Source organism: Agrobacterium sp. K11 (genome assembly GCF_059429395.1).
Map to the genome: position 1 here is coordinate 114,802 of NZ_JCAHRB010000013.1, position 55,970 is coordinate 170,771.

Below are 55,970 nucleotides of genomic sequence, written 5' to 3' on the forward strand. Positions count from 1 at the left end.
GCACGGGGAAACCACGGCGGAAATTGTCGCTGCGGCCGATCTTGCGATGTATGAGGCCAAGCATAGCGGGCGAGATGGCATTGCAACCTTCACGCCGCGCATGGCGGATGATCTGAGGAAGAAGTTCACCCGCATCGAGGAATTGCGCAAGGCGGTGGAAAGGGACGAATTCGTTCTACACTATCAGCCGCAGGTCGACCTTCTGACCGGTCGCATCAGCGGCGTGGAGGCGCTGGTGCGCTGGCAGCACCCGGTGGAAGGTCTGCTCGGCCCCGCGGAATTCATCGGCCTTGCGGAAGAAACCGGCCTGATCGTGGAACTTGGGGAAAGCGTTCTGAAGAAAGCCTGTCTTCAGGCGCAGGCATGGTGCAATGCCGGGCTGCCGCCCGTCAAAATGGCGGTCAATATTTCACCCAGGCAATTTCAGGGCGGCCTTGTGGAGCAGATCAGGTCTGCGCTCACGCAATCCGGCCTTGCACCGTCTCTGTTGGAAATTGAGATCACCGAAACCCTCATCATTCAGGATGTGGAAACATCCGTGCGGATCATGCGCGTCATCAAGGAGATGGGCGTCAGCCTGGCACTGGATGATTTCGGCATTGGTTATTCCTGTCTCGGCATGCTCAAGACCTTCCCCCTGTCGTGCATGAAGATAGATCGGTCGTTCCTCACCCATCTGCCGGAAAAAACCAAGGACAGCGCCATCGTCTCCATCATGATCCAGCTTGCGGGGTCTCTGGGCATCGATGTCATTGCCGAGGGCGTCGAGACCGGCGAGCAGGCAGCGTTTCTGCGCGCTGCCGGCTGCCCCTATGGGCAGGGTTATTACTTCAGCCGCCCGGTGCAGGCGGATGCGATCGAGGCAATGTTGGGGACTATGATGACTTTCCCCGCTGGTCTATCGAACGACAGGCAATAATTCCCACCTCGGTGGCCTGCCTCTAACCGGATTCGCCGGGCGCGAATTGGCGGAAGGCACGTTGCGCTGTCTTTGCCGCATAGTGTCGGGAGGGAGTGCGGCTATATCACCCGTCTTGCGACCCCACGCGGCATTAAAAGCCCGCATCCCCTCATCTTCATCCATGAAACTTGATGCCTTTCCCAAGCGATTGCGGGATTGGGCGCAAGTTTGCTCTAGTATTATAATTCAAAAATATTAGAAATAATTTGCGCTATAACTAAGTAATAAATATCGAAATCACCAAATAAACCATTTATGTATTATATATTAATCTGTTAATTTGTTGTGATTTTACTACGTGATTTGAATGTATTCTATAAGTGTATTTGTATTCTTTAGATTTGAATTGCGAGTCTCCCGTAATTTCTGCCATTTGCTGAATCAGCGCAGAGAAGCGGGCGGCAGGGAAAAGACCAGCCCTCGGTTTTGCGCATTCGTTGAAAAATTTTTGACTGGAGATTAAAAATGAACATCAAGAGCCTCCTCATCGGCTCCGCTGCCGCTCTCGCAGCAGTATCCGGCGCACAGGCCGCTGACGCTATCGTCGCTGCCGAACCCGAGCCCATGGAATATGTTCGCGTCTGCGACGCCTTCGGCACCGGCTTCTTCTACATCCCCGGCACCGAAACCTGCCTGAAGTTCCAGGGCTACGTTCGCTTCCAGACCGACTTCGGCCGTGACAAGGCTGGCAAGTCTGATTGGGACGCATTCACGCGCGCCCAGTTCGAAGTTGACACCCGTACCGACACTGAACTCGGCGCTCTGCGTGGCTTCATCGGCCTGCGTGGTGATGCTGATACCGGTTCTGCCGCTGCTTCCACCACTTCTGGTTCCAGCGACAAGGGATCCGCAGTTTTCGTTCATCAGGCCTTTATCGAAATCGCCGGCCTGAAGGTCGGTAAGTTCCTGAGCTGGTGGGATGATGGTCTCTCCGGTGAAACGGACGATGTGGCGACCAACGCTTTGTTCAATTCCGTTCGTTACACCTATGAAGCGGGTTCTTTCTGGGCTGGTGTCTCGGTTGACGAACTCGAAGGTATCGCGGTCGGCACGTTCAACAAGAACAACAACACAAGTAACAATGTCGGCGTCGTTGTTGGCGCTGGCGCGAAGATCGATACCGTCTCTCTTCAGCTCATCGGTGGTTATGACACTGACCGCGAAAACGGCTCTGTTCGCCTGATCGCAACAGCTGGTGTTGGTCCTGGCACGTTTGGCCTGTCTGGTGTTTGGGCTTCCGGCGCAAACGCTTACTACAATGCTTCCGAGTGGGCTGTTGCTGCCGAATACGCCATCAACGCAACCGACAAGCTGAAGATCACCCCCGGCTTTCAGTACTACAGTGGCTACGGCCTCGTCTCGTTCGACAAATTCTCGAACAACGACGCCTGGAAGGCTGGCCTGACGGTTGACTACAAGATCACGGACGGCCTCTCGGCAAAGGTTGCTGCAAACTACCTCGACGTCGACACCAAGCCTGAAGCCTGGACCGGTTTCGTTCGCCTGCAGCGCGCATTCTAATAGCCATAAGAAAAAAGCCCAAACCGGGTTAGATGACTCAGATCCACCCCGCTCTTGAGCGGGTGAGTGCTAGCTCCAGTCAAAGTTCCTGACATGATGTCAGGTTTGCTCCCCGGACCCCTCCAGGCCGGGGAGATTTTGTTTTGAGAAAGGTTCCGGCAGATTTTTGTCAACAATGTCGTTGCGGGCATCTGCGGGCGGGTCGCTGGGTTGGCGGGTTGCCGGTCCTGGAGATCAGGTTGCGCTATCGCTCGCCAGGCATTGGTACCGGCGGCTGGGGAGGGTGCACTGGCTCTTCGAAGGTTCGCAGCAAACGTCCCCAGCCCGGATCATGCATATGCGCTTCAAGACCCGCGCGGGCGGCGAGTGCCAGTGCCTCTTCCTGTCCAAAGGAGAGAGCCGCATCGACGTCGGTCGTCAGAACACGGCCGTTTTCCATCAGCATCTTGCCATCGACGAAAACGGTGTCGACATCGCTTCCCAGAACCTGATGCACGAGACGGTGCACCGGCATCCACATCGGCATCAGATGTGGCTTGCGCATGTCGATGATGACGACATCGGCCTTTTTGCCAATTTCGAGCGAACCGATTTCATCTTCCATGCCGATGGCATGGGCGGCGTCGATGGTAATCATTTCGAATATCTTGCCCGGCGGCAAAAGGTAGCGATCGTGATTGTGCAGCAGGTGCTGCGTGAATTGCGCCAGACGGGCGGTCTGGAGCATATCGAAGTGACGGCTGGGTGCCGCGCCGTCGGTGGTGATGGCGACTCGAATCCCCTTGGACATCATTTCCATGATCGGAGTTGAGCGGCCCGGCGGGGCGTGGGTAACGCGCGTGCCGGTTTCCGCCAGAATGTCGATTTCTTCATGCGAGATGCCCCAGCAGTGCTGGAGGTGGATATCCGGGCCGAGAAGCGCATTTTCCTTATCCTGAAACGCCATGCGGATTTGTCCCGCAAATGCATCCGAATGCAGCCTGACGCCCATTTTCCGGGCCGTCTCGCGTATTCGGCGTGCCTGCATGCGGTCGTTTTCCGTCAGTTTCACCGCCTGGTCGGGGCTTGAAGCGTTGGAGGGTTCCACCGAGGGAACGATGGTAAAGGGCGTCAGAAAAACACTGATGCGTCCGTCTGCCGTTCCGTTCAGGGCGTCGATCGTGGCTTCGCTGCCTTCGATCATTTCCTCGAAGCTTACATTGCGGCGCTCCGGAGAGCCGCTTTCCCATCGGGTCACCGGGTGCGGCCAGGGCAGGCCGGAAGGTCCAACGCAGATGATTTCACGAAGCCCGATCTCGTCATAAGCGCGGGCGTGGTTGATGGCAAAGACGGGGTCGTCGGCGCGTGGCATCGAGGTGATGATGCTGGCACCTGTCGTCACGCCGGCGCGAAGCCGCTCGATGCCGGAGACCAGGCCGTCCGCATACCAGTAATCGCGTGTGACGTAGTGATAGTAGGTCGGCGTCACGACCTTCATCCACATGGCGTTGGTGTCGGCCGCAATGCTGCGGATCAGCGCGTGCCCTGCATGGCCATGGGCGTCAATGAGGCCGGGAATGATGAGTTTTCCCCGGCAATCTATGATCTGTTTGTCGCTGTGACGTGGCGCCAGCTCCGCTGCTGTACCGATGTCGACAATACGGTCGCCCTGAATGGCAAGGCCACAATCCTCGATGATGCGTCTTTCACGATCCACCGTCACCATCGTGCCGTGCAGCAGCAGAAAATTCCCCATTTCGTCCTCTCCCTCACTGAAGCGTAGCTTGTATCCAGAACCTCGCGATTTTGGATACGATAATTGTCAACAATATTATTGACAATACGCCTGTGCGAAACAATACTCCGCCTTGTCCGGCCGGTAGGTCTGTAGGTCTGCCGGCTATCCAATGATTTATAAAAAGGGGGGATCAAATGTCCCGAATTAGAAGTTTCGTTCTGGCCGCCATGGCTGCCGCCGCCATTGCCGTTCCCGCACACGCAGAAACCTTGCGTTGGGGCGGTCGTGCGGATCTTTACTCGCTTGATCCGTATTCGGTGCCCTCCACCTCCAACCTCGCCTTTCTCAATCATATCTATGAAGGGTTGGTGCGTTACGGGCCGGACTTCAAGATTGAGCCGGCGCTTGCGACCGAGTGGAAACTTGTTGATGAAAAAACATGGCGTTTCACCCTGCGCAAAGGTGTGAAGTTCCACGACGGTGCTGAGTTTACCGCTGACGATGTCGTTGCATCTTTCACGCGCGCTTCGGATGCCACCTCGCCATTGCGCGGCAATATTCCGGTTTTCGCCGGCGTGAAGAAGGTCGATGACTACACCGTCGATCTGAACGTCACCGCGCCCACCTCGCTTTTCCTCAACGACATCACCAATATCTTCATCTTCAATGCCAAGTGGTTGAAAGATAACAACAGCGAAAAGCCGACCGACTTCGCTTCCAAGGTCGATGGCTACACGACGATGCACACCAACGGCACCGGCCCGTTCAAGCTTGAGAGCCGCGTTCCCGATAGCAAGACGGTTCTTGTCGCCAACGATGCCTGGTGGGATCAGAAAAAACACAATCTCGACCGCATCGAATTCGTGCCGATTGCCTCTGCCGCAACCCGCGTTGCAGCTTTGCTCTCCGGCGAAATCGACCTGATCGATTCCGCGCCGATCCAGGATCTGCCGCGTCTGGAATCCTCGCCGAACATCACGGTGAAGAAGCGCACCGAGCTGCGCACGCTGTTCATCGGCTTCAATCGCCGCGAAAAGCTGGAAGACGGCAAGCCTAACCCGTTCAACGATCTTCGCGTTCGCCAGGCATTCGAGGCGTCGATCGATCGTGATCTCATCAACAAGAAGGTCATGCGCGATCTTGCAAGACCGTCCGGCTCGCTTATTGCGCCTGAGATTGCGGGTTACGCCAAGTCGCTTGATACCTACCAGCCTGCCGATCCGGCAAAGGCGCAGAAGCTGCTTGCCGATGCAGGTATGAAGAACCTTGCATTCACCTATACCTGCATGAATGACGAAAGCATCAACGAGGAAGACATCTGCTCCGGCGTTGCCAACATGCTCAAACGCGGCGGTTTCCAGCCGACAATCGACATCGCCCCGCGTTCGGTACAGTCTCCCAAGCGCAATGGTGGCAAGGCCGATGTCTTCAACCTTAGCTGGGCGAACGAGCCGACGCTCGATGCCTTCTCGTTCCTGTCGCAGATCCTGTCGACCCGCAAGGGCGCGATGGGCGTATCCAACTATGGCGGCTGGTCTAACCCCGAGATCGACAAGCTGGTGGATCAGGCAGCACACGAGCAGGACAATACCAAGCGTCTCGCGCTTGAAGAAGCTGCATTGAAAATCGCCAAGGACGAGACGATGCTTGTTCCGCTGCACCAGCAGCCCATCGCCTGGGCCATGCTCGGAAAGGTCAAGAGCGTTGATTTCCGCGCCGACAACAAGCCGCGCCACTGGCTGACGCAGGTCGGCAAGTAATCCGGAATATCAGGGAGGCGTTGGGCATATCGCTGAACGCCTCCCTGAATGCTCCGCTGCCGGTGCAATTGTTGACAATGTTACGGGCGCATGCGGCCCGTACCCCGTCTCTTGCAAAAATGGGCAAACCTGCCTGCCTTTTGGCCACGGGTTTGCATCCGAGAGGTTACAATGCTGGTTTTCATCATCAAGCGTATGGGAAATGCCATTCTGGTCATGCTTTCCGTCGCGCTTATTGCATTTCTCATTTTCAGGCTTGCCGGAGACCCCGTCGAGCTGATGGTGGGGGAGCAGACATCGCAGGAAGATCGCGCCGCGTTGCGTGAGCGTCTTGGTCTTAACGACAGTCTGCCAACGCAATATCTGCGGTTTGTCAAAGATGCCGCCCAGGGCAATTTCGGCGTTTCCTATCGCAACGGCCAGCAGGTGCTGCCGCTGATCGCGGAGCGGTTTCCTGCCACGCTGGAACTGGTTCTGGTGGCCACGATCATATCACTTGTCGTCGGCCTGCCGCTTGGGGTGCTGACGGCGATCAGGCGCGGAAAGTGGTATACGGAGGGCCTGCAATTCCTGTCGATTGTCGGCGTCTCGCTGCCAAGCTTCGTTGTCGGCATTCTGCTTATTCTCGTCTTTTCGGTCAGCCTCGGCTGGGCGCCGGCCTTTGGGCGCGGTGATGTCGTGCAGCTCGGCTGGTGGTCCACCGGCCTGCTCACCTCATCGGGGCGTGCCGCACTCATTCTGCCTGCCATCGCGCTCTCGCTTTACCAGATCACGCTCGTCATGCGTCTGGTCCGCGCCGAGATGCTGGAGGTGCTGCGGTCCGATTTCGTGAAGTTCGCCCGTGCACGCGGCATTCCCCGCTGGCGCATTTATTTCCGCCATGCGCTGCGCAACTGTCTTATGCCTGTTGTGACGCTGACGACGATGAATGTCGGTTCGCTCATCGCTTTTGCGCTCATCACCGAGACGGTGTTTCAGTGGCCGGGCATGGGCATGCTGTTCATACAGGCGGTGACGTTTCTCGATATCCCCGTCATGGCGGCCTATCTCTGCATCATTTCCTTCATCTTCGTTGTCCTCAACACGTTCGTCGACATTGCCTATGCGGTGATCGATCCGCGTCTGCGCACTGCGCGCTAACCGAAGGGAGCCGGTTTCATGGCCACAGACCTTCCGCAAACGGCAAAACCTGCCCGCCCGTCGCTCATCAAGCGCATACGCAACAGCGATCTCTACTGGTCGTTCAGCCACAGCAGATCGGCCAAGATCAGCGCGCTGATCCTTGCAGTCCTCATCCTCGCCGCCGTTTTCGCGCCCCTGATCGCACCGCAGAACCCTTATGACGGCGCTTCGCTCGACATGTGGAAGGCCGAACTGCCGCCGGTGTGGCAGGAGGGCGGCGAATGGCCCTATCTGCTCGGCACGGATACGCAAGGGCGCGACATGCTCTCCGCTATCCTCTACGGCACGCGCATATCGATAGTCATCGGTGTTGCCTCGGTGGCGCTTTCCTTGGTCATCGGCATGACTGCCGGGCTTGTGGCCGGTTATTTTGGCGGTTTTGCCGATAATCTCTTGATGCGCATCGGCGATATCACGCTCTCCATTCCGACAATTCTGGTGGCAATTCTCGTCTCCACGGTCGTCAGACAGATGCTCCCGGACAATCTTCGCGAGGTCGGCGCATCTGCCGTGCTCATTCTCGCCATCGCGCTTTCCGCCTGGGTGCAATATGCGCGCACGGTGCGTGCCCAGGCGATTGTCGAAACCGGCAAGGACTATGTGCAGGCAGCGAAGCTGATCGGCGTTCCCGCGCGCCGCATCATGGCAAACCATATTCTGCCCAATACGCTGACGCCGATCATGGTTGCCGCCACGCTCAACTTCGGCATGGCGATCCTGACCGAAGCGACGTTGTCGTTCCTCGGCATCGGCATGCCACCCAGCCAGCCGTCGCTCGGAACGCTGATCCGCATCGGCAACCAGTTCCTGTTTTCCGGTTCCTGGTGGATCGTGTTGTTTCCCGTTTTCCAGCTCTGCCTGCTCGTCGTCACCGTCAACCTTCTGGGTGACTGGCTGCGCGATGCGCTCAATCCGAAACTGAGGTGAGTTTCATGTACGATCTTCTGCTCCGCAACGTCAGGCCCATGGCGGGCGACACCTGCGATATTCTGGTAAGACAGGGAAAGATTGCCGGTTTTGGAAAGTTCGAGGCCGAACCCGGCATGGCGGTCGAGGATGGCAACGGTGCAATCGTTGCGCCCGGTCTCATCGATGCACACACCCATCTCGACAAGACGACATGGGGCATGCCCTGGCATGAGAACAACCGTGCCGCCATCCTGCGCGGACGGATCGATTTCGAGCGCGAGAACCGCACCCAGATCGGTATCGATCCGCACCGCCAGTCCATGCGCCACGCCATCGGCCTTGCTGCAAACGGCGGCACGCATATCCGTAGCCATGTGGATATCGATCCGACCCACGGCCTGAAGCTGGTCGAAGGCATATGGGAAACACGTGAGAAGCTAAAAGGCATCATCGACATCGAGGTCGTTGCCTTTCCGCAGTCCGGCGTCATGGTCATGCCCGGCACGGTGGAGTTGCTGGACGAGGCCCTGAAACAGGGTTGCGAAGTCCTTGGCGGCATCGATCCCTGCGGCATCGATCGCGATCCCAAAGGCCAGCTCGATATTCTCTTTCAACTCGCGGTCAGGCACGGCGTGCCGATCGACATTCATCTGCATGAGGCTGCCGATCTCGGCGCCTTCACGATGGAGCTGATCTTCGAGCGTATTCGTGCCAATGGCATGGAAGGAAAGGTCGCAATCAGCCACGCCTTTGCGCTGGGCATGAATGATTACATCAGGGTCGGCAAGCTGATCGATGAAATCGCCCGGCTGGATGTAGCGATCCTGACGACGGGCGCGCCCTCGGCAACCGTGCCGTCGATCATGCGGTTGAAGGAAGCCGGCGTTCGCGTTGGCGGCGGTTGTGATGGCATTCGCGATACCTGGGGACCCTGGGGCCAGCCGGATATGCTCGACCGGGCCAAGATCATCGGCATGAAGAACGGCTTGCGCTCGGATATCGAGCTTGCGCATGTCCTGCATGTCGTCTCGCAGGGTGGTGCCGATGTCATGGGCCTCAAGGATTACGGTCTTGAGGTTGGCTGCTCCGCCGATTTCACGCTGCTGACCGGCGAAACATTGGCTCATGCCGTTGTCGATGTCGCGCCGCGGCCGCTGGTCGTAAAGGGCGGACGCGTGACCGCCAGAGGCGGCAAGGCGGTGGTGGAGGCGCCATGATGAGCAATCCGCTACAGTCTATCGCTCTCGGTGAACGCCCCTCCGGTCGCACGCTGCTCACCGCAAGCTGGGTGGTCGGTCATAAGGGCGGGTCTCACCGGCTGTTGAAAAACGGCGAAGTGGTTTTCGAGAACGGCGAAATCCTTTTTGTCGGCCATGGCTTTCCAGGCGAGGTCGCGCGGCGCGTCGATTTCGGCAATGCCCTGATCAGCCCCGGCCTGATCGACCTCGATGCGCTTTCCGATTTCGATACGACTATTTTGGGGATCGACAATCACCCCGGCTGGGCGAAGGGCCGTGTGTGGCCGCGCTCCTATGTCGAGGCCGGTCCTTACGAGATGTATTCCGAGGAGGAGCTTGCCTTCCAGAAACGTTTCGCCTTTGGCCAGCTTCTCCTCAACGGCATCACCACGGCGGCACCCATTGCCTCGCTGTTTTATCGTGAATGGGGAGAAACGGTCGCTGAATTCGAGGCTGCGGCCGATGCTGCCGGCGAACTTGGTCTCCGGGTCTATCTCAGCCCCGCCTTCCGCTCCGGCGGCATGGTGCTGGAAGAGCCGGGGCGCATGGTGCCAGTGTTCGATGAGGAACGCGGTCTTCAGGGGCTGAAGGAAGCCGTGTCGTTCATCGAACGGCAGACCGGAACGCACGGTGATCTCGTCCGCGGCCTTCTCGCACCTGATAGGGTTGAAACATCGACGCTCACCCTGCTGGAAAGAACCGATGCGGCCGCCCGTGATCTCGGCTGCAAATTCCGGCTGCATATGGCGCAGGGCACCATGGAAGTTGACACGGTTCGCAAGCTGCATGGCTCAACCGCGCCGGTATGGCTCGCAAAAGCAGGCCTGCTGAGCGACCGCCTTATCGCGCCGCATGCCACCAATGCGACGCAGGAAGATCTGGCGCTCTATGCGGAAAAGGGCGTGTCGATCGTCCACTGTCCGCTGGTGTCTGCCAGAAGCGGCAGTACGCTGTCGTCCTTCTCCGCGTGCCGGCAACTTGGAATAAACATTGCGATGGGCACCGATACCGCGCCCGCCGACATGCTGATGAACCTGCTTGTCGGTCTCATAACCTGCCGCATCAATGACGGTGCTCCCGATAAGGTCCGCTCAGCCGATCTGTTCGACGCCGCCACGCTCGGCGGCGCTCGGGCGCTGGGTCGCTCCGATCTCGGGCATCTTTCCAAGGGTGCGCGCGCCGATATCGCGGTCTTCGATCTGGATGACACGGTCATGGCACCGAGCCTCGATCCGATCACGACGATTGTCACTGGCGGTTCGGGCAAAATCACGCGCGCCGTGTTTGTCGATGGCCGTCTCTCCATGCGGGAAAGAAAGGTCGCGAACATCGACATGGCGAGCGCCCGCGTTCAGGCGCAGGCACAGTTCGATGGGCTGATCGCGAAATATCCCGAGCGAAGCTGGGCCAATCCGCCCGTTTCGGAAATCTTCCCCCCGAGCTACCCGGTGGAGGTGAATACCAATGGATGACATGAACCAGTCGGTTATCGATGTCCGCAATTTGAAAGTCGAGTTCCCTGGCCGCCGGGGAACGGTGACGGCACTTTCGGATATCAGCCTTTCCATCCGCCCCGGCGAAATCCTCGGTGTGGTCGGGGAGTCCGGTGCCGGAAAATCCATGACCGGCCTTGCGATACAGGGCCTGCTCGAAAAACCAGGCCGCATCGCGGATGGCGAAATATGGCTTGGGTCGCGTCGTATCGATCAACTCGATGACAGGGCGATGGAAAGCATCCGTGGCCGGGAAATCGGCGCGATCTTTCAGGATCCGCTCACCTCACTCAATCCGCTGTTCACGGTTGGCGCGCAGCTCGTGGAGACGATCCGCCAGCATCTGCCGCTTTCGAAAAGGGATGCAAAGGCACGCGCAGTCCAGCTTTTGCGTGATGTCGGTATTCCATCTCCGGAAGAGCGCGTCGATCACCATCCGCATCAATTCTCCGGTGGTATGCGCCAGCGCGTCGTCATAGCGCTCGCACTTGCGGCGTCGCCGAAACTGATCATCGCCGATGAACCGACGACGGCGCTTGACGTGTCGATCCAGGCGCAGATCATCTCGCTGCTGCGCAAGCTCTGCAAGGAAAAGCAGACGGCTGTCATGCTGGTCACCCATGATATGGGCGTCATCGCCGAAGCGGCCGATCGCGTTGCCGTGCTTTATGCTGGCAGGTTGATAGAGGTGGGGCCGGTCGAACAGGTTCTCCATGCGCCGAGGCACCCCTATACGCAGGGCCTGATGGCCTCCATTCCTTCGCTCGGCGCGCGAGTGGAACGGCTCAACCAGATCGACGGTGCCATGCCGCGTCTCGACGCCATCCCGCCCGGATGCGCCTTCAATCCGCGCTGCGGGTTCTCAGGACCGCGTTGTCTTCGCGAGCGGCCGGAACTGGAAGCGGTGGGTGATGGCGCCAGCGCTTGCTGGATGAATGCAGGAGGTACAGCATGAACACGCCCGTTCAAAGAACACCCGCATTGACGGTCAAGGGCCTCACCAAGACCTTCGATGTCTCTGCCCCATGGCTCAACCGGATCATTGAGCGCAAGCCCCGGCAATTCGTCCAGGCCGTAAACGACATCGATTTTACGGTTCCGGCGGGCGGCTGTCTCAGCATCGTAGGGGAAAGCGGCTGCGGCAAGTCCACGGTTGCCCGTCTGGTGACCGGGCTGTTCCGGCCAAGCGCGGGTGATTTCCACTTCGCCAAGGGTCGCAAGGATACACCGCTTTCGGCGCAGATGATCTTTCAGGATCCCTATGCCTCGCTCAATCCGCGCTGGCGGGTGAAGAATATCATTGCCGAACCCATCCGCGAACTGAAACTTCGTGCGACCCGGGCCGAGACCATGGAACGGGTGGAGGAACTGTTGCTGACGGTTGGTCTGTCTGCTTCGGACGGCGAAAAGTTTCCGCATGAATTTTCGGGCGGCCAGCGTCAGCGCATCTCCATTGCCCGCGCTTTGGCAAGTGAGCCCGAGTTTCTGGTCTGTGACGAGCCGACATCGGCACTCGATGTATCGGTGCAGGCGCAGGTACTGAACCTGATGCGACGCCTTCAGGACGAGTTGGGGCTGACCTATCTGTTCATCAGCCATGACATGAGCGTGGTTCGCCACATGTCGGATCGCATCGCGGTCATGTATCTTGGCCGCATTGTGGAGGAGGGCGACACGGAGGAGCTGTTCGCCCGCCCGCGTCACCCCTATACCCAGCTTCTGCTGCAGACCATTCCCAATATCGATGCGCCGCGCCGTGATCGGGAACTGGTTGCCGGCGAAGTTCCAAGCCCGCTCAAACCGCCATCGGGATGCACGTTTCATCCGCGTTGCCCGCTTGCAACGGCGCGCTGTTCGGCGGAGGTGCCAAAGGTGCGCACGCTTGTCGGCGGCACACGTGTCGCCTGCCATCTGGTGGCGGACGAAGAAGAGCGGGTTGTGAAGGAAAGAGAACTCGTCTGACCGTCGAGTCAGGCGAGTGCGGCGCGCAGATCGTGGGAAAGGTCGCGGATTTCGCTGAGATCGAGTTCCGCTTCCACATGTTCCAGATGGTGGGTCATCAGATGCGTGGCTTTCGCCGGGTCGTTATTGGCAATCGCATCGACGATTTCCGCATGCTCGTCCGGTCCGCAATTGAAGCGGTCGGTGTTGCGGTAAACGGCGGTGATGAGGGAGGAACGTGAAATGAGGTCGCGCATGGTGGTGAACAGGAAATCGGAACCGGCCGTTTCCGCAAGCAGCAGATGGAACCCGCCGGAGAGCTTGATGATATCGGTGGTGATGTTGTGAGCATTGGCCACGCGCTCCTTGGCAACATGGTCGCGAAGCCGTTTCAGATCGGCCTTGGTTGCCGATTTGCACAGACGTTCAACGACACATTGCTCCACGGTGCGACGCACGAAGAACACGTCTCTGGCTTCTTCGACCGATGGTTTCGAAACGAAGGCGCCGCGATTGGGAACGATGGTGACGAGACCGTCGCGCTCCAGAACGGACAGGGCCTGACGGATACGTGCACGGCTGACACTGAAAATTGTCGCCAGTTGTTCTTCCTTCAGCTGCACGCCGGGACGCAGCCGCCGCTCAGCGATGGACAGCCAGACTTTCTCGACAATTTGCTGTGTGGACTGGCCGTTCTGCTCGGTCATTTTGTTCGCTCTCCATTAGGGTTAGAAAAGCGTGATGCCGCCGAAAAAGTCAACTGTTTCAACAGGGTTTTGGTTGCATAATTGTCAACAATATGAAACAATATTGTATACTATAAACGGGACAACGTCATGGAATTCGACTTCACCACGCTTGAGCCACAGAGCCGCTATCGGTTGCTGACGAATTTTATTGGTCCGCGGCCGATAGCGCTTGTCACGACCCGCTCGGAAGCGGGCCACAACAATGCAGCGCCGATGAGCTTTTTCAACGTCTTCTCCCATGATCCGCCCATCGTTGTTCTCGGAATCCAGCCGCGTCTGAATGGCGAGGAGAAGGACACGATGGCCAATATTCGCCGCACCGGCGAGTTTGTCGTCAACATGGTCGATATGACTATCTCCGAACATATGCTTGTCTGCGGTCTCGGTTTCGACAGCGAGGTCGACGAACTTTCCATGGCGCAGCTGACGCCGGCGCCCTGCAACAAGATCGATGCGAGCTTTGCAGCGGAATCGCCCTGCGCCTTCGAGTGCCGGGTGGAGCGTCTGATCGATTATCCGCGGCGGACGCTGGTGCTGGGGGAGGTCGTGCACATGCATGTCCACAGGGACTGCCTCGACAAGGAGGGGCATTATGTCGATCCGGATCGATACCAGCCGATCGCACGCCTCCATGCCGACAATTACATTACCTCGGATCGCCAGTTCGTCTTGAAGGCGCCACCCATTACCGACTTCATCAAGCCAGATGGCAAGTGACAGTCCCGAAAGGCTGACCTGAATGCATATTCGTCTGATCAACCCGAACTCAACCGCCTCGATGACGGCGCAGGCGCTCGAGAGCGCCTTGCGCGTCAGGCAGGCGGATACGAAGATTTCCGCTGCAAATCCTGTCGATACGCCGGTCAGTATCGAAGGCGGGGCCGATGAGGCGCTGGCTGTTCCCGGCATGCTGGAGGAAATCCGCAAGGGCGAGCGGCTGGGCGTCGATGCCTATGTCATTGCCTGCTTTGATGATCCGGGCCTGCATGCGGCGCGCGAAGTCGCGCGTGGTCCCGTGATCGGCATCTGCCAGGCCGGTATTCAGGTGGCGATGACGATCAGCCGCCGCTTTTCCATCATCACAACGCTGCCGCGCTCCATCCCCATTATCGAAGATCTCGTCGATAGCTACGGTGCACAGCGGCATTGCCGCAGGGTTCGTGCCATCAATCTGCCGGTGCTGGGTCTTGAAGAGGATCCGCTTGCAGCCGAGGCGATGTTGATCCGCGAAATCGAAGCGGCCAAGAAAGAAGATGCGGCAGAAGCCATCATCCTCGGTTGCGCCGGCATGTCCGCACTGTGCGACAGGCTGCGCGAGGCAACCGGCGTCCCTGTCATCGATGGTGTCACAGCCGCCGTCAAGCTGGCCGAAGCCCTAGTGGGCGCGGGTTACGTGACATCCAAGGTCAATGCCTATGATTATCCGCGGGTGAAGGAAACCAAGCTCGTCGCCTGACCGGGAAAGGCGGGTGCGGCAAAGCGCCTCCACGGCGTTTGCGACAAAGCCCGCCTCGCTCTAGTGTCTGCTTTCGCGCCGGTCCGCAGAATGGCCGCGCGGGATGGGAGGCAGGATGATCGACAAGCTGGAGTTTTTCATTGCACTTGCGCGCGCGGAGCATTTCGGGCGGGCCGCAGAGGAGTGCGGCATCTCGCAGCCGACGCTGTCTGCGGCCATCCGGCAACTGGAAGATCAGCTCGGTGTCGTGCTCGTCGTACGTGCGGCGCGATATCAGGGCCTGACGCCGGAGGGGCAGCGGGTTCTCGAATGGGCAAAGCGCATCGTTGCCGATACACGTACCATGCGGGAGGAAATGCGCGCTGCGCGTAAAGGTCTCGCCGGCCATATCCGGCTGGCCGTCATCCCCACCGCTCTCGCCATGGTGCCCAGGCTCACCGAACCCTTTCAGGCGCGTCACCCGGCAGTCACGTTTTCCGTCACCTCCCGCACGTCGTTGCAGGTTCTCAGCCAGATCGAAAATCTCGAAATCGACGCGGGAATCACCTATCTCGACAACGAACCTCTGGGCCGGGTAACGACGGTTCCGCTTTACTCGGAGCGATATCACCTGATTGCGGCTGCAGGCACGCCCCTTGCCGATCAAGAGAGCGTGACCTGGAAGCAGGTTTCGGGTCTTCGGCTTTGCCTATTGACTTCCGACATGCAAAACCGCCGCATTATCAACAAGCACATGGCCGAAGCGGGTGTTGAAGCAAAACCCACGCTCGAATCCAATTCGATGATTGTACTGTTTTCCCATATCCGAACCGGACAATGGGCTTCAATTATGCCGCGTAACATCGCGGAATCGTTTGGTTTTCCAAAACAAATTCGAATGATCCCGATTGTCGAGCCCGATGCCGAGCATCTTGTCGGCCTCATCGCCACCTATCGTGAACCCCATACGCCACTTGTTTCCGCACTGCTGCATGAGGCGCGATTGCGCGTCGCGGCCTCCGCTTTTGATAGAAATTTCCTATCGACTGACGGAAAGACGATATTGACCTGATCTTGCTCCGCTCGCCATTCTTTCGCCATCAGACAGCGCGGCGCGCCGGACAAGGATGTGGAGGTCCTCCGGTTCAAACGCCCGCCACCTGTCAGTTTGGGAGGACTGGCTCATGAATATTCGTGCTGTCGCCGCAGATGAGGCGACGCGTGTGCAGGCTATCATTGACGACTGTCTGCATATGGAAGGGCCAATGCTGCCCATCCTGCACAGGGTGCAGGAAGAATTCGGCTATGTGCCTGATAGCGTCAAACAGGTGATCGCCCTGGCCCTCAACGTATCGCGTGCCGAAGTGCATGGTGTTGTGAGCTTCTATCCCGATTTTCGCGACCATCCCGGCGGGCGCCACGTGCTGAAGCTCTGTCGGGCCGAGGCTTGCCAGTCGATGGGCTGCGAGTCTCTTGCCGACACCATCAAGGGGAAACTTGGTCTCGACTGGCACCAGACGGCAAAGGATGGCTCGGTCACACTCGAGCCGGTCTTCTGTCTCGGGCTCTGCGCCCAGGCACCCGCGCTGATGCTGGATGGCGAGGTTCATGCCAGAGTGGATGAGCACTGTCTTGGCGACATTCTGGCGGAGGTGCGTCGATGAGCGTGACCGTTTTCGTGCCTTGCGATTCCGCAGCACTCGCCGTTGGTGCCGACCGCGTTGCCGATGCAATCCAGAGTGAGGCCGCGGCCCGCAATCTTGATATTCGCCTTGTCCGCAACGGTTCGCGCGGCCTGCTCTGGCTTGAAGTGCTGGTGGAGGTCGACACCCATCATGGCCGCGTTGCTTATGGTCCGGTCAAAGCTTCTGATGTTTCCGGGCTGTTCGATGCGGATTTTCTTGATGGCGGCGATCATGCGCTCTGTCTTGGGCTGACCGAAGAAATCCCTTTCCTGAAGAATCAGACGCGCCTGACGTTTGCGCGCTGCGGCGTGACCGATCCGCTTTCGCTGGAAGACTACCGTGCCAACAAGGGCATGAAGGGGCTGGAGAGAGCCGTTGCACTCACCCCCGCGGAGATCGTCAAACAGGTCACCGATAGCGGCCTTCGCGGACGGGGTGGCGCCGGTTTTCCGACCGGTATCAAGTGGAAAACCGTGGCGGATGCCACCGCCGATCAGAAATACATTGTCTGCAATGCGGATGAGGGCGACAGCGGCACCTTTGCCGACCGCATGATCATGGAAGGCGATCCCTTTGTCCTTATTGAGGGCATGGCCATTGCCGGCCTCGCGGTTGGTGCAACGAAGGGCTACATCTACACCCGCTCCGAATATCCCCATGCCGTTAGGACGATGGAAAAAGCCATCGACATTGCCCTGCGAGAAGGGGTGATCGGCGCGTCTGTGCTGGGTTCGGGTCGCGCGTTCGATCTCGAGGTGCGCATGGGCGCCGGAGCCTATGTATGCGGTGAGGAAACCTCGCTGCTCAACAGTCTCGAAGGCAAGCGCGGCACGGTGCGCGCCAAGCCGCCACTTCCCGCCCTGCAGGGGCTGTTCGGCAAACCGACGGTAGTCAACAATGTCATTTCTCTTTCTTCGATCCCTGTGATCATGGATCGCGGCGCGGCGTTCTACCGGGATTTCGGCATTGGTCGTTCGCACGGCACGATCCCGATCCAGCTTGCCGGAAACATCAGACATGGCGGGCTTTACGAGACCGCTTTCGGTCTGCCGCTCGGGCAATTGGTCAACGAGATCGGTGGCGGCACCATTACTGGCCGGCCGGTCAAGGCGGTTCAGGTCGGCGGCCCATTGGGCGCTTATTTCCCAGTGTCGCTGTTTGATACGCTGTTCGACTACGAGGCATTTACCACTGCAGGCGGCCTGATCGGTCACGCCGGCATCGTCGTCTTTGACGACACCGCCGATATGCTGCGCCAGGCGCGTTTTGCCCTGGAATTCTGTGCCGTCGAAAGTTGCGGAAAGTGTACGCCATGCCGGATCGGTTCGACACGCGGTGTCGAGACGGTGGACAAGATTTCCCTTGGAATAGAAGCAGAGCGAAATACGGCGCTGCTTGAGGATCTCTGCGAAACCATGAAGTTCGGTTCGCTCTGCGCGCTAGGCGGTTTCACGCCTTATCCCGTGATGAGCGCGCTCAGGCACTTCCCGCAGGATTTTGCACCCATCCCACGTGTCGAAGCGGCGGAGTAAGACCATGGCCCTTATATCTGAAATCGACTACGGAACACCAAAATCCACCTCGACAGAGATGGTCACGCTAACGATAGACGGCCGCGAGATCACCGTGCCGGCGGGAACGTCCATCATGCGTGCTTCGAGAGAAGCGGGCATCGATGTTCCCAAACTCTGCGCCACCGATATGGTCGATGCCTTCGGTTCCTGTCGCCTCTGTCTCATCGAGGTGGAGGGCCGCAATGGCACCCCCGCCTCCTGCACCACGCCAGTGGCGGCCGGTCTTGTCGTCCACACCCAGACGGAACGCCTGAAGCAGATCCGCAAGGGTGTGATGGAGCTTTATATCTCCGACCACCCGCTCGACTGTCTCACCTGCACCGCAAATGGCGACTGTGAATTGCAGGATATGGCTGGCGCCGTCGGCCTGCGTGACGTGCGTTACGGCTATGATGGTGACAACCATGTGAAGGCCCGTGCCGGCGATGGCGACCTCAACGCCAACTGGATGCCCAAGGACGAGAGCAACCCGTATTTCACCTACGATCCGTCGAAGTGCATCGTATGTTCCCGCTGCGTGCGCGCCTGTGAGGAAGTGCAGGGAACGTTCGCATTGACGATCGAAGGGCGCGGCTTTGAAAGCCGTGTTTCGCCCGGCGCGCACGAGGCATTTCTTGATTCCGAATGCGTTTCCTGCGGCGCCTGCGTGCAGGCCTGTCCGACGGCGACGCTGACTGAAAAATCGGTGATCGCCATTGGCCAGCCGGAACATTCGCTGGTCACCACCTGCGCTTATTGCGGTGTCGGCTGCTCGTTCAAGGCGGAGATGCGTGGCGAAGAGCTGGTTCGCATGGTGCCGTGGAAGGACGGTCAGGCAAACCGTGGCCATTCCTGCGTCAAGGGTCGCTTTGCTTATGGTTATGCCAGCCACCGCGACCGTATTCTCAACCCGATGGTCCGCGAAAAGATCAGCGACCCGTGGCGCGAAGTGACGTGGGACGAGGCATTTGCCCATGTCGCCTCCGAATTCCAGCGCATTCAGGGAACCTATGGCCGCGAATCCATCGGCGGCATCACCTCGTCTCGTTGCACCAATGAAGAGACCTTTCTGGTCCAGAAGCTCATCCGTGCCGGTTTCGGCAACAACAATGTCGATACCTGCGCCCGCGTCTGTCATTCGCCGACGGGGTACGGGTTGGGGCAGGCGTTCGGCACCTCTGCCGGAACGCAGAATTTCGATTCCGTCGAACATTCGGATGTTGTCCTCGTCATCGGCGCCAACCCGACGGACGGGCACCCGGTGTTCGGCTCACGCCTGAAGAAGCGCCTGCGCCAAGGCGCAAAGCTGATCGTCATCGATCCGCGCCGCATCGATCTCGTTCGCACGCCGCATGTGGAGGCGTCGTTCCATTTGCCGCTGAAGCCCGGAACGAATGTTGCGGTGCTGACAGCCCTTGCCCACGTCATCGTTACCGAAGGTTTGTTCGACGAGGCCTTCATCCGCGAGCGTTGCGACTGGTCGGAATTTGAGGACTGGGCCGCCTTCGTGGCCGAACCGCAGCATGGCCCGGAGGAAACCGAAAGCTTTACCGGCGTTCCCGCCGAGGAGCTGCGCGGTGCCGCCAGGCTGTTTGCCAAGGGCGGCAATGGCGCAATCTATTACGGGCTTGGCGTTACCGAACACAGCCAGGGTTCCACGACCGTCATGGCGATTGCCAATCTTGCCATGGCGACCGGCAACATTGGTCGCCCCGGTGTCGGCGTCAATCCGTTGCGCGGCCAGAACAATGTGCAGGGTTCCTGCGACATGGGTTCCTTCCCGCATGAGCTTCCCGGTTATCGTCATATATCCGACGATGCCACCCGCGAAATATTCGAAAAGCTCTGGGGTGTTACCCTCAACAACGAGCCGGGGCTGCGCATCCCCAACATGCTGGATGCAGCCGTTGATGGCAGTTTCAAGGGCATCTACATTCAGGGCGAAGACATCCTCCAGTCGGACCCGGACACCAAGCATGTTTCAGCCGGTCTTGCCGCGATGGAATGTGTTGTCGTGCACGACCTGTTCCTGAACGAGACGGCGAACTACGCGCATGTCTTCCTGCCGGGTTCCACCTTCCTCGAAAAGGATGGCACGTTCACCAATGCCGAACGCCGCATCAATCGTGTGCGCAAGGTCATGTCGCCGAAAAACGGCTATTCGGATTGGGAGGTCACCCAGAAGCTGGCTCAGGCCATGGGGCTGAACTGGAACTATACGCACCCGTCGCAGATCATGGATGAAATCGCGGCGACAACGCCGAGCTTTGCCGGCGTTTCCTATGACTATCTGGAGAGCAGAGGCTCGGTGCAGTGGCCGTGTAACGAAAAATTCCCGGAAGGCTCGCCGATCATGCATGTGGACGGGTTCGTGCGCGGCAAGGGCAAGTTCATCCGCACCGAATATGTGGCGACGGACGAGCGTACCGGCCCGCGCTTTCCGCTGCTGCTCACCACCGGCCGCATTCTGTCGCAGTACAATGTCGGCGCGCAGACACGGCGCACCGAAAACGTCGTCTGGCATGAGGAGGATCGTCTCGAAATCCATCCGCATGATGCCGAACAGCGTGGCGTCAAGGATGGTGACTGGATCAAGCTCGCCAGCCGTTCGGGCGATACGACGCTACGGGCGCTGATCACCGATCGTGTCGCGCCGGGGGTGGTCTATACCACCTTCCACCATCCGGGCACGCAGGCAAACGTCATTACCACCGACTACTCGGACTGGGCGACGAACTGTCCGGAATACAAGGTCACCGCGGTTCAGGTCTCGCCCTCGAACGGGCCGACCGAATGGCAGGAAGGATATGACGCGCTCAGCCGCCGTTCGCGGCGGATCGCTGGCAAGCTCGAGGCGGCCGAATAATCGGGGCCGGGGCAATCCCGGCCTTTCGAAAACGTGAACGTCGTCCGTCAGGCGGCGCGGGGAAAACAGCCATGTTGCTTAATCACACCGACGAAAAACTGGTGAGAATGGCGAACCAGATCGCGACTTTTTTCCTTTCCCAGCCGGAGGATATCCGCGTTGAGGGTGTCGCCACCCACATTAACAAATTCTGGGAACCCCGTATGCGCAAACGGTTTTTCGAGATGGTTGATGCCGGTGCCGGGGAGTTTTTGCCGCTGGTGCTCGCAGCAGCGCTCAAGATCAAGAGGCCCGGGGTGCCCGCCGCCGATACGGTCGGGCTTGGCAAGGATGCCACGGGAACGCCGGAGGGCAAGGGCGTTGCTGCGGGCGAGTCCTTGTCCGAACCGAGCATTCCCGAAACCACGTAAAGCCAGGCGGTAACACGCCGCAAACAGGTGTTGCCGGATGGGGGACATCCGGCGATCTCGGTAACGCCCGGTCGATGCGGCCAATGCGGGCGTATCATGGTTGTCCAGACATTCACGAGGGAGGTAGTGTCGATGGCAGTAGCAGGCGTATCTGCGGGAGGGCCGGCGCAAGCCGGGGTTCTAGACCGCGAACGGATCATAGCAAAACCCGGCTTCAACCGCTGGCTGGTACCGCCGGCGGCTTTGGCCATTCACTTGTGTATCGGCATGGCCTACGGCTTCAGCGTCTTCTGGCTGCCGCTGTCGAAGGCATTGCCGGCAACGGACCCCAGTTGCTCCAGCCTTACCCTTGTCGGGGCACTGTTCACCACGGAGTGCAACTGGCGTGTGGCCGATCTTGGCTGGATCTATACGCTCTTCTTCGTCTTGCTCGGATGCTCGGCGGCGATCTGGGGCGGTTGGTTGGAAAGGGTCGGGCCGCGCAAGGCCGGCTTCGTTTCCGCCTGCTGCTGGTGCGGCGGCATTCTGGTTGCAGCGCTTGGCGTGATGACGCACCAGCTCTGGCTGATGTGGGTCGGGGCAGGTGTCATCGGCGGCGTTGGTCTTGGTCTCGGTTACATCTCGCCGGTCTCGACATTGATCAAATGGTTTCCGGACCGGCGCGGCATGGCAACCGGCATGGCCATCATGGGCTTCGGCGGCGGTGCTATGATCGGCGCACCGCTTGCCAATCTGCTCATGAATACCTTCAAGACGGATACTTCAGTCGGTGTCTGGCAAACGTTCGTCGTCATGGCATTGATCTATTTCGTCTTCATGATGGCGGGTGCCTTCGGTTACCGCATTCCACCGGCGGGCTGGCGTCCGGAAGGCTGGACGGCCCCGGCGGCCAAAAGTGCCATGATCACCAATCGTCACGTTCATCTGCGTGATGCGCACAAGACGAAGCAGTTCTGGCTCATCTGGGCGGTTCTGTGCCTCAACGTGTCGGCGGGTATCGGCGTGATCGGCATGGCATCGCCAATGTTGCAGGAGATTTTCGCGGGGTCGTTGATCGGTCTGCCCGGCGTTGGCTTTGCTGACCTCAATATCGAGCAGAAAGCATCGATCGCCGCCATCGCGGCCGGGTTCACCGGCCTGCTGTCGCTGTTTAACATCGGCGGCCGCTTCTTCTGGGCTTCCATGTCCGACAAAATCGGCCGCAAGAACACTTACTTCTGCTTCTTCGTGCTTGGCATCATTCTTTATGCGCTGGCCCCGACGCTGGCAACGATGGGTTCCAAGGCGTTCTTCGTTCTTGCCCTCGGCATCATCCTGTCGATGTATGGCGGCGGCTTTGCAACCATTCCCGCCTATCTTGCCGACATCTTCGGCACGCAGTTCGTCGGCGCTATCCATGGCCGTCTGCTGACGGCATGGGCAACGGCCGGTATCGCCGGGCCTGTTGTCGTCAACTACATCCGCGAAGCACAGATCGCGGCCGGTGTCGCGCCGGGTCCCGCACTCTATACCAGCACCATGTACATCCTGGCGGGGATGCTCGCGATCGGCCTCATCGCCAACGCGTTTGTCCGGCCGTTGCCGGAGAAATGGTTCATGTCGGATGCGGAGGTTGCGACACTTCAGGCCAAGACTGCAGCCGCCAATGCAGGGCCCACCGGTTCCTTCGGTATCGGCAGGGGTGGCTTGGACGCCAAGGCCGCACTCGCCTGGGCAGCCGTCGGCATACCACTTCTCTGGGGCGTGTGGGTCACGGTCAAAAGCAGCCTTGTGCTGTTTGGCTGATTGCGACAAGCATTAGATCGTCCGGGCAGCCCTGTGGCTGCCCGGATTTGTTTTCAGGCCTTGAGTGACAGGCGGGCATTCTCGAAGGGCAGGCCGTCATCGTCAGTCGACCTGCGCGAGACTTCAAGGAAGCCGAGCGAACGGTAAAACCGCATCGCCTGCTCATTGGCGGTATAGACCTCAAGCGACAATTCACCCTTGAGATCAAGCGCGTGGGCGATGAGCCTGCGCCCGATACCCTTGCCCTGTTGTGCCGGTGCGACGAACAGGCCTCCGATGAAACTGTCGAGCAGGCTGATGAAGCCGACAGGGTCGCCGGCCTGCGCCGCGACGAAAGTCTCCGATAGCGGCAGATAGGTATCTTCGATCAGTCTTTGCTGCTCGCGCAAACGCTGCGTGCCGATAAAGGGATGTGCCAGCAGCGAGGCATCGAGCCAGATGCGTGACAGGATTTGCGTATCCGCTGCCGTGTCAAACGGCCGGATGTCGATAGATTTGATATTCATGGAAATTCCGCAGAATTAGACATGCCAAAGGGTCAGCTCCGTTTTCAGAGCCGGCTGAAACCGCGATGGGCGGTCAGATTTTCAACCTCTGCGCATAAATCTCCCTGCTTCGAAACCTGTATTTACCGCTGCCGCGCAACAGCGTCAACAAAGGGAAAGGCGGGCTTTCCTCAAGATCCTGCCGGCAGGGTCAGCGAACAGGTAAGCCCGCCATTTTCGCCGCGCTCCAGCCTGATGCTGCCGCCATGAAGCTCCACAAGTTCCTTGACGATGGTAAGACCGAAGCCGTCACCCGGAACGGCCTCGTCCATGCGTCTACCCGGCTGGAAAGCCTCCGAAATACGGTTGTCCTCGATGCCAGGTCCATTGTCCGAGATCACGATCCAGACGTCGCGTCCGGTCTTTTTCGCGGAAATACGAACCGCGCTTTTTGCCCATTTGAATGCGTTGTCGATGATATTGCCAACGATCTCGTCCAGATCCTCAGGGGTGACCTGCAATAGCAACTCGGGGTCCACATCGACTGTAGCGACAATCCCCCGGTCGGCATGAATACGCGACATGATATCAACGATATCGTTGATCCTCGGTTTGAGCGCGGTCACCGTGGCCGTGCCGCCTGCTGCGGTCTTGCGGGCTCTTGCCAGATGGTGGCGGATGCGCTGGTCGATCCTGTCCACCAGCGCACGCATTTCACGATCCGGGTCGTTGGTTTCGTTGAGCGCAAGGTAGAGGCTTGTCACGGGGGTTTTCAGACCATGGGCGAGATTTGCAAAGTGCAGACGTGTTTCCGCAAGCCTCTCGCTATTCTGCTCCACGAGGCGGTTGATTTCGCTCGAGGCGGGACGCAGTTCCTCGACATCCGCCTCCGGCAACCTGTCGAGTGTGCCTGCCGAAATCGAGGAAATATCGGCGGTGAGTTGCCGCAGTGGTCGCAGACCATATCTGACCTGCAGGAAAATACCGCCGACGAGGCTCGCGCCCAAGAGGGTCATGGCAGGTATCAACCACAGAAGCGCGCTGCGGGCGGGTGCAACGAGCGCGAATTGCGGCGCCGTGGCAGTGATTTCGACGAGGCGCTGTCCGACCATTGTTTGAATGGATCTGAGATAGAGCTCCTCGCCGTGAAAATCGGCATTCGCGCCGGGACGAGGGCCGTGGCCCATCATTTTGCGCCATTCGAACGGGGAGGGCGGGTTGGTTATGGTTTGCCCCGCGAGCGACCGAGAGACGATAGCTACACCCTCGCCGGTGATCTGCCAGTACCAGCCGGAGCCGCGCCTGTCGAATGGCGGGCCGTCCAGCGCGGCGTTGAGTGTCACGCCGCCGCTTGCGCTGCCGGAGAGTGCGCTCCGCAATCCCTCTATCTGCGTGTCGAGCCGTTGGTCGATCTGTTCACGCACCACGCCGGCAACGATGAGATAGAGTATGATCGAGGCGACGATCACGGTCGCGGTGACGAAAACCACGGAAAAAACCGTGAGTCGGCGCGAGATCGACGAACCCGGAATGGCCGAAAACTCCCTCATGGCTCTGCCTTCAGCATGTAACCGCGCCCGCGAACGGTCTCTATATGCCCGGCACCGATCTTGCGCCGCAGGCGGGCAATGATCACTTCGATGGAATTGGAATCCACTTCCGCATCGCCCTCATAGACCCGTTCGATGAGTTCGCGGCGGTCGACCACCACTTCCTTGCGCAGGATGAGGCAGGAGAGGACCCGCCACTCCAGCGCGGTCAGCTTCAACGGCAAGCCGTCCTGTTCGAAGGTTCCGAGCTGCGCATCGAAGATGAGCGAACCGCAGGTGATGGCGGAGGCGGCGTGGCCGGTGGCGCGGCGAACGAGTGCACGCAGCCGCAGCACCAGTTCTTCTACCTTGAACGGCTTGGTGAGAAAATCGTCTGCTCCCGCCTTGAAACTTGCCACCTTGTCCGGCCATCCGTCACGCGCGGTCAAAACGAGCACGGGAAGGTTCCGCTGCGCCGCCCGCCATGATTTCAGAACCGATACGCCATCGATTTTCGGTAATCCCAGATCGAGAACGGCCACGTCGTAAAGTTCGGTAAGTCCGGCATGTTCCGCATCCTCGCCATTCTGCGCGATGTCGACGACAAAATTTTCCGCCCGCAGGCTGGTTGCGATGCGCCGGGAAAGATCGGTATCGTCTTCAACGAGAAGTATGCGCATGGTCCTGCCGTTTCGGTTTCGTGGGCGGTGTTTTAACTAGGCCCGGAAGGCTTAACTCAACCTGAACCACAAGGTTCAGGCTGCTGGTGGTGCCAGGCAGGTAAAAAGGCCCTGTCAATCAAACAGGAGACCACCATGTCCCACTCTGAAGAGAATAACGAAATCGCAGCACCGAAGGCCACTTCTGACACTCCCGTGCCGCCGCACCGGAAACATCGCCGTAAAACCGCAGCTTTCGCCTTTGCGGCCGTTGCCATGCTGGCCGTTGGGGCAGCTGCCGGAGCCGGTGCGGTGAAGCTGACACGCCCGACACCTGAGATGGCGCCGATGACACCCGTTGCCATTTCCACCGTCAAGGAAGGGAATCTCGTGACCCTGAAGGGCAAGGTCGCCGAGATTTTCGGCAACAAGTTCATCGTTCAGGATGATAGCGGCCGCGCACTCATCGATACCGGCCCCGAGGGCGACAATGGGAAGGTCGTGACTGTCGATGAAGCGGTCAGCGTTCAGGGCCGTTTCGACAGGGGTGTCCTGCGGGCGAGCTATGTCGTCCGTCAGGATGGCAGTATCGAGGCACTCGGACCGGCAGGCCGTCCGCCGCATCATGGTCCTAAAGAGGATATGATGCGCGGGCCAAAAGGCGACGGCCCGATGGGCGAGATGATGCCTCACCCCAAACCCTGATATTGGGGCCTGATCTGCGCCAGACGGCGCGGGCTCGAAGACGATAACCGTCCCGAGCCCGCGCCGCCGGTTTTTTTAAGGTTTAGCCCGCACGCTTCAACTGCAGACGCGAGACACCCGCAGCGATGTTAACGCCGGTGCCGACTTCGGCGCTGAGCGGCTGAAGCGCGAAGTTCTTGGCATTGCCGCCGATCAGTGCATTGGCGCCCAAGCCCACGCCGACCGATGCGGCGGCGGAGGCACCAACATAGTTGCCGCTCAACGCACCGTCACCCACGCGGCTGGCTGCGGTGTTCAGCACGATCCAGCTCATATAGGTCTTGCCGGTTACGCCGATATCGAGACCGAGCTTGCCGATCGTGCCGGTATAACGCTCGGTCTTGCCGGAGCGCTGGCGAAACTCGCAGGCCACGCTCTTGCTGGAGCCGACCACAAGGCCGATGCCGCCGGCAATTTCGCACGACAGGGTGCCGACGCGTTCCTTCTGCGCGGTTTCCATGGGGCGCTTTGCATTGTGCTTCGTTTCGGCTGAAGCAATCGGGGCAAGGGCCAGGGTTGCAATCGCGGTTGCGAGAACGAATGTCTTCATTGTTTTTCACTCCTGTTGTTATTCGCTAGATGGATGCGCTTGGACGGCGTCTCCAGATAGGTGCAAGGCCGCTGCCGTATCGCCAGATCGGCGATGATGGGCCGCGACGCGAAACATTCTGCGATGATGACCGCATGTTCGAAGGCAGAGAGTGTTTCCACCTCTCCGGAGAGCACGATACGGCCCTCCACGGAGGTGACGGAGATCGAGCTTTTTTCCTGCCCGTCCGCATAGGCGATCACGGCTTGCAACGCGGCGCACAGGCTGATCTCCTGGGGATCGCAGCTTGACACCTGGTTTGCATCGCACGAGAGCATCATCGTGAAACCTCCTGCCTTGAACATAGATGGTTCACTTGAGAACTTTGTTGACGGCGTCCTTTGCCTGTCCGAGCTTCTCCTGCGCCTGGCCAGCCAGTTTCTCGGCCTTGCCTTCTGCCTGAAGCTTGTCGTTGCCAGTGATCTTGCCGGCTGCTTCCTTGATTGTGCCCTTGGCTTGACGGGCGATACCTTCGATACGGTTATTGTCCATGACGAACTCCTTCCATCGTTAGAGGGTGCCGCTGTTGGTAACGGCATGATGGTAAGGTAGTTCGGGAAAATCACAGTTTGCAGAGCAATAGCTACTAGTTGAACTGGTACAAACTGACCTATTTTCGCGTTCGGCTGCGGTTATTTTTCCCTATGGCCGGTAAAACCGCGCTCGCGTGCCCAGATCACGGCGGCGGTGCGGCGGTTGACGCCGATCTTGCCGTAGAGTGAGGCGATATGGTTGCGGATCGTATGCTTGGACAGGTTCAGCCTGTCGCTCATTTCCTTGTCGCTGCATCCATCGCAGATCAGTGACAGGATTTGCTCCTCGCGCTCGGTGAGATCCTTGAGGGAGGCTGAAGACGTTGTGCCGCGGGAGTTCTGTCGCAGCCCCGCCAGCCGCTCGACAACCGTCCGGCTGAACCAGGATGTATCGGTCATGACGCTTTCGATCGCTTCAATCAGTTCGTTCTCGGTTCTACGCCGCTCAGTCACGTCCTGTATCGCCCAGATGACACAGAGCTGATCGTTGATCTCGGCGCGTTCGGCGGAAACGATGCATTCGGCCAAACCGCCACCGGAAAGATTCATGCGCATGTTCTCATCGCGGATGGGGATGTTGTCCTTCAGCCGCTTTTCGAGATCGCGGCGCGCGCCCGCGTCCTCCCAGAGCCGCAATTCGCTGGCCGTCTTGCCCACGACTTCGGCCTCGTTGCGTCCGCACAGGACCAGAAACGCGTCATTGACTTCCATCAGCACGAAGTCGTCCAGCCTCGAAATCGCTGCCGGGACAGGCGACAGGCGAAAGGACTTGAAGAAGCGCTCCTCGCTCTGTCGCAGAGCGTTCTGGGCTTTGCGGCGGCCGTCCAGATCGGCGAAGGTGAACAGCATGCAGGGTTCTTCGGCAACGGCGATCGTTTCGCCGGCCACGATGACCAGCCTGTCGCCGCCGGGGATGGGAATGAGCGCCTCGCGCTGACGGATGAGCCGGCCATCCTCTAGCTTTTTCAGGGCGTCCTCGCCTGTATCGCACGCGGAAAACAGTCCGAGTTCCTCGACACTTATGCCGATGATCTCTTCACGGCTGAACCCGGTCATCTCAAGAAAACCCTGATTGACGCGGATGAAACGCTTGTCCTCCAGCCGGCATATCAGCCCCGGCGCCGGATTTGCATTGAAGGCGCTCTCGAAGCGCGCCTCCGCCTCAAAACGCGGCGTTTCGTCCCTGATGATCAAGACCAGAATATCCGGTTTTGCGCCAGCATCTTCAAGAACGAGCCCGCGCACCGTGTGGACCCAGCATTCCGCTTCATCGCCGCTTGGCGATATCTCTACCGTCACATCTTCGAAGGTCTCGCCCGCCAGAAGCCGTTCAAGCGGATATTGCCCCTCGTCGAGCAGGTGGTTGTTGCGGTATCGAAGCGTGAAATTTCGCCGATAGGCAGCGGCATCCTCCCCAAGCTCAGGCATCGCTTCTATACGGTGCATCTGAAGGGCGGCCTTGTTGGCCCAGGCTATCGTTCCGTCGTTTTCGAGCAGGATCAATCCGTCGCTGAGGCCAGCTATAAGGTTTTGCAACACGAGCCGGTTGATCTTGGGAATGTTAACGCTGTCGTCCATGTTGCCCCCGGTATTTCAATGCTTTGTGCCCGCTATAACGCGCGGTTCCGCCAAGCGTTGCAGGGCAGACGTGTCGCGTGGCCTTCCCGCATGGTTTGCGATGCCGGTTGCTTGCTCTCAAGTCCATTTGAGCTACTATGCGCTGATGGCGGGGAGGCCATTCTACAGGAGGGTTCATGAATTACCGGTCTTTGAAACGGCGTATGGTGTTGAAACTTGCGGCTACGGCTGCTTCTTTTTGCATGATGGGACTGACGGCGAGCGCGCAGGGTTTTCCTGATCGAACGATTACGCTGGTCGTTCCCTTCGCGGCAGGTGGCTCAACCGACGTGGTTGCGCGCGTCATCGCACAGAAAATGGGTGATGAGCTTGGTCACCAGATCGTCGTTGAAAATGTTGCCGGTGCAGGCGGTAATCTCGGTGCCGACCGTGTCGCACGCGCAGACCCTGACGGTTACACGATCCTGATGGGCACCGTTGCGACCCATGCCTTGAACCCGCTCATTCTCAAGACAAAGCCTTACGATCCGCAAAAGGATTTCGCCCCGGTCTCGCTTCTGGTCGTGGTTCCCAATGTGCTTGTTGTCAATCCGAAGCTGAACGTCAACAGCGTCGCGGAATTGATCGCGCTTCTGAAAGCCGAACCCGACAAATATGCCTATGCCTCGTCCGGCAATGGCACGCCGCTGCATCTTTCAGGGGAATTGTTCAAGAGCATGACCGGTGTGAGCATGCAGCACGTTCCCTATAAAGGTGCCGGCCCCGCGCTCAACGATCTTCTCGGCAACCAGATTTCGATCATGTTCGACAATCTGCCGTCGTCGTCCGGCCACATCAAATCCGGCACATTGCGGGCGCTTGGCGTAACGACCGCCGAGCGGGCGTCATCATTCCCGGATCTGCCGACCATTGCCGAAACCGTACCCGGTTATGAAACCTACACGTGGAACGCGCTGTTTGCGCCTGCCGGCACGCCGGCCGATGTGGTGGACACACTGAATGCGGCGGCCAAGAAAGCGCTTGCCGATCCGGGTGTGGCGGCCCGCATGGCCGAATTCAGCGCCAAGATCGTCGGCTCTTCGCCCGATGAGCTGAAAAGCCACGTTGCAGCCGAAATCGCCAAATGGGAACCGGTCGTCAAGAACGCAAACGTCCAGATGGATTGACCAGATATGTTCTCGCCGCGCACCGGAGCCTGGGTGCGGCGGGAAGCGCCACCACGCAAAAACCGTGGCCGAAGCTTTCATTGGCATCGGCCACGTTCGTTGCCGTCACACCAGCTGATGTGTCGTTTTCGCATCACTTGCCATAAGGTTGCAATTACCCGGTTGGCAACGGCGAACAGCTCAGGTACAAATTTCTCACCGCGTCAGATCGAACATAGGGAGGCGTTGCATGACATCATCATTCATCAAGTTCCTCCCGCGTGGAATGAACCGACACTAGGTCATTTCCATTCGTGGCCCGCCCCGAGCGCGCCCCACATGCGGTTTTGTTTTCCTTCATAGCCCGATTGATCTGACGGGATCATTTTTGTTTTCCGCCCGGGCTGTGCCATCCAACTTCCGTTTTTGAGGACCGGTTGCCGAACGCATGGCGCCGTGCTGGTTAAAATGTCTCGCAAGAAGCTCGATTTCCGCGCCGATGCCTATCGCCATGTGCTCGGCTTTGTTTTCCACCATTGGACCCACCGGCGGGCATTGGTGGGCTTTATTGTTGTGCTGGTGATTGCCAGCACGCTGGCCGAAGTCATGGTGCCGGTTTTCTCCGGCCAGATCGTCGATGCCATTGCCGGCGGCAACGGGGCTGACCGGGCGCTGCGCGCTTTTGTCGTCGTCGTGGCGCTGGGCTTGACCAGCGTAGTCCTGCGCTGGTTCGTGTTTAACGGCATCATCAGGCTGACGCTGAAAACCATGGCGGATGTGGCGAATAACGGTTTCTACCGGGTGCAGCGGTTCTCAACCGACTGGCACGCCAACAGCTTTGCCGGTTCCACGGTTCGCAAGATCACGCGTGGCATGTGGGCGCTTGATTCACTCAATGACGTGCTTCTTATCGCCCTGTTGCCCTCCATCGTCATGCTGGTGGGCGCAACCGTCGTGCTGGGTAGTTACTGGCCGATCATGGGCTTGATCGTGGGCACGGGGTCGCTGATCTATGTCGGCGTCACCGTGTTGCTCTCCATGGGCTTCGTATCGCCGGCGGCAAGACTTGCAAACGCCTGGGATACCAAGCTTGGTGGCGCGCTGGCAGATGCCGTCAGCTGCAATTCGGTGGTCAAGGCTTTTGGCGCAGAGACCCGCGAAGAGGCGCGGTTGCGCCATGTGCTGGCCAAATGGGACAACCGTACGCGAAGGACATGGAAACGCGGCACGCTGAACGGCACGATCCAGGGCTTCATGATGGTGTCCATGCAGGCCGGTATTCTGGGAACAGGCCTTGTCATGTGGCAGCAGGGACTGGCGACGCCGGGCGACATCACCTTCGTGCTGGCGATGTTCTTCGTCCTGCAGGGCTATCTGCGTGATGTCGGTCAACACATCCGTAATCTGCAACGTGCCGTCAACGACATGGAAGAGTTGGTGTTGCTCGACAAGATGCCTTTGGGTGTCGAAGACAGGCCGGATGCCAGGCCGATCAGGATAGAGAAGGGCGAAATCGTTTTTGACAACGTCACTTTTCAATACGGCGCGCATCCCAGCCCGCTCTATCAGGACTTTTCAGTCACCATCAGGTCGGGTGAGCGTGTGGGGCTGGTCGGGCATTCGGGGTCGGGAAAGACGACATTCGTCAAGCTTATCCAGCGGCTTTACGACGTGAATTCCGGCTCGATCCGCATTGACGGCCAGGACATAGCCAAGGCAAAGCAGGCAGACCTGCGCAGCCAGATCGCCATCGTGCAGCAGGAACCCATCCTGTTCCACCGCACGCTGGCGGAAAACATCGCCTATGGCCGGCCGAGCGCCTCGCGGCGTGAGATCGAGCAGGCGGCGAGGCAGGCAAGCGCCCATGACTTCATCATGTCCCTTCCCAAGGGCTATGAGACGATGGTAGGTGAGCGCGGCGTGAAATTGTCTGGCGGGGAGCGGCAGCGTGTCGCCATCGCCCGTGCCTTCCTCGCGGATGCGCCGGTGCTGATTCTGGACGAGGCGACATCGAGCCTCGACAGCGAAAGCGAAGTGCAGATCCAGGAGGCCATGGAACGCCTGATGGATGGCCGCACCACGCTGGTCATTGCGCACCGGCTTTCCACCGTGCGGGCGCTTGACCGTCTGCTGGTGTTTGACAAGGGCAAGATTGTCGAAGAGGGCGACCACCAGGCGCTGATCCGTCTGAACGACGGCATCTATCGCCGGCTCTTCGAGCGGCAGGCGCTGGAACTAACCAAGGGTCTGGTGGCTTAAAAAATGAAACGCCGGGGCAATGCTCCGGCGTTTTTCTTTTTCGCGGCGGCCAACAAATGCTCACGGCCGAACACTTAGCTAATCGACGAAGTTTTCCTTGCGTTAGAGCCGTGCTGCATGATAGTTAGCATTATGACTAAGCATTCGCCCGAACTATCGCTGATCTTTCAGGCTCTGGCCGATCCGACACGCCGGTCTATTCTAACGAAGCTCGCGCAAGGGCCTGCCCGCGTCATGGAATTATCCGCTCCCACGGGGCTGCGTCTGCCGACCGTGATGCGGCATCTGTCGGTACTGGAGGAGGCGGGGCTTATCCGCACCTCCAAGGATGGGCGGGTGCGCACCTGCACTATCGTGCCCGAGGCTCTGGAGCCGGTGCGGACATGGCTTGATGAACAGCGCGCCATTTGGGAGAGCCGGCTCGACCGGTTGGAGGCATTTGCAATGCAGGCTGCGAAGGAGCGCACGGAATGATGTCGAAACTCAATCAGGACGGCACCCGTGCTGAACCCCATCTTGGCGATGGCCGCTTTGCAACACTGAGCTTCGAAAGGGTGGTCGCTGTTCCATTGTCGGTCCTCTGGCAAGTGTGGACGTCGCCTGCCGCGCGGGCTGTCTGGGCAGCGCCCACGCCCGCCGTGACCGTGGAGTTTCTGGAAGCCGATACCAGAGTTGGCGGACGCGAAGTTTCGCTCTGCAAGGTCGATGGGCAGCCGGATATTCGCTGCGAATGCGGGTGGCTGGAATTGCAGCCAGCCTTGAGCAGCGTCAATTACGAGGTGGTGTCGTCCGGTGACGTGACGCAGTCTGCGGCGCTGGTGACCGCTGATTTTTCGGCGACGGAGCAGGGCAGTCGCGTTGTCGTAACCGTGCAGCTTTCCTCATTGGCTGCGGATATGCAGGCGGGTTACCGGCAGGGCTTCGGTGCCGGTCTTAACAATCTGGCCGAGGTGGCCAGACGAACAATGGTGCTGGAGCGAACGATAAGGGCGCCGCGCAACATCGTCTGGAAGGCCTGGATGAATTCCGAGACGCTGCCGCAATGGTGGGGACCGGAAGGGTTTTCGTGTCGCACGAAGAGGATCGATCTGCGAACCGGCGGCGAGTGGGTGTTCGACATGATCGGACCTGACGGCACTGTCTTCCCGAACCATCATCGATATATCGAGGTCAGGCCTGAGGAGAGGATCGGCTACACGCTGCTCTGGGGCGAAAACGGGCCGAAACATGCCGACGCCTGGGCTTCGTTCGAGGATCAGGACGGCGCGACGAAGGTCGTGCTCGGCATGGTGTTCAGCACGGAAGCCGAGTTCCAGGACGCGAAGGGTTTTGGGGCTATCGAACTGGGTCAGCAGACGCTCGGCAAACTTGAACGCTTTGTTTTCGCATCGTAATCGCACCGGGACTGAACTTCGACAGGGCGTGATACCCTCCCGGGGTAACTGGATTATCGGCCCCGCGTTCCTGCCGTCACGGTGATGTTCAGATTGCGTTGACGGCAGAAATCATAATTTGCATCACCCGGTTTTCACCGTTCCGCACACAGCAAAAATTAAGGAGATTGCGACACTGATGTCTCGACTACCTTTTGGAGAGTGATGATGCAGTCACGACGTTGGCGTGTGATAGCCGTGGGGATATTTCTGGCCATAGTTGGCGCCGCGCTGCCCATTGCCGCCATGGCCTGGACGTCCTGGCGTGTCGCCATTCAAAAAGAACTCTTCATTCTCGACCTCGTCGCCGAAAGATCGCTTGTTCGTGCCGGAAATACATTCAAGCAAGCGCAAGGGGCATTGGAAGCAATTGAAACGGCGCACCCTCCCGCATGTTCGGATCAGCATATTGCACAAATGCGGATGGTGACGATCAACGTCCCCTCAATCGAGGAGATTGGCTATTTCGAAAACGGCTTCATAAAATGCACCTCCTGGGGCCGCGCCGCTGGCGACGTAGCCAAATCCCATGTCGACTACGTCACACCGGACGGTCTTGAAGTGACGTTGCGTATCCAACCCGGCATCAGCCACGGCGACCAGATGACGAGCCTGCATCTCGGCCACCACAACGCGCTCGTCGCACCTTCGAGATTTGCTGATATTGTGCTGCGGGACGGGATGTCTCTCGCGATCCTCAACGATAAAGCTGCGGTCATCAGCACGCAGAACCTTCCCGATACAGGGGTTCTGGCCACGTTGCCGACAAAAGAGGGACAGGGCACGACGGACGCATGGCTTTATTCGGTGGTAAAGGAGAATGCGCTGACGGCGGTGGTTCTCGAGCCAAGGGCGGCGTTGCGAACGAGGCTGGTGCGGGAGTTGACTATCCTTTTGCCCATTGGCGCATTCATTGCGCTCTTTATCGTCGGCATCGTCATCTGGATGTCGCGCAAGCGGTTGTCGCCGGAAACGGAACTGGAAATCGCAGTCCAGAACCGTGAATTCATCGTCCACTATCAACCAATCATCGAACTCAAGACCAATATATGCGTGGGCGCCGAAGCGCTTGTCCGCTGGCGGCGGCCTGATGGCACGCTGGTGAGGCCAGACCTCTTCATTCCGCTGGCGGAAGAAACAGGGCTGATAGAGCCCATCACCGATCAGGTCGTTGAAGCCATTATTGCAGATCTTGGTACCATGCTCGTTGGGGATCGCAGCGCACATATCGCCATCAATCTCTGCGCCGAAGATGTAAAATCAGGCCGGATACTAGACTTCATCGATCAACGCCTTGTCCGCGCGGATATACGCAAGGAGCAGATATGGCTTGAAGCGACCGAGCGCGGTTTCATCGACATTGACGCGGCGCGCTTCACGCTGGACAGAGCTCGCAAGGCCGGGCATTCCGTGGCAATTGACGATTTCGGAACCGGCTATTCCAGCCTTCAGTATTTGCAGGGACTGCCGTTGGACGCCCTGAAAATCGATAAATCCTTCGTTGATACGATCGGCAGGAACACGGCAACCAGCACCGTGACGCTCCATATTATCGAGATGGCGCGCGAGCTTGGACTGTTTTCGGTTGCGGAAGGTATCGAGAGGCCGGAGCAGGCGGCCTATCTGCGGGAACATGGTGTGGATTTTGGTCAGGGCTGGCTGTTTTCCAAGCCGCTTCCAGCCGATGAATTCATCGCCTTTCACCGTAAGAACAAATCGACATACGGCTCCGCTCCCGAGGTCATTCAGGTCGCGTCGGTCTAGGTTGAGCGAGACCTGAGCGTCTTGACGCTACCCGTCGCTATCCGGCCAGTTCTTCCGTAATGACTTCGAACCGCTTCAGGATAGCCGGCCCGAAGGCGGTGGACAGGGCGACGTCCGTCGCATCTCGTCCTGTCGCCATCAAGATGCGTCCGATGCGGGGCCTGTTGTGACGGGCATCGACCGTATACCAGCGGCCGCTGAGATAGACTTCGAACCAGGCGCTGAAATCCATCGGATTGGGGTCCTTCGGCACGCCGATATCACCGAGATAGCCGGTGCAATAGCGAGCGGGGATATTCATGCAACGGCAGAGTGTGATCGCAAGATGTGCGAAATCGCGGCAAACCCCGGTCCGGTCGATGAAGCCGCCATATGCGGTCCTGAGCGGATCGGCTTTCTCGTAGTTGAAGACAATATGGGAATGCACAAAATCGAGGATCGCCTGCACACGGGGCCAGCCGAGCGGTGTTGCCGAGAAGTTTTTCCAGGCGAAGTCCGCCAGGCGGTCGGTATCGCAGTAACGGCTGCCCAGCAGAAATACTAGAACATCGTCTGGTAAATCCTTGATATCGTGCTGGAAAGCGTTTTCAGGAACGGGATCGGGCAGCCCGCCGTCGTATATGTCGAACCGCGTCGAGATCGTCGTCACGCCTGGCGGTGCGGTTATGCGGCTGCAGGCGTTCCCGAAGATATCCATATAACCCCAAGCCTCGATCGGCCTGTCGAAGGTCAGCACCTGTTCGGTGAGCAGATCTGCGCGCCGGCTGGGGTGGAGATTGAGAACAAGCAGCATTGCCGTCTCATTCTCGCATTCATAAGCAATATCGAACCCGGCGCGAATCTTCATTCAGTACATCCTTTATGAGCCATCTTGATGTTGTTCACGCTGAAACGTTTTCACGCCCTCGGGCGGGCGATCGTGCGTCATCAAGGCGCGGCATTGTAGCCGCGCCCGCCTGTGATTTCACTTTACCGGCGGTGACGCCTTGCCGAGTTTTACGGAAGGTTCCCGTCCCCAGACACGCAGCTTGCCAAGGTTCGACACGAAGCCAGCGAGGCCTTCCTCGCCCGGGAGGATAATCGTGCCCTCGTCAAGATCGCCTGCGATACCGGCCTTTTCCAGCAATGGCAGCGCAGACTGGTCGTAACCTATGAACTTGCAGTGCTGGAAAGCATCGGCCACGAAGTCACGCGCCGTCGCCTCGTTGACCAGATCGTCTATCCCCTCGGCAGAAGTCAACAGTGCAACTGCATCGAAGAGAACCGATGGCCCGCCGTCGATCATGTGATGGGCCGCAAACCAGCTCCCGTCTGAGGCGGTGACGCCACCGACCTTCGGGGCTATCAATTCGCAGACGGCTTTTTCCTTGGTAATCGCCGACATCAGGCCGTTCAGCAATTTGGCATCGACACCGTCGGTGACGAGTATACCAAGCTTGCGGCCTTCGAAGCGTTTCGGACCACGCTCAACGATGCTGAGCGCCGGCGAGGGTTCCAGATCCTGACGTGTCGGCATGGCGGCATCCGCCGGCTTCGGCATAGACTTGAAACCTAGCTTCGACTTGAAACCTAGCTTCTGCGCGACAGTGTTTGCCAGCGTTTCGTCGATGTTCAAGAGATGCGACACCATGCGTTCGCGGATCACGGCTGTTTCCACCTTGCTCAGTTCAAATGTCAGGGCTGCCGCGATATGACGCTGTTCTGGCGGGGTCTGGCTGATGTAGAATTGCCGTGCCTGGCTGTAGTGGTCGGCAAAGCTCTCGGGGCGCAGCCGCGCCTTGATCCCCTGTTCTTCTGCCGGAAAATGACGATAGCCCCGGCTCGGCGACTCTCTCGGGCCTTCACCGAACGAGTTCGGCTGGTAATTCACCCTGCCAACAGGATTGCGCATGGCCATGTGGCCATCCTGCTGGAAATGCGCGAAGGGACACTTCGGTGCATTGATCGGCAGGTGGGTGAAGTTTGGCCCGCCAAGGCGTTTCAGCTGGGTGTCGAGATAGGAAAAGTTGCGGCCCTGCAATAGCGGATCATTGCTGAAGTCGATGCCCGGCGGCACGTTCTGCGTCATGAACGCAACTTGCTCGGTCTCGGCAAAGAAGTTGTCGGGCATGCGGTCGAGCACCAGTCGTCCGACCGGCTGCGGCTTCAGGATTTCCTCGGGGATGATCTTTGTCGGATCGAGCACGTCGAAATCGAAGCTGTCGGCAAACTCCTGATCAAAGAGCTGCACCTGCAATTCCCATTCCGGGAAGTTGCCGGACTGGATCGCCTGCCACAGATCGCGGCGATGGAAATCGGGATCGGCGCCATTGATCTTGACCGCCTCGTTCCAGGCGACCGATTGAAGCCCGAGCTTCGGCTTCCAGTGGAACTTGACGAAGGTCGATTCATCCTTGGCATTGACCAGACGGAAGGTATGAACGCCGAAACCCTCCATGAAGCGGAAAGACCGCGGTATCGTACGATCCGACATTGCCCACATGACCATGTGCATGCTCTCCGGCGTCAGGCTGATGAAGTCCCAGAAATTGTCATGGGCCGTCTGCGCCTGTGGAAAAGCCCGGTCAGGTTCCTGCTTGGCAGCGTGGATCAGGTCGGGAAACTTGATGGCGTCCTGAATAAAGAAGACAGGAATATTATTGCCGACGAGATCCCAGTTGCCTTCATGTGTATAGAGCTTCACTGCGAAACCGCGCACGTCGCGCGCAAGGTCAGCTGAGCCCTTGTTGCCCGCAACCGTCGAGAAACGGACGAAGGCTGGTGTCTTTTCCCCGGCGCGCTGCAGGAAATCCGCCTTTGTGTATGCGGAGAAGGACTCGTAGGTCTCGAAGTAGCCATGCGCGCCGTAGCCGCGAGCATGCACGACGCGCTCGGGAATGCGCTCATGGTCGAAATGGAAGATCTTTTCGCGGAAATGGAAATCATCAACGACGAGCGGACCGCGCGGCCCGACCCTTAGAGAATTCTGGTCGTCCGCGACCGGCCCCCCTTGAGCGGTCGTCAGCACCGGCGCGTCGTTTTCGGCTGTCTGATGCAGCTCGCCGCCAGCACCGCGCTCCAGCTTCTGGTCATGGATCGTTACGGTTTCGGTCTTGTCGCTTGTTGATGTGGAGGTGGTCTTGGCCATGGTGTGGCTCCTGAAATTGGAAGGGGCCTATCCGACCCGGAAATGAAAAAGCCGCCCTAGAAGGCGGCCTGAGCTTGGAAGGGTCCCCGCACGGTCTTCGGCAGAGCCTTCAGCACTTGCTGTTCGGCGAGACGGATGTCCTTGAGCGTATCGAGGAACAGGTCATGCAATGTAGTTTCCGCAGGCATATGGGAATCCGATCAACTTTGAATGATGTAACTGGACAACCCCTGAGTGGAGACGATGTTCCTGCTACGGGAAAAGAATTCACATTCCGGTTTGCCGTGGCATCACAGCGATGCCAGTAACCGGTTGAATAGGCGGACGTTCCTCATCCGGCAGAGATAGTTCTGTGGCGTTTCGACGATGGTGGAACGGCAAGGCCTGCAAATTCTATTTTCAGATTGGCGGAACCATGAGGCCCGACATGTTGTTTCCCTGTCGAGCCTGCACTGAAGGCTACAACGAGGAAAAATCATGAAAAAGCTTCTTTTAGCCGCCGCGCTTCTCGGCGCGTCGACCCTTGGCGCCTTCGCTCAGACGTCCACCGCTCCAGCCACCGATGGCAGCAAGCCTGCCGTCGCTACGCCAGACACCAAGAATGCGACTGCGCCTGTGGAAGGCGCAAACAGCTTTACAGAGGAACAGGCGAATAAACGCCTTATGGACGCCGGATATGCCGAAGTGACCGGCCTTAAACTCGACGACAAGGGCGTGTGGCAAGCCAAGGCCTCGAAAGACGGCAAGTCCGTAAACGTGGCGCTCGACTATCAGGGCAATATTGTCGCTAACTAATTCAATCTTTGGGAGAATCCTATGAAGACCGTTACCGGACTTTTCGACGACTACTCCGATGCCAGCGCCGCCGTTACTGCACTGGAACAACGCGGCGTGCCGTCTAAAGATATCAGCATTGTTTCCAACAATGCAGACGAACGCCATGGCAATGATACAAAAGCTGCCGAAGGCGCTGGCACGGGTGCCGGCATCGGCGCTGCCGTCGGTGGTGTCGGCGGCCTGTTGACAGGCCTTGGCATCATGGCAATTCCCGGCGTCGGACCGGTGGTTGCGGCAGGCTGGCTTGCTGCGACGGCTGCAGGCGCTGTTGCCGGTGCCGTTGCAGGCGGTGCCGCCGGCGGCCTTATCGGCGCGCTGACGGACGCAGGCGTTTCCGAAGACCACGCCCATGTTTACGCAGAAGGCGTTCGCCGGGGTGGCACGCTCGTGACCGCGAAGGTCGAGGACAGCCTTTACACGGACGCCGAAGAAGTCCTGCGCCAGTCCAACTGGGTTGATCCGGACAAGCGGCGCGCGGCCTATGCCGAAGACGGTTGGTCACGGTTTGACGACACGCTCGACCCTTATGAGCCCACTGAAATCGAACAGGAACGTCTGCGTTACAGACGCTAAGCGTTAGAAACAGGGAAGGTCGGCATGTGCCGGCCTTCTCTTTGATAGCCTAGGGGCAGGTGAAAGTGCCGGTAATTGCAACAGCTGGATGGTCGATCCCCAAGACTGTGGCGCACCGTTTTCCCGAAACGGGAAGTGGGCTAAACCGATATGCTGCCGTGTTCAACGGCGTCGAGATCAACTCCACCTTTTATCGCCACCACCGGCCAACGACGTTCGAGCGTTGGGCAAATTCGGTGCCCGATGACTTCCGCTTCGCCGTGAAGCTGCCGCGCGAGATCACGCATGAGCGCCGGTTGCGGGAAATCGGACAAGTCTTCAAGGCATTCGTTGGGGAACTTGCGGCGCTGGATGGCAAGCTTGGACCCTTATTGTGCCAGTTGCCACCCAATCTCATATTTGATGCCTCCGACGCGGAGGCCGCGTTTGATGCTGTGCGTCAGACCTTTCCCGGCATGCTGGTACTCGAACCGCGTCACACAAGTTGGGCTACGCATTCAGCGCAAGAGGTTCTGCAACGCTATGCCATTGATCGTGTGCTGGCCGATCCTGCACCGGTCTGGCCGGCGAGTGATTTTTCCGAGCCGCCCAAATATGTCCGGCTCCACGGCGCTCCCCGGATTTATTATTCCGAATACAGCGCCGCCGAAATCCTCTCGTTTAGAAAAAGCCTTTCCGCCGAATCCTGGTGCGTTTTCGACAATACCGCCTCCGGTGCCGCAATAAAGAACGCGCTGGCAATGCTCGATGATTGCGCAACCACTAAACGGTGCGCAGACTGAAATCATGTTTCAGCAGTTGGCAAAAGCGCATGAAGGCGTGACGTTTAAAGCTGCCTTCGTGCAGTGCCGATCGCGATTACAGGTCCGGTTGCCTGACCAGTTGGTGATCCACCGAAGGGTTCCACGCTGATCGCGAAGGTCGTGCCTTCCGAAATATTGTTACGCATATCCGCCGGGATAATGAGATCGCCATTCGTTCCGGGCTGGAAGACACCGAGCGAGCGGGTCTTGCCGCCATCCATCACAAGCCACAGTTCCAGTGATTTCTCATCGGCCTTGCCGGTCGCAACCGGTATAATGTGCATCCTGCCGGTCTCTGCATCATAGGATGCAAGCAGGTTGACCTGACTGTCCGTTGTCGAAAGTTCGGCTACCAGCGGAGCTGTGCCCTGCCATTTTTCGGGAAATGCGGCGTAAACGATCGCTGCCACGGCAGCCGCGCTCGTGGCGACCGATATCCATCGCCAGAAGGATGCGGAACTCCACAGGCTGCCATTGGCGTTGCTGGTCTTGCTGCCGAACAGGCGTTCTTCAATGCGGGCGAGAATGGCCGCACTCGGCGCCTGTTCTTCGTAATCCACGTTGAAGTCTGAAAATTCGCTTTCCCAACGGTGGACCAGCTGCGCGAAGACCCTGTCGTCCTGCATGCGCCGCTCGACCTCACGACGCTTTTCAAACGGCAGCACGCCGAGCACATATTCGCCAGCGAGGATTTCGTCGCGCGAATGCATGCCCTCGCTGTTTTCGCTCGTTGTCATCGCTGCATGCACTCTCTGAGTTTGAGAAGGCTTCGCCGCAGCCAGGTTCTGACCGTGTTGAGTGGCACCCGCAATTCTTTGGCGAGTTCGATATAGCTCAGGCCTTCGATATAGGCACGACGCACCGCCTGCGCATGAACGGTTTCAAGTTCCTGCATGCAATTGTCGATCCTGCGACCCTCATCGGCCAGAACGACCTGCTGCTCCGGATTGCGGATGCTGTCATCGGCAAGGTCATAGGCTTCGTCAATGTCGTCGCCCACGGGTTTGCGGGCCCTGATCGTATCGATCGCATGGTTTCGGGCGATTGCGGCGAGCCACGTCGACGGTGTGCCGGCGCTTGCTGCAAATGTGAGGGCTCGTTGCCAGATCTTGATATAGACTTCCTGAAGCGCTTCTTCGGCTTCGGTCCTGTCACGCAGGATTTTCAGGCAGATCGCATAAAGCTTCGGGCTGGTGGCTTGATAGAGGGAAACGAATGCCGAGCGATCGCCCATGCCGACGCGGTTTATGAGCGTTGCTATCTCTGTACCCTGCATTCGAACATCCCTTCTTGCGCCTCCTATATAGGGTTGTCCTTTGTGGGAAGGCAAGGCATGCGCGAAATGAAGTTCACGTCTTCCCGGCCAAAACTTGGCCGGGTGGAAGCAGGCGGCAGGGATGGTCGCTGTCATAACACACCTGCCGGATTTTGCAGTGGACCGACCAGCCGTACGGTGACGAGGTAACCGATGATGGCAGCGGCTGCGGACGCGAAAGTGCCCCACAGAAGATCTGCGATGGTCAATGTCGTGGACCAGCTTTTCAACGTTGCCTGATTGGTGAGATCATATGTGGCATAGGCCATGAAGCCGACGGCTGCACCATAAACCAACGCGGTCGTCCACTGGCCTGATATGAGGGCTGGACGAACCGCAAGAAAGGTCAGTCCGGCCGCGTAGATGAGATAAAAGATGATCGCCGGGGCCAGTCGGAAGTTCTCAGCCAGAAGATCGCCGATCGCCGGGCGATAAAGCCGCGACGCCATGGTGCTTAGCCAGATGAAGTCGATCACCAGAAAGGCGATGAGGGTGAAGAAGTAGGCTGAGATATAGGTCTTCATCGGTTTGTCCTTTCCAGAGTCTAGTTGATGCGGGCCCAGGTAATGCCTTTGCACAGGAGACCAGCGACGATGCAGCCCTTGGTGGTCATGCTGTTGCCATCAACCGTCACGGTTATCTTGTAGGATTTGTCGCGTTGCGGATCGAAGGCAGTGCCCGAATAGACGCCTGTTTCATCTGGCTTTATGGTCATGATCAGCCGGTCACCGGTCTTTTCCTCGGGCGTGCCCGGTTTGATCCAGGTATTGGTGGCGCATATATTGTCGCCGCAGGGCGCGATTAGCACTTTCGCGTTGCCGTCGCCGCGCGCCCAGTTTCCGTCGATGTCTGCTGCTCCGGCACCAGAGGCCGCAAGCATCGGACCCAGGACGGATGCGATTATCAAGATATTGATTTTCATCGTCTTTCTCCGCAGTTGTTGCCCCGCCTCTTATTTGTGCTCGATCGTGTAGAAGCCAACATTGATGGTGCCCTCGGTAAAGCCGGCTTCGCAGTAGCAGAGGTAATAATCCCAGAGCCGCCTGAAGCGGTCATCGAAACCCAGCAGCGAGATCGTCTGCCAGCGCGCATGGAAACGCTGCCGCCATTCCGCCAGCGTGCGGGCATAGGACTGGCCGAAAAGCTCGGTATCGGTGAGGCTCAGACCCGCCCTGCCGATTGCTCTTTCAAGGGCTTCGTCAGATGGCAGGAAGCCGCCCGGAAAGATGTATTTCTGGATGAAGTCCGCGTTTCGCCGGTAATTATCGAACCGGGCAGGTTCAATGGAGATGATTTGCAGCACCGCGCGCCCGCCGGGTTTCAGGCAGCGTTTCACTGTTTCGAAATAGCTCGGCCAATAGGCCTCACCGACCGCTTCGAACATCTCGACGGAAACGATGCGGTCGAACTTGCCTTCGACATCGCGGTAGTCCTCGAGCCTGAGATCGATATGCTCAGCCTTGTCGGTTTTCTCCGCTGCCGCCTTTGCCCAATTCAACTGAGATGGCGAAAGGGTGAGGCCGGTAACGTTGGCATCCGCCTGGGTCGCGAGGTGGATTGCAAGCGCGCCCCAGCCGCAGCCAATCTCCAATACGCTCTCACCGCCGCTCAATTGCAGCTTGTCGACGATGCGGTTGAGTTTTTTGAGTTGGGCCGCCTCAAGCGTTGGCGTCGTATCGTCGAAAATCGCCGACGAATAGAGCATCGAGGAATCGAGCCATTGCCGGTAGAATTCGTTGCCGAGATCGTAATGGGCCTCGATGTTACGGCGGCTGCCGCGCTTTGTATTGGCGTTCAGCCGGTGGCCAAGGCGATTGATGAGGCGCATGGGCAGGCTACCGCGCGTCGATCCCCCGAAAGCGTCGTTGTTCTGTGCCGCAAAACGGATCAGGGCGGTCAGATCCGGTGTGGACCAGTCGTCTTCGATGTAACCCTCGGCAAAACCGATGTCGCCATTGAGGATGAGCCGCCGTAGCGCGCGCCAGCGATGGAGAACAAGCGTCGCCTCGGTGCCCTCATGTTCCCCGGATTTCTCAATCACGCCGCCACCGGGCAGCATGACGCGCAGTCTGCCTTTGGAGACGTTGTTCAAGAGCTTGGCCATGAGCCAGCCTTCGGGACCGGTGCGTTGCCGCATCTGCGTGTTTTCCAGCGATAGTTCGTTGAGATTGTCAAACGGGGTCATGAAGTTTGGCCTCGATTTGCGATGGTGATGGGTGAATGAAGGAGACAGGGGCAGACGGTGGACGCGGTCGTTTTCTCAACCGCACACCCTTGAGCCATATTTTAAGTGCTTCCCAATGGATGCCTGCAACAACCTTGAGGGTAAGAAAGGGGATGGTGACAAAAGCCTTCAGCAGCGCGCCATCGGTCAGCTCGACACGCCGCGCCAGATGCCTTGCAGTCAGGACCGGCCCCTCATCGTCAAATGTATCGATAACGATCTTCAGCTTGTCGCCGGGTGGAATGACACGGAACACATAACGGAGATCCATGTCCATGAAGGGCGAGACATAGAAGGCCTTGTCGCAGCGCTGGACGATCTCTGCCGCACCCTCGGTCTCCACCGGGATAAGGTAGGAATGCCGCTCGCCGAACGTGTTGTCGACTTCCCAGAGAATGGCTTTGAGAGACCCGTTGCGGCCGTGGCAGAAAAACACGCTGAGTGGATTGAAGGCCCAGCCGAGGAGGCGTGGCATGGTGAGCAGACGGATCGGACCACCATCGACGGTCATGCCTGCGGCCGTCATGGCGTTTTCGATCTGGTTGCGCAATTCCATCTTGCTCCCGTCGCCGCGGTCCCGGCGGTGAAAGGAAAACAGGTTGAAACGATCGACGGAGAACAGTCGCAGCTTACGGTCAAGCGCATCAAGTTCATCAAGGTCGAGAAGCAGCGAGTAAATGCGATAGGCGAGCCGGTGCGCTTTCGGCTTGAAGCGCGCATGCATGACATGTCCGGGAAAAAGGGCGGAGGAGAAATGAGGCGTCATGGGATCGCCTCAACGAGTTTGATCGTTCTTTTCCGCGAAGCCAAATTCAGACGGACGATCCGGCCGCTATCATCGGTAACCTTCCAGGGCCTCGACAGGCCGCCCAGATCCTCGGCGACGGCAAGCCCCGCCTGAATGCCGTCTTCATGAAAACCCGAGCCAAAATAGGCGCCGCAGAACCAGGTGTTTCGCAAACCCTGCAACGCCCACAGTTCCTGCCTCATTTGCTCGGTGCCGGCATCGAAAACAGGATGGTGGTAGGTTTCCTCGGTGATGATTTTTCCCTTTTCCGGTTCGCGCGTCGGGTTCAGCGTTACGAAGGTGTCAGGGATTTCACCCAGAGGCTGAAGCTTGTTCATCCAGTAGGTGATGCTCGGCTGCCCCGTTTCAATGCGTGTATCGGCCACATAGTTCCAGCTTGACCAGGCGGCGCGCCTGCGGGGCATGAAACTGCTGTCCGTGTGCAGTACCGCCCTGTTTTTCGTATAGCCAAACGCGCCGAGAATGCGCCGTTCGGCTTGCGTCGCGTCCGTCAGCATCTCCAGCGCCTGATCTGCGTGTGTGGCAATCACCACATCGTCGAACCGTTCGAATTCGCCGTTAGTGTTGGCGATCTCGACCCCGTCCGCCAGGCGGTGGATGCGTGTGACGGGTGTCGAGAGCCGAATGCGATCGGCGAATGGCGCAGTGAGTCGTTTCACATATTCCCGGCTCCCGCCGACAACGGTGCGCCAGACGGGCCGGTTGCGGAGCAACAGCAGGCCGTGATTGCTGCAGAACTTCACGAAATGTGCTGCCGGGTAACGGCCGACTTCCATGGCCGGGGTAGACCATATGGCTGCGGCCATCGGGTAAAGATGATCGTTGCGAAAGGCGTCGCCATAGTTGTTTTGCGAAAGATACTCATCGAGCGACATGTCGCCCATCATCGGCAGATCGCGCGGGGCATTGCGATAAAAGCGCAAGAGGTCGGCAAGCATTGCCCAGAAACGCGGTCTGACGGCATTTCTCTTTTGCGCCAAAAGGCCAAAGCCAGAGCCGCCGGAATATTCGAAACCGCCATCATCCAGCGAAACGGCAAAGGACATGTCGGAGGCTGCGGTCGTCACTCCCAGCGTTTTGAAAAGTGCCGTCAGATTGGGATACGTCACCTCATTATAGACGATGAAACCCGTATCGACAGACACTGCCCCCTGTTCAGTTTTGAACGTCACGGTGTTGCTGTGGCCGCCGACGCGGTCCGCAGCCTCGAAAACCGTGACATCATGCCGTTTCGACAAAAGCCAGGCCGCAGACAGACCGGAAATGCCTGTTCCGATCACGGCGATGTTTCGCCGGCTGTCTTTTCTTTTGGCTTCGGTATCGAACATGGTTCCTCGCTATTGCATTCACAATTCAGTTTTACGGCCTGCGACAGATACGAAGCAGCGGATCGATAAGTTTCAGCGGCGCGCAAATTTTTCAGAATTTTGTCAGGCGCCTGAAACTCTTTTGCCGTCTCGCCCGTAGTTGCCACTGGAAACTTGGTCTGAAGGCCTTCGAATACAGTGAGCGGAATGGTGATGATGTCTGTTGTGGTGGCCCTTGCCGTGCTGATGTCGCTTCTGATGGCGGCAGCCTGGGCGTTGCAGCGTTACACAGGATCGAGTGGCTGGATCGACACCGTCTGGTCTGCGAGTGTCGGGCTCGGCGGCGTGGTTGCCGTCTTGTTTTCCGATGGAGATAGCTGGCGCCGGGGAGCGGTTCTCTTTCTTGTACTGGTGTGGTCGCTGCGGCTCGCGGGACACATCGGCATGCGGACGAGGGGAGGTGGCGAAGATCCACGTTACGCGAAGCTTATAGAAGAATGGGGCAGCAATGCCTCATTGCGGCTTTTCGCTTTTCTCCAGATCCAGGCCGTTGCCGCCTTTGTGCTGGTTCTCGCCGTCTATCTTGCCGCCAGCAATCCTTTGCCATTTCCAAGCATTATCGATGTGATAGCGTTGATCGTCGCGGCTGGTGCGCTTGTCGGCGAAGCGACCTCCGATGCACAGCTTTCACAGTTCAGAAAAACCCCGGAGGCCAAAACCGGCGTCTGCGAGACTGGTCTGTGGCGTTATTCGCGTCATCCCAACTACTTTTTCGAGTGGCTTTTCTGGTGCGGCTTTCCGTTGTTGGCCATCCATGCGCAGCCGTTGTCATGGCTGTCGCTTGCTGCTCCAGCCATGATGTACTGGCTGCTCGTCCACGTCTCCGGCATTCCCCCGCTAGAAGAACACATGCTGAAATCACGCGGAGAGAAATTCCGCGCCCTGCAAAACCGCGTCAACGCCTTCTTTCCGGGGCCACGCAAGAATGAGGACACGCCATGAACATGCTCGCATTCGCCATCAATGCTGCCGAACGCGCACCGCTGAGTGACAATATGACGCTTGCCGGCATCGACATGCTCTGCGCGCGCACCAAACGGCGACTTGCCGGCGTTCCGGCGGCGGAAGAAAACGCTTTTGTGTCTGATATGGCGAAATTTCCCGTCGCCACACACACCGACGAGGCGAACAGGCAGCACTACGAGGTGCCGGCTGAATTCTTTGCAATCGTCCTTGGCGCGCAAAGAAAATATTCCTGCTGCTTTTATCCCAATGCTCAGACAACGCTGGATGAGGCTGAAACATTGGCGCTGGAGGAGACTGTTTCGCATGCCCGATTGCAGGACGGGATGAATATTCTCGAACTCGGCTGTGGCTGGGGTTCGCTCTCCCTTTATATGGCCGGTCGGTTTCCCAATGCGCGGATTACGTCCGTTTCAAATTCGGCTTCGCAGCGCGAATATATAATCGAACGTGCAAATGAGCGTGGGCTGTCGAACCTCTCGGTGGTGACGGCCGATATGAATGATTTCACCACTGACGAGCGTTTCGACCGTGTCGTATCGGTGGAAATGTTCGAGCACATGTCGAACTGGCAGGCATTGTTCGAGCGCGTCCGCTCGTGGCTGACGCTCGAGGGCAAGTTCTTCCTTCACGTCTTCAATCACCGGGATCGATCCTATCGTTTCGACCATGGCAACCGGGCAGACTGGATCGCGCAGCATTTCTTCACCGGCGGCATTATGCCTGCCTTCGATCTTCCTCACCGTTTCCCGGCGCAGTTCACCGTGGAACAGGAATGGCGCTGGTCGGGATCACATTATCGCCGGACAGCCCTCGACTGGCTTGGAAATTTCGACCGGGAGATCGACCGTATCCGACCGATCCTGCAGCGGGTCTACGGCAACGATGCGCGCTTGTGGGAACGGCGTTGGAGACTGTTCTTCCTCGCGACGGCAGGTCTTTTCGGGCACGAAGACGGTAAGGTCTGGGGCGTTGGCCACTACCTCATGGCGCGCGTCTAGATCGCTGCAAACACGCGCATGCGAACCAATCCGGCGCCGCTTCGCCCTTCGTCGCGATGCGGCGAAGGTGTCTCCTCGGTTGGCGCAGGCCGCTGAGGCCGGCGAAGCGGGAAAAATGGATATACGATTGATTGTGCCTGATTTGATCGTGCAAAATTTGTGTACTTCATTCCTGTTTGCTTAACCCCGTTTTTTGAAATCTGCGAAGTTCGGCGACCTCGTCTAGCTTCCGTTCGGCTTTTGCATCAAGGAGCGGGCCCGCCCCGTAGTCCAAGCCAAGGGTCAGCATGCCTTTTCAGAAAACAAAAGACCGAGAGGAATATTCGCAGCATCTTCTTCTCCTGTGTCGAGTTGCAGCCTGGATGGGCGTGGCGCTGGCGACTGGCTGGTTCGTGTTTTTCATTCTCACGGAAAGATGGGGCATTGCGCTCAGCCTCCTCATTCTAGGGGTTGCGATCGTGCCGTGCTGGCTGACTTGCCTGATGGGCCACTTTTCCCTCGGACTCATTCTGGCACAGAGCGCCTGTATCCTGTTCGTCTGCTGGTATTCCGTCGCTATCGATGTCTCAGACGATACCATACCGAGGACGACGCATCTCTACCTGCTCGTCATCATCTTCGTCGGCTACATGAATTTTCAACGCCAGCGTTCCGCCGCCCAGTTTCTGGTCATCGCGGCAAGTCTCGCGGCCTTTGTTTATTTCTGCGCGTCCGCCGCGCGTTTTTCGTTCAGCACTCCCATGCCGCAGGATGTGCGCAGCATCAGCGCCTGGTTCAACAGCGTTTTCGCAGCGTTGATGCTGTGTGGCGGTGTCGCCGCCATGCAGGCGCAGTTTCGCAGTCATACGAAAAAAGCCCTGGAACTGCGCTCCGCGCTTTCGAATGGCCAGTTTGAACTTTTCTACCAGGCGCAGGTCCGCGCAGACGGCACGCTGCTTGGCGCAGAGGCGCTGTTGCGGTGGAACCACCCGAAAAGGGGATACATCCCGCCAGCCGATTTCATCGCGCTTGCGCAGCAAACCGGTTTCATGCCGACAATCGGCGCTTGGGTCATTGCCGAAGCCTGCAAGACACTTGCGAGATGGCAGGAGAACCCGGCAACCCAGAATCTCACCTTGTCGATCAACATCACTGCCGATCATTTCGTCGACGCGGGATTTTCCGGGCAGCTTCTTGATGCCGCCTCGTCTCAGGGCATCAAGCCACAGCTTCTCAAGCTGGAGCTGACCGAGAGCGTTTTCCTATTCGACATAGAAGCAGCGATCGCGAAAATGAAGCTCCTTGATCGTTCCGGCTTCACGATTTCACTCGACGATTTCGGCACTGGCTACTCCTCACTGAGCTACCTGCGGCAATTGCCGCTCAAACAGATCAAGATTGATCGCAGCTTCGTGACGGGGGTGACCGAAAGCGGGCGTATGGCGACAATCACGCGAAACATCGTCCAGATGGGGCACGACCTTTCACTGGAAGTTCTGGCCGAAGGCGTGGAGACCGAGGCGGAACTGCGGATGATGCTGTCCTACGGCTGCCGATTGTTTCAGGGCTATCTTTTTGCGAGGCCGACGAGCCTCGTCGAATTCGAGCAATATGCCGCCCGCCCATCGTCCTGACCGGACGTTTTGCGATAGGCTGAGGCATCAGGATCGAATTCAATGGCGTGCCTGCCGGCAGATCAGGCCGTTGAACAATGCACCATTCGTCGGATAGAGCTATCTTGCCTGTCAGGATCGCAATCGATCCACATCATTTCGTTGGTTCGCATGATCCCAGTTGCACTACCCTCCGTCGAAACGCTGCTTTTGCTTGCCTTCCTTCTTGCCACGACACTTGTATGGGGTATCTGGACAATGGTTTTGATTGCACGATACGCAGGAGGCCGCTGGGCGCGCCCGATGATGCTGCCCTATGGCCTGGCGACCGCCATTGCGATTTTTACACTTTGGCAGTTCGGTAATTTCTATCTCCAGATGCGTGCCTATGACAGGGAAATGGCGTCTAGCTATCGCCCGGAGCTTGGGGAGCCGGTGCGCCTTGGCCAGATCGACATGCCCGAAGGCACGAAACTTGAACTGGCCGTGGCCGACACCAGGGAATCCTTCAACCGCGCGGTCTTCCCCCATCCCGTGCGGGTCGCGAATGTCGATGCCGTCGAGATCGCACGCTATATCGCGATAAAAACCAACGGGAATTATGAGACCGTCGGCTTTGTTCCAGAGACGATGCGGGTGACGGGCAACGGCGTGACCCTGCAGAGCGGCTGGCGCTGCGATGCGGCACAACCGGTGGAGTTCGACCTGAAGGCTGACGGGGATGTATCCGCTTTCAGCCGATGTGTCCTTGCCGACGGGAATATCGTCGATGGCATTGGCTTGCCGAAGGGGACGTTTCTGCGTGCCTCCACCGGCAATGTCTATACTGACGGTTTCATCGATTCCGACAGGTGGGTTCTCGACACGCCCACGGGCCAGGCTATCCGCATTGATGATTTCGCTCTTGAGGATGTCACGCTCGCCCTTGATGGCGAAAGAAAACTCTATGAAATCCGAAGCGCGGTTTTGTCGAAGGAAGCAACAGCGGGCGCGCTCCACTTCGCAGCCGGCAGTGGAATTCGCCTCAATCCCCGGCACATCCGGACTGATTATCCCGGTGCATGGTTGATAACACCATCTTCCGCGTCCGGTTCTGAACCGGTGTCGCTTCGATCAAGCGTGCTGAACAGAGGCGGAAAGCTTCTGGCCACCCTTTCCGACTAGCGCATTGGTGGACCAGATACTCTGAACGATCTCGATGGAGGTCTCTCTTGCGATCAGGTGCCCGCGACCCCAGATATCGCGCATTATTGAAAGTGCGCATAAATGAACCCTGAGAACTACCTACCGATAAAGACCGACCGGCTGATCCTTCGTAAATTCCAGGCCGCTGATCTCGCATCATACGCCGATTACCACACGCGCGATGACGTCTACCGTTTCCTCTATGCCGCACCGCCTTCGGATGATGCGGTGAAAACGCAATTCGCAGCGCTGCTCGAGGCTCCGTTCGCAGAGGACGGCGATACGTTGCGACTTGCCGTTACGCGCAGCGACGACGACACGTTGATCGGCGAAGTCCTGCTTAAAATCGCGAGCAAGGCGGCTTTGCAAGCGGAAGTCGGTTATGTCTTCAATCCTGATTTTTCAGGTAAGGGATATGCGACGGAAGCCGTCCGGGCCATGATAAGCCTCGGCTTCGAGACGCTCGGATATCACCGGATTTTCGCGCGGCTGGATGCCCTGAACCACGGATCGATCGGCGTTGTTGAACGCCTTGGCCTGCGCAAAGAAGCGCATTTGATCGAGAATGACCGGTTTGGCGGCACCTGGGGGGATGAATTCATCTATGCCACCCTGAAGAGGGAGTGGGCGTCTAGCCCGTGATCTTGCGCAGGTGATGATTATGTCGGGTTTGAAGGAAATTGTCGGTGTCTCAACTGGTCTTGATCCTCGGCGATCAATTATCTTTCTCCCTATCTTCGCTGGATGGTGTCGACAAGACGCGCGACACGATCCTGCTTTGCGAGGTAATGGCGGAGGCTACCTATGTCGGCCATCACAAAAAGAAGATCGCCTTCATCTTTTCCGCCATGCGCCACTTCGCCGAGGAACTGCGTGGCGAAGGATACCGGGTTCGCTACACGCGGATTGATGATCGCGACAATGCGGGCTCCTTCTCCGGCGAGGTGCAGCGGGCGTTAAACGACCTGACCCCTTCCAGGATTTGCGTCACCGAAGCTGGAGAATGGCGCGTCAAATCAGAGATCGAGCACTTCGCCAGTGCCTTCAACATCGAGGTCGATATCCGCCCTGATCGGCGCTTTCTTGCCGGCCATGAGGAGTTCGAGCGCTGGGCGGCCGGGCGCAAAAGCCTGACGATGGAATATTTCTACCGGGAAATGCGTCGCAAGACTGGCCTGTTGATGAATGGCGAAGAGCCGGTCGGTGGACGCTGGAATTTTGACTCGGAAAACCGCAGCCCCGCCAAGCCGGACCTGCTGAGGCCAAGACACCCTGTCTTCGCACCGGACAGGATAACAAGGGATGTCATCGACACCGTCGAGCGGCTGTTTCCCGACAATTTCGGCAAGCTTGAGAACTTTGGTTTCGCCGTCACCCGCGCCGATGCCGAGCGGGCGCTCAGTGCCTTCATAGACGATTTCCTGATGAATTTCGGCGCCACGCAAGATGCCATGCTGCAGGATGACCCGTATCTCAACCACTCGCTTCTGTCTTTTTACATCAATTGCGGGCTGCTGGACGCGCTGGAGGTCTGCAGGGCGGCGGAGCGCGCCTACTACGAGGGCGCGGCACCGCTCAATGCCGTCGAGGGTTTCATTCGCCAGATCATCGGCTGGCGGGAATATATGCGTGGCATCTACTGGTTTGCGGGGCCGGACTATGTCGACAGCAATTTCTTCCAAAACGACAGGCCGCTGCCGGGCTTTTACTGGACGGGCAAAACCCACATGAACTGCATGGCGACCGTAATTACGGAAACCATCGAAAATGCCTATGCTCACCATATCCAGCGCCTGATGATCACGGGAAATTTTGCCCTTCTCGCCGGCATTGATCCGAACGCCGTTCATCAATGGTATCTGGAGGTCTATGCGGATGCCTATGAATGGGTTGAGCTGCCGAATGTGATCGGCATGAGCCAGTTCGCCGATGGCGGCTTTCTCGGGACAAAGCCCTATGCCGCAAGTGGCAACTACATCAATCGCATGTCGGACTATTGCAGTAGTTGCCGCTATGATCCCAAGGAGCGTCTCGGTGACAAGGCCTGTCCATTCAACGCGCTATACTGGGATTTTCTGGCCCGCAACCGTGAAAGGCTGAAATCCAACCATCGGCTGGCGCAGCCCTATGCCACATGGTACCGGATGAGCGAAGACGTCCGCCATGATATCAGGGCAAAGGCGGCTCTGTTTTTGAACCGCCTGAGCTAACGCGGCCCTTTCTCTGCTTTTGCCGACGGCGGGATACGCGATCAGAGCTGTCCCTGCGCATGTCTCGGTCATGACGTGGCTCGTAAACCCAGCTCCGCGTGGTGCCGGCAGCGCCGCCGGTCCATGCGGCAATAGTGCCAATGATAAGAGCGACGAAAGCGAGCTATCGGAAACGACGTGAAGCCTGCCGCGTTTCTCAGCTTACTTTAAACTATCACTTACCAGCCGTAGCTGAATGTCAGGCCGCTGCCGTTGTCTCCGTTCTGCTCCACGTTGGTTTCGGTGTTCCGCCCATACTGGAAAATGCCATAGGCATTGTTATTGCCGTTTTGCTGCAGCGTTGCGGAATGGCCGTTGCCCCGCTGCCGGATAAAGCCGAGATTGCCGCGACCGTTCTGGGCGATGCCTGCCGCATTTCCCCGGCCCAATTGCCGGATGTCTGCGTCTTTCAGATCGCGATAAAGCGAGTAGGCGCGCAGACCGGTTGAGAACAGATCCCCATCCCCGGAATTGCCGGGCGCGAGGTCAAAGGAAATGCGGCCACCGGCATGGGCGGGAGCCGTAAATCCGAGCGGCGCAAGGCCTCCGACAAGCAGAGTAACGGTGAGAAGTTTCAACACGTTGCGGGTCATTCTGATCTCCATTCTGTCAGTGCCTTTGCCGATGATCCACTCTCGCATCCTGCAACTGAACCCGAACGGAATTGCCCATTCACATGTCGTTCAGTCGCTGCACGAGGATCAAAGAAAAGGGCGCTCAACTGGCGCCCTCTCTGGTGGAAATGTATAGTTGAGGTCAGCCTAGTCGCCGCCAACCTGCTTCGTGCAGCTGAAGCGCCTGCCATCGATTTCGAGATCCAGCACTGCCTTGTACTGCGCTCCCTTCGCGCCAAGCGTTACGGAACTCAGAAGTTGCGAACGCCCGGCAGCGGCATCAAAGCCGCCGCCCTGGTTGATGACGGAACTCCCGCTGCCTCCTGAATTTTCGACGTGAAAGGCATAGGTACCTCCAGCACCGGTATTGCCCTTTGCGAAGGCCTCCAGCCTGACCATGCCCGCCTGTGGTGTTGCCTTGATCTCGCAAAGCTTGCCTTCGCTCAGGTCATTTGCGGTCGACATGGCTGCAATGGCGCCGAAGGGAAGCAATGCAACGGCAAGGATAGCCGCCAGGCGGCGTGGATGTGTGACGCTATGGGGCATGGCTAGTCTCCTTGATGATCTGTTGACTTGATCTCGACCAGTTGCACGTCAAGGCCTGCGGCGGCTTAAGGGCAGGCCTGCACAAAAGCCGCTACATTGTCATTGCCGCCCTGGTTCACATTGGCGCTGCAGCCACGGCCAACCTGAACACCGGCCGCGATGTTGCCGTTGCCGTCCTGAGTCAGGATGGTGGTGTGGTTTGAGCCGAACTGGCCGATGCCCGCCACGTTGCGGCTGCCGTTCTGATAGGTTGAGCCGTAATTGTCATGCCCCTCCTGACCGACAGCCGAAAGGTTGTGACGACCATATTGATGGCCGACGATCCGGTTATAGCCGCCGTTCTGGTAGGTGCGGATCCGGTTGCCATAACCTTCCTGTGCACCACCGGCAGAGTTCGACCACCCATATTGTTCGATGCGCACATCGTTGGCCATGGCGGGAGCCGTGGCGGTGAAGCCAACGAGAGCGGAGAGTGCAATTGCAACGAAAGACGTACGGATCATGACTGTCTCCTCAGGCGGATAAGACCGCGGTTGAACGTCTTTGTTGTAGACGGTCCCGTTGGAACGGAAGCTGAAGAGATTATTCAGTCGTGGTTCATTGGCGGGGTATGGTCCCAGCGTCGCAACAATGGTGACGAACAGGATGACTAAAGTTTTCTTGGCAGGATGAAACCAAATTGGCTCGCCTTTCGTACATGGCTTGCGCCTTCAATGTTCAGGCGAAAAGGGAGACGAATCTGGGTCCGATGGAGATTCAAAGCCGCGCTAGCCAGCCCGCAAATGCAGGGTCTGCTGCAAGAGATGATCTGACGCGAGCAACCATAACCGTTGCCTGGGTCAT

Annotated in this window: 54 protein-coding genes and 1 pseudogene (2 of these 55 only partly in view); 33 read left to right on the forward strand and 22 right to left on the reverse strand. The window is 58.5% G+C overall.

The window, feature by feature from the left end:
* Together AC5SEO_RS23135 and AC5SEO_RS23140 are read left to right on the forward strand one after the other, a co-directional pair.
* On the forward strand, positions 1-919 hold the end of the coding sequence (locus AC5SEO_RS23135; RefSeq protein ID WP_495364089.1) for a putative bifunctional diguanylate cyclase/phosphodiesterase. Its footprint begins 1,232 nt before the window's first position; the window shows 919 of its 2,151 coding nt (coding positions 1,233-2,151); its start codon lies beyond the left edge, outside the window; the stop codon is at positions 917-919.
* Positions 920-1,426: 507 nt separating this feature from the next.
* Entirely contained in the window at positions 1,427-2,482 is a 1,056-nt protein-coding gene (locus AC5SEO_RS23140; protein ID WP_495364065.1) for a porin, read from the forward strand.
* Positions 2,483-2,726: 244 nt separating this feature from the next.
* Here the strand turns inward: AC5SEO_RS23140 and AC5SEO_RS23145 are convergent, their stop codons facing one another.
* Positions 2,727-4,217 carry an amidohydrolase family protein gene (locus tag AC5SEO_RS23145; RefSeq protein WP_080849746.1) on the reverse strand — a complete coding sequence of 497 codons (1,491 nt, stop codon included), beginning with the start codon at positions 4,215-4,217 and terminating at the stop codon, positions 2,727-2,729.
* Between the two features lie 176 nt (positions 4,218-4,393).
* Between AC5SEO_RS23145 and AC5SEO_RS23150 the strand changes: the two genes are divergently transcribed.
* The 7 genes from AC5SEO_RS23150 (at position 4,394) to AC5SEO_RS23180 (ending at position 12,743) form a co-directional block, all read left to right on the forward strand.
* Complete coding sequence (locus AC5SEO_RS23150; RefSeq protein ID WP_013761072.1) at positions 4,394-5,959, forward strand: ABC transporter substrate-binding protein; 1,566 nt, start codon at positions 4,394-4,396, stop codon at positions 5,957-5,959.
* Positions 5,960-6,130: 171 nt separating this feature from the next.
* On the forward strand, positions 6,131-7,099 hold the full coding sequence (locus tag AC5SEO_RS23155; protein WP_004431345.1) for an ABC transporter permease: 969 nt from the start codon (positions 6,131-6,133) through the stop codon (positions 7,097-7,099).
* A gap of 18 nt (positions 7,100-7,117) precedes the next feature.
* Complete coding sequence (locus AC5SEO_RS23160; protein ID WP_038495432.1) at positions 7,118-8,068, forward strand: ABC transporter permease; 951 nt, start codon at positions 7,118-7,120, stop codon at positions 8,066-8,068.
* A 5-nt stretch (positions 8,069-8,073) separates the two neighbouring features.
* Positions 8,074-9,267, forward strand: a complete 1,194-nt coding sequence (locus AC5SEO_RS23165) for an amidohydrolase family protein (protein ID WP_004431349.1) — start codon at positions 8,074-8,076, stop codon at positions 9,265-9,267.
* On the forward strand, positions 9,267-10,760 hold the full coding sequence (locus tag AC5SEO_RS23170) for an amidohydrolase family protein (RefSeq protein ID WP_495364066.1): 1,494 nt from the start codon (positions 9,267-9,269) through the stop codon (positions 10,758-10,760). Before AC5SEO_RS23165 ends, AC5SEO_RS23170 begins: the two co-directional genes overlap by 1 nt.
* On the forward strand, positions 10,753-11,736 hold the full coding sequence (locus AC5SEO_RS23175; protein WP_004431353.1) for an ABC transporter ATP-binding protein: 984 nt from the start codon (positions 10,753-10,755) through the stop codon (positions 11,734-11,736). Before AC5SEO_RS23170 ends, AC5SEO_RS23175 begins: the two co-directional genes overlap by 8 nt.
* A complete protein-coding gene (locus AC5SEO_RS23180; protein WP_013761068.1) occupies positions 11,733-12,743 on the forward strand; it encodes an ABC transporter ATP-binding protein in 1,011 nt (336 codons plus the stop codon). Before AC5SEO_RS23175 ends, AC5SEO_RS23180 begins: the two co-directional genes overlap by 4 nt.
* A gap of 8 nt (positions 12,744-12,751) precedes the next feature.
* Here AC5SEO_RS23180 and AC5SEO_RS23185 read toward each other — a convergent pair whose 3' ends face one another.
* On the reverse strand, positions 12,752-13,429 hold the full coding sequence (locus AC5SEO_RS23185) for a GntR family transcriptional regulator (protein ID WP_004431355.1): 678 nt from the start codon (positions 13,427-13,429) through the stop codon (positions 12,752-12,754).
* Positions 13,430-13,558: 129 nt separating this feature from the next.
* Between AC5SEO_RS23185 and AC5SEO_RS23190 the strand changes: the two genes are divergently transcribed.
* From AC5SEO_RS23190 to AC5SEO_RS23225, 8 genes are all read left to right on the forward strand, one after another.
* A complete protein-coding gene (locus tag AC5SEO_RS23190; RefSeq protein ID WP_013761067.1) occupies positions 13,559-14,188 on the forward strand; it encodes a flavin reductase family protein in 630 nt (209 codons plus the stop codon).
* A 22-nt stretch (positions 14,189-14,210) separates the two neighbouring features.
* Positions 14,211-14,927 carry an aspartate/glutamate racemase family protein gene (locus tag AC5SEO_RS23195; protein WP_013761066.1) on the forward strand — a complete coding sequence of 239 codons (717 nt, stop codon included), beginning with the start codon at positions 14,211-14,213 and terminating at the stop codon, positions 14,925-14,927.
* A gap of 115 nt (positions 14,928-15,042) precedes the next feature.
* Positions 15,043-15,978 carry a LysR family transcriptional regulator gene (locus AC5SEO_RS23200; protein ID WP_495364067.1) on the forward strand — a complete coding sequence of 312 codons (936 nt, stop codon included), beginning with the start codon at positions 15,043-15,045 and terminating at the stop codon, positions 15,976-15,978.
* A gap of 112 nt (positions 15,979-16,090) precedes the next feature.
* The gene (locus AC5SEO_RS23205; RefSeq protein ID WP_004431359.1) at positions 16,091-16,570 is read left to right on the forward strand and encodes a formate dehydrogenase subunit gamma; all 480 of its coding nucleotides are present in this window, start codon (positions 16,091-16,093) and stop codon (positions 16,568-16,570) included.
* Positions 16,567-18,123 (forward strand): formate dehydrogenase beta subunit, encoded by a 1,557-nt coding sequence (locus AC5SEO_RS23210; RefSeq protein WP_013761064.1) that lies wholly within the window; start codon positions 16,567-16,569, stop codon positions 18,121-18,123. The genes AC5SEO_RS23205 and AC5SEO_RS23210 overlap by 4 nt, the downstream gene beginning before the upstream one ends.
* Positions 18,124-18,127: 4 nt before the next feature.
* Positions 18,128-21,010: a formate dehydrogenase subunit alpha gene (gene fdhF / locus AC5SEO_RS23215; RefSeq protein WP_495364068.1), complete on the forward strand. Its 2,883-nt coding sequence runs from the start codon at positions 18,128-18,130 to the stop codon at positions 21,008-21,010.
* A 71-nt stretch (positions 21,011-21,081) separates the two neighbouring features.
* On the forward strand, positions 21,082-21,420 hold the full coding sequence (locus tag AC5SEO_RS23220) for a formate dehydrogenase subunit delta (protein WP_013761062.1): 339 nt from the start codon (positions 21,082-21,084) through the stop codon (positions 21,418-21,420).
* A gap of 132 nt (positions 21,421-21,552) precedes the next feature.
* Positions 21,553-23,205: an OFA family MFS transporter gene (locus AC5SEO_RS23225; RefSeq protein ID WP_013761061.1), complete on the forward strand. Its 1,653-nt coding sequence runs from the start codon at positions 21,553-21,555 to the stop codon at positions 23,203-23,205.
* Between the two features lie 53 nt (positions 23,206-23,258).
* Here the strand turns inward: AC5SEO_RS23225 and AC5SEO_RS23230 are convergent, their stop codons facing one another.
* From AC5SEO_RS23230 to AC5SEO_RS23240, 3 genes are all read right to left on the reverse strand, one after another.
* Positions 23,259-23,711, reverse strand: coding sequence for a GNAT family N-acetyltransferase (locus AC5SEO_RS23230; protein WP_013761060.1), 453 nt, complete (start codon positions 23,709-23,711; stop codon positions 23,259-23,261).
* A gap of 170 nt (positions 23,712-23,881) precedes the next feature.
* A complete protein-coding gene (locus AC5SEO_RS23235; protein WP_013761059.1) occupies positions 23,882-25,240 on the reverse strand; it encodes a sensor histidine kinase in 1,359 nt (452 codons plus the stop codon).
* On the reverse strand, positions 25,237-25,899 hold the full coding sequence (locus tag AC5SEO_RS23240) for a response regulator transcription factor (RefSeq protein ID WP_013761058.1): 663 nt from the start codon (positions 25,897-25,899) through the stop codon (positions 25,237-25,239). The genes AC5SEO_RS23235 and AC5SEO_RS23240 overlap by 4 nt, the downstream gene beginning before the upstream one ends.
* A 135-nt stretch (positions 25,900-26,034) precedes the next feature.
* Here AC5SEO_RS23240 and AC5SEO_RS23245 point away from each other — a divergent pair, with 135 nt between their 5' ends.
* Positions 26,035-26,583: a hypothetical protein gene (locus AC5SEO_RS23245; RefSeq protein WP_035200427.1), complete on the forward strand. Its 549-nt coding sequence runs from the start codon at positions 26,035-26,037 to the stop codon at positions 26,581-26,583.
* Between the two features lie 82 nt (positions 26,584-26,665).
* Here the strand turns inward: AC5SEO_RS23245 and AC5SEO_RS23250 are convergent, their stop codons facing one another.
* The 4 genes from AC5SEO_RS23250 to AC5SEO_RS23265 form a co-directional block, all read right to left on the reverse strand.
* Entirely contained in the window at positions 26,666-27,172 is a 507-nt protein-coding gene (locus AC5SEO_RS23250) for a DUF992 domain-containing protein (protein ID WP_013761056.1), read from the reverse strand.
* Complete coding sequence (locus AC5SEO_RS23255) at positions 27,169-27,492, reverse strand: BON domain-containing protein (protein ID WP_309510079.1); 324 nt, start codon at positions 27,490-27,492, stop codon at positions 27,169-27,171. The genes AC5SEO_RS23250 and AC5SEO_RS23255 overlap by 4 nt, the downstream gene beginning before the upstream one ends.
* Positions 27,493-27,523: 31 nt before the next feature.
* Complete coding sequence (locus tag AC5SEO_RS23260; RefSeq protein ID WP_004431371.1) at positions 27,524-27,703, reverse strand: CsbD family protein; 180 nt, start codon at positions 27,701-27,703, stop codon at positions 27,524-27,526.
* 140 nt (positions 27,704-27,843) lie between these two features.
* Positions 27,844-29,322, reverse strand: a complete 1,479-nt coding sequence (locus AC5SEO_RS23265) for a PAS domain S-box protein (protein ID WP_495364070.1) — start codon at positions 29,320-29,322, stop codon at positions 27,844-27,846.
* A gap of 176 nt (positions 29,323-29,498) precedes the next feature.
* Between AC5SEO_RS23265 and AC5SEO_RS23270 the strand changes: the two genes are divergently transcribed.
* The 5 genes from AC5SEO_RS23270 (at position 29,499) to AC5SEO_RS23290 (ending at position 35,923) form a co-directional block, all read left to right on the forward strand.
* Positions 29,499-30,488, forward strand: a complete 990-nt coding sequence (locus tag AC5SEO_RS23270) for a Bug family tripartite tricarboxylate transporter substrate binding protein (protein ID WP_013761053.1) — start codon at positions 29,499-29,501, stop codon at positions 30,486-30,488.
* 447 nt (positions 30,489-30,935) lie between these two features.
* Positions 30,936-32,726 carry an ABC transporter ATP-binding protein gene (locus AC5SEO_RS23275; RefSeq protein WP_060642592.1) on the forward strand — a complete coding sequence of 597 codons (1,791 nt, stop codon included), beginning with the start codon at positions 30,936-30,938 and terminating at the stop codon, positions 32,724-32,726.
* A 132-nt stretch (positions 32,727-32,858) separates the two neighbouring features.
* Positions 32,859-33,200: an ArsR/SmtB family transcription factor gene (locus AC5SEO_RS23280; protein WP_041694677.1), complete on the forward strand. Its 342-nt coding sequence runs from the start codon at positions 32,859-32,861 to the stop codon at positions 33,198-33,200.
* Positions 33,197-34,120, forward strand: coding sequence for an SRPBCC family protein (locus AC5SEO_RS23285; RefSeq protein ID WP_495364071.1), 924 nt, complete (start codon positions 33,197-33,199; stop codon positions 34,118-34,120). The genes AC5SEO_RS23280 and AC5SEO_RS23285 overlap by 4 nt, the downstream gene beginning before the upstream one ends.
* A 207-nt stretch (positions 34,121-34,327) precedes the next feature.
* On the forward strand, positions 34,328-35,923 hold the full coding sequence (locus AC5SEO_RS23290) for an EAL domain-containing protein (protein ID WP_495364073.1): 1,596 nt from the start codon (positions 34,328-34,330) through the stop codon (positions 35,921-35,923).
* Positions 35,924-35,960: 37 nt separating this feature from the next.
* On the opposite strand, the gene AC5SEO_RS23295 is transcribed toward AC5SEO_RS23290, so the two are convergent.
* The 3 genes and pseudogenes from AC5SEO_RS23295 to AC5SEO_RS23305 form a co-directional block, all read right to left on the reverse strand.
* The gene (locus AC5SEO_RS23295; protein WP_004431379.1) at positions 35,961-36,770 is read right to left on the reverse strand and encodes a transglutaminase-like domain-containing protein; all 810 of its coding nucleotides are present in this window, start codon (positions 36,768-36,770) and stop codon (positions 35,961-35,963) included.
* A gap of 117 nt (positions 36,771-36,887) precedes the next feature.
* A complete protein-coding gene (gene katE / locus AC5SEO_RS23300) occupies positions 36,888-39,050 on the reverse strand; it encodes a catalase (protein ID WP_495364074.1) in 2,163 nt (720 codons plus the stop codon).
* A gap of 86 nt (positions 39,051-39,136) precedes the next feature.
* Positions 39,137-39,238, reverse strand: a pseudogene (locus AC5SEO_RS23305) (DUF892 family protein); the annotation flags it as partial.
* 289 nt (positions 39,239-39,527) lie between these two features.
* On the opposite strand from AC5SEO_RS23305, the gene AC5SEO_RS23310 reads away from it, so the two are divergent.
* The 3 genes from AC5SEO_RS23310 to AC5SEO_RS23320 all read left to right on the forward strand — a co-directional run bounded on the left by AC5SEO_RS23310 (position 39,528) and on the right by AC5SEO_RS23320 (position 41,242).
* Positions 39,528-39,845: a PepSY domain-containing protein gene (locus AC5SEO_RS23310; protein WP_065660336.1), complete on the forward strand. Its 318-nt coding sequence runs from the start codon at positions 39,528-39,530 to the stop codon at positions 39,843-39,845.
* A gap of 21 nt (positions 39,846-39,866) precedes the next feature.
* Positions 39,867-40,460, forward strand: coding sequence for a general stress protein (locus AC5SEO_RS23315; RefSeq protein WP_013761044.1), 594 nt, complete (start codon positions 39,867-39,869; stop codon positions 40,458-40,460).
* 65 nt (positions 40,461-40,525) lie between these two features.
* Positions 40,526-41,242, forward strand: a complete 717-nt coding sequence (locus tag AC5SEO_RS23320) for a DUF72 domain-containing protein (protein WP_013761043.1) — start codon at positions 40,526-40,528, stop codon at positions 41,240-41,242.
* A gap of 44 nt (positions 41,243-41,286) precedes the next feature.
* On the opposite strand, the gene AC5SEO_RS23325 is transcribed toward AC5SEO_RS23320, so the two are convergent.
* The 7 genes from AC5SEO_RS23325 to AC5SEO_RS23355 form a co-directional block, all read right to left on the reverse strand.
* Entirely contained in the window at positions 41,287-42,000 is a 714-nt protein-coding gene (locus AC5SEO_RS23325; protein WP_004431391.1) for an anti-sigma factor, read from the reverse strand.
* Positions 41,997-42,539 (reverse strand): sigma-70 family RNA polymerase sigma factor, encoded by a 543-nt coding sequence (locus AC5SEO_RS23330; RefSeq protein WP_004431393.1) that lies wholly within the window; start codon positions 42,537-42,539, stop codon positions 41,997-41,999. The genes AC5SEO_RS23325 and AC5SEO_RS23330 overlap by 4 nt, the downstream gene beginning before the upstream one ends.
* Positions 42,540-42,670: 131 nt before the next feature.
* Complete coding sequence (locus AC5SEO_RS23335; protein ID WP_495364075.1) at positions 42,671-43,102, reverse strand: DUF2177 family protein; 432 nt, start codon at positions 43,100-43,102, stop codon at positions 42,671-42,673.
* Positions 43,103-43,122: 20 nt separating this feature from the next.
* Positions 43,123-43,500: a DUF2147 domain-containing protein gene (locus AC5SEO_RS23340; protein WP_495364076.1), complete on the reverse strand. Its 378-nt coding sequence runs from the start codon at positions 43,498-43,500 to the stop codon at positions 43,123-43,125.
* Positions 43,501-43,530: 30 nt separating this feature from the next.
* Positions 43,531-44,763, reverse strand: coding sequence for an SAM-dependent methyltransferase (locus AC5SEO_RS23345; protein ID WP_149910473.1), 1,233 nt, complete (start codon positions 44,761-44,763; stop codon positions 43,531-43,533).
* Positions 44,750-45,568, reverse strand: coding sequence for a DUF1365 domain-containing protein (locus AC5SEO_RS23350; protein WP_149910472.1), 819 nt, complete (start codon positions 45,566-45,568; stop codon positions 44,750-44,752). The genes AC5SEO_RS23345 and AC5SEO_RS23350 overlap by 14 nt, the downstream gene beginning before the upstream one ends.
* Positions 45,565-46,938 carry an NAD(P)/FAD-dependent oxidoreductase gene (locus tag AC5SEO_RS23355; RefSeq protein WP_173994445.1) on the reverse strand — a complete coding sequence of 458 codons (1,374 nt, stop codon included), beginning with the start codon at positions 46,936-46,938 and terminating at the stop codon, positions 45,565-45,567. The genes AC5SEO_RS23350 and AC5SEO_RS23355 overlap by 4 nt, the downstream gene beginning before the upstream one ends.
* 192 nt (positions 46,939-47,130) lie before the next feature.
* On the opposite strand from AC5SEO_RS23355, the gene AC5SEO_RS23360 reads away from it, so the two are divergent.
* The 6 genes from AC5SEO_RS23360 to phrB all read left to right on the forward strand — a co-directional run bounded on the left by AC5SEO_RS23360 (position 47,131) and on the right by phrB (position 53,928).
* On the forward strand, positions 47,131-47,919 hold the full coding sequence (locus AC5SEO_RS23360; RefSeq protein ID WP_113473464.1) for a DUF1295 domain-containing protein: 789 nt from the start codon (positions 47,131-47,133) through the stop codon (positions 47,917-47,919).
* A complete protein-coding gene (locus AC5SEO_RS23365) occupies positions 47,916-48,941 on the forward strand; it encodes an SAM-dependent methyltransferase (protein ID WP_065660341.1) in 1,026 nt (341 codons plus the stop codon). The genes AC5SEO_RS23360 and AC5SEO_RS23365 overlap by 4 nt, the downstream gene beginning before the upstream one ends.
* A gap of 287 nt (positions 48,942-49,228) precedes the next feature.
* Positions 49,229-50,554, forward strand: coding sequence for a putative bifunctional diguanylate cyclase/phosphodiesterase (locus AC5SEO_RS23370; protein WP_113473428.1), 1,326 nt, complete (start codon positions 49,229-49,231; stop codon positions 50,552-50,554).
* 150 nt (positions 50,555-50,704) lie between these two features.
* Positions 50,705-51,697: a hypothetical protein gene (locus AC5SEO_RS23375; protein WP_035200441.1), complete on the forward strand. Its 993-nt coding sequence runs from the start codon at positions 50,705-50,707 to the stop codon at positions 51,695-51,697.
* Between the two features lie 102 nt (positions 51,698-51,799).
* Complete coding sequence (locus tag AC5SEO_RS23380; protein WP_035200443.1) at positions 51,800-52,360, forward strand: GNAT family N-acetyltransferase; 561 nt, start codon at positions 51,800-51,802, stop codon at positions 52,358-52,360.
* A gap of 44 nt (positions 52,361-52,404) precedes the next feature.
* Positions 52,405-53,928 carry a (6-4)DNA photolyase gene (phrB, locus tag AC5SEO_RS23385; RefSeq protein ID WP_495364077.1) on the forward strand — a complete coding sequence of 508 codons (1,524 nt, stop codon included), beginning with the start codon at positions 52,405-52,407 and terminating at the stop codon, positions 53,926-53,928.
* Between the two features lie 218 nt (positions 53,929-54,146).
* On the opposite strand, the gene AC5SEO_RS23390 is transcribed toward phrB, so the two are convergent.
* From AC5SEO_RS23390 to AC5SEO_RS23400, 3 genes are all read right to left on the reverse strand, one after another.
* Entirely contained in the window at positions 54,147-54,560 is a 414-nt protein-coding gene (locus AC5SEO_RS23390; RefSeq protein ID WP_162685982.1) for a curlin, read from the reverse strand.
* Between the two features lie 168 nt (positions 54,561-54,728).
* Positions 54,729-55,127, reverse strand: a complete 399-nt coding sequence (csgH, locus tag AC5SEO_RS23395) for a curli-like amyloid fiber formation chaperone CsgH (protein ID WP_065661939.1) — start codon at positions 55,125-55,127, stop codon at positions 54,729-54,731.
* 65 nt (positions 55,128-55,192) lie between these two features.
* Positions 55,193-55,630 carry a curlin gene (locus tag AC5SEO_RS23400; protein ID WP_013761025.1) on the reverse strand — a complete coding sequence of 146 codons (438 nt, stop codon included), beginning with the start codon at positions 55,628-55,630 and terminating at the stop codon, positions 55,193-55,195.
* A 245-nt stretch (positions 55,631-55,875) separates the two neighbouring features.
* Here AC5SEO_RS23400 and AC5SEO_RS23405 point away from each other — a divergent pair, with 245 nt between their 5' ends.
* Positions 55,876-55,970 carry the beginning of a hypothetical protein gene (locus AC5SEO_RS23405; protein WP_076845953.1) on the forward strand. 469 nt of this gene lie beyond the right edge of the window, so 95 of the gene's 564 nt are visible here — the first part of the coding sequence; the start codon lies at positions 55,876-55,878; its stop codon lies beyond the right edge, outside the window.

What these genes read in the sequence shown, in the direction of transcription:
- AC5SEO_RS23390 (WP_162685982.1), bottom strand. Translation starts at nt 54,560, where the DNA reads ATGACCCGCAACGTGTTGAAACTTCTCACCGTTACTCTGCTTGTCGGA.
- AC5SEO_RS23245 (WP_035200427.1), top strand. Translation starts at nt 26,035, where the DNA reads ATGTCCCACTCTGAAGAGAATAACGAAATCGCAGCACCGAAGGCCACT.
- AC5SEO_RS23225 (WP_013761061.1), top strand. Translation starts at nt 21,553, where the DNA reads ATGGCAGTAGCAGGCGTATCTGCGGGAGGGCCGGCGCAAGCCGGGGTT.
- AC5SEO_RS23355 (WP_173994445.1), bottom strand. Translation starts at nt 46,938, where the DNA reads ATGTTCGATACCGAAGCCAAAAGAAAAGACAGCCGGCGAAACATCGCC.
- AC5SEO_RS23325 (WP_004431391.1), bottom strand. Translation starts at nt 42,000, where the DNA reads ATGACAACGAGCGAAAACAGCGAGGGCATGCATTCGCGCGACGAAATC.
- AC5SEO_RS23145 (WP_080849746.1), bottom strand. Translation starts at nt 4,217, where the DNA reads ATGGGGAATTTTCTGCTGCTGCACGGCACGATGGTGACGGTGGATCGT.
- AC5SEO_RS23335 (WP_495364075.1), bottom strand. Translation starts at nt 43,102, where the DNA reads ATGAAGACCTATATCTCAGCCTACTTCTTCACCCTCATCGCCTTTCTG.
- katE (WP_495364074.1), bottom strand. Translation starts at nt 39,050, where the DNA reads ATGGCCAAGACCACCTCCACATCAACAAGCGACAAGACCGAAACCGTA.
- AC5SEO_RS23295 (WP_004431379.1), bottom strand. Translation starts at nt 36,770, where the DNA reads ATGAAGATTCGCGCCGGGTTCGATATTGCTTATGAATGCGAGAATGAG.
- AC5SEO_RS23270 (WP_013761053.1), top strand. Translation starts at nt 29,499, where the DNA reads ATGAATTACCGGTCTTTGAAACGGCGTATGGTGTTGAAACTTGCGGCT.
- AC5SEO_RS23345 (WP_149910473.1), bottom strand. Translation starts at nt 44,763, where the DNA reads ATGACCCCGTTTGACAATCTCAACGAACTATCGCTGGAAAACACGCAG.
- AC5SEO_RS23315 (WP_013761044.1), top strand. Translation starts at nt 39,867, where the DNA reads ATGAAGACCGTTACCGGACTTTTCGACGACTACTCCGATGCCAGCGCC.
- AC5SEO_RS23140 (WP_495364065.1), top strand. Translation starts at nt 1,427, where the DNA reads ATGAACATCAAGAGCCTCCTCATCGGCTCCGCTGCCGCTCTCGCAGCA.
- csgH (WP_065661939.1), bottom strand. Translation starts at nt 55,127, where the DNA reads ATGCCCCATAGCGTCACACATCCACGCCGCCTGGCGGCTATCCTTGCC.
- AC5SEO_RS23230 (WP_013761060.1), bottom strand. Translation starts at nt 23,711, where the DNA reads ATGAATATCAAATCTATCGACATCCGGCCGTTTGACACGGCAGCGGAT.
- AC5SEO_RS23370 (WP_113473428.1), top strand. Translation starts at nt 49,229, where the DNA reads ATGCCTTTTCAGAAAACAAAAGACCGAGAGGAATATTCGCAGCATCTT.
- AC5SEO_RS23220 (WP_013761062.1), top strand. Translation starts at nt 21,082, where the DNA reads ATGTTGCTTAATCACACCGACGAAAAACTGGTGAGAATGGCGAACCAG.
- AC5SEO_RS23285 (WP_495364071.1), top strand. Translation starts at nt 33,197, where the DNA reads ATGATGTCGAAACTCAATCAGGACGGCACCCGTGCTGAACCCCATCTT.
- AC5SEO_RS23170 (WP_495364066.1), top strand. Translation starts at nt 9,267, where the DNA reads ATGAGCAATCCGCTACAGTCTATCGCTCTCGGTGAACGCCCCTCCGGT.
- AC5SEO_RS23330 (WP_004431393.1), bottom strand. Translation starts at nt 42,539, where the DNA reads ATGCAGGGTACAGAGATAGCAACGCTCATAAACCGCGTCGGCATGGGC.
- AC5SEO_RS23400 (WP_013761025.1), bottom strand. Translation starts at nt 55,630, where the DNA reads ATGATCCGTACGTCTTTCGTTGCAATTGCACTCTCCGCTCTCGTTGGC.
- AC5SEO_RS23175 (WP_004431353.1), top strand. Translation starts at nt 10,753, where the DNA reads ATGGATGACATGAACCAGTCGGTTATCGATGTCCGCAATTTGAAAGTC.
- AC5SEO_RS23250 (WP_013761056.1), bottom strand. Translation starts at nt 27,172, where the DNA reads ATGAAGACATTCGTTCTCGCAACCGCGATTGCAACCCTGGCCCTTGCC.
- AC5SEO_RS23365 (WP_065660341.1), top strand. Translation starts at nt 47,916, where the DNA reads ATGAACATGCTCGCATTCGCCATCAATGCTGCCGAACGCGCACCGCTG.
- AC5SEO_RS23195 (WP_013761066.1), top strand. Translation starts at nt 14,211, where the DNA reads ATGCATATTCGTCTGATCAACCCGAACTCAACCGCCTCGATGACGGCG.
- AC5SEO_RS23210 (WP_013761064.1), top strand. Translation starts at nt 16,567, where the DNA reads ATGAGCGTGACCGTTTTCGTGCCTTGCGATTCCGCAGCACTCGCCGTT.
- AC5SEO_RS23380 (WP_035200443.1), top strand. Translation starts at nt 51,800, where the DNA reads ATGAACCCTGAGAACTACCTACCGATAAAGACCGACCGGCTGATCCTT.
- AC5SEO_RS23155 (WP_004431345.1), top strand. Translation starts at nt 6,131, where the DNA reads ATGCTGGTTTTCATCATCAAGCGTATGGGAAATGCCATTCTGGTCATG.
- AC5SEO_RS23375 (WP_035200441.1), top strand. Translation starts at nt 50,705, where the DNA reads ATGATCCCAGTTGCACTACCCTCCGTCGAAACGCTGCTTTTGCTTGCC.
- fdhF (WP_495364068.1), top strand. Translation starts at nt 18,128, where the DNA reads ATGGCCCTTATATCTGAAATCGACTACGGAACACCAAAATCCACCTCG.
- AC5SEO_RS23360 (WP_113473464.1), top strand. Translation starts at nt 47,131, where the DNA reads ATGATGTCTGTTGTGGTGGCCCTTGCCGTGCTGATGTCGCTTCTGATG.
- AC5SEO_RS23260 (WP_004431371.1), bottom strand. Translation starts at nt 27,703, where the DNA reads ATGGACAATAACCGTATCGAAGGTATCGCCCGTCAAGCCAAGGGCACA.
- AC5SEO_RS23185 (WP_004431355.1), bottom strand. Translation starts at nt 13,429, where the DNA reads ATGACCGAGCAGAACGGCCAGTCCACACAGCAAATTGTCGAGAAAGTC.
- AC5SEO_RS23280 (WP_041694677.1), top strand. Translation starts at nt 32,859, where the DNA reads ATGACTAAGCATTCGCCCGAACTATCGCTGATCTTTCAGGCTCTGGCC.
- AC5SEO_RS23350 (WP_149910472.1), bottom strand. Translation starts at nt 45,568, where the DNA reads ATGACGCCTCATTTCTCCTCCGCCCTTTTTCCCGGACATGTCATGCAT.
- AC5SEO_RS23255 (WP_309510079.1), bottom strand. Translation starts at nt 27,492, where the DNA reads ATGATGCTCTCGTGCGATGCAAACCAGGTGTCAAGCTGCGATCCCCAG.
- AC5SEO_RS23265 (WP_495364070.1), bottom strand. Translation starts at nt 29,322, where the DNA reads ATGGACGACAGCGTTAACATTCCCAAGATCAACCGGCTCGTGTTGCAA.
- AC5SEO_RS23200 (WP_495364067.1), top strand. Translation starts at nt 15,043, where the DNA reads ATGATCGACAAGCTGGAGTTTTTCATTGCACTTGCGCGCGCGGAGCAT.
- AC5SEO_RS23165 (WP_004431349.1), top strand. Translation starts at nt 8,074, where the DNA reads ATGTACGATCTTCTGCTCCGCAACGTCAGGCCCATGGCGGGCGACACC.
- AC5SEO_RS23180 (WP_013761068.1), top strand. Translation starts at nt 11,733, where the DNA reads ATGAACACGCCCGTTCAAAGAACACCCGCATTGACGGTCAAGGGCCTC.
- AC5SEO_RS23290 (WP_495364073.1), top strand. Translation starts at nt 34,328, where the DNA reads ATGCAGTCACGACGTTGGCGTGTGATAGCCGTGGGGATATTTCTGGCC.
- AC5SEO_RS23240 (WP_013761058.1), bottom strand. Translation starts at nt 25,899, where the DNA reads ATGCGCATACTTCTCGTTGAAGACGATACCGATCTTTCCCGGCGCATC.
- AC5SEO_RS23310 (WP_065660336.1), top strand. Translation starts at nt 39,528, where the DNA reads ATGAAAAAGCTTCTTTTAGCCGCCGCGCTTCTCGGCGCGTCGACCCTT.
- AC5SEO_RS23205 (WP_004431359.1), top strand. Translation starts at nt 16,091, where the DNA reads ATGAATATTCGTGCTGTCGCCGCAGATGAGGCGACGCGTGTGCAGGCT.
- AC5SEO_RS23160 (WP_038495432.1), top strand. Translation starts at nt 7,118, where the DNA reads ATGGCCACAGACCTTCCGCAAACGGCAAAACCTGCCCGCCCGTCGCTC.
- AC5SEO_RS23190 (WP_013761067.1), top strand. Translation starts at nt 13,559, where the DNA reads ATGGAATTCGACTTCACCACGCTTGAGCCACAGAGCCGCTATCGGTTG.
- AC5SEO_RS23235 (WP_013761059.1), bottom strand. Translation starts at nt 25,240, where the DNA reads ATGAGGGAGTTTTCGGCCATTCCGGGTTCGTCGATCTCGCGCCGACTC.
- AC5SEO_RS23275 (WP_060642592.1), top strand. Translation starts at nt 30,936, where the DNA reads ATGTCTCGCAAGAAGCTCGATTTCCGCGCCGATGCCTATCGCCATGTG.
- AC5SEO_RS23150 (WP_013761072.1), top strand. Translation starts at nt 4,394, where the DNA reads ATGTCCCGAATTAGAAGTTTCGTTCTGGCCGCCATGGCTGCCGCCGCC.
- AC5SEO_RS23340 (WP_495364076.1), bottom strand. Translation starts at nt 43,500, where the DNA reads ATGAAAATCAATATCTTGATAATCGCATCCGTCCTGGGTCCGATGCTT.